Here is a 54,589-nt window from a genome sequence, read left to right as displayed (position 1 = left end):
TCGCTCGCCGGTGGGCAGTTGCAGAGCACCCGCCAGCAGCACACCGCCGGTGCGTTTGCCCGCATCGGCGAATTCCTGCCGCAGGCGTGCCACCGCCCACGGCAGCTGCGCGTCCTCGGGCCGCACGCTCTCCAGCGCGGCAACACGGCGTTCCAGTTCTTCGAGTCGGTCGACCAGATCCTCCACGTCGGTCAACCTACGCCACACCGAAGCTGTTGCGCTGCATCATCGAAACGACAACGCACCCCGGGACCGAGTGGGCCCCGGGGTGCGAGTGGATCAGAGTCAACGCGTGACAGCGCCGAACGAGGGCTGCTGGATCGTGCCGAGCTGGTAGGCGAACCCGTCCGGGTGCGCCTCGTCGACGGGCACCGGCCAGCGGTGCCACAGGTTGCCGTAGACCGCGGCCACGATGAGCCCGCCGCCGGTGTTCAGCGGTGCGGTGCGGATGGTGGTGTCGACCGGCACGTCCTGGTGTTCGGTCAGGACCGCGGTGCCGCTCTGCCCGTTGGACAGATTCAGCCACATGACCTCGAGCTTGGCGGCACCCTGATTGGGCGAGATGGCGCCCGGCCCGCCGAAGAAGCCGAAGCGGAAGCCGTCGATATCGAGGGCGATGCCCGAGCCGTACACCCCGGGTCCGCTGCCGTTCTGGCCGACATCGGAGGTCGCGGGGATCTGGAACGGCTGCGCGGGCAGTGCGACGTCGACCTTGCCCTTTGCGGTGAGCTGGTCGAGGGCGGCGAGTGCGCCCGGATTGTTCGCCACCGAGATGCGCAGCTGCGAGACGGCCGAGGCCACATCGACAGTCTGTGGCTTCGGTTCCGCGACCGCGGGGCCCGCGAAGACGATGGCGACGGCGGCCGACGTGACGGCTACCGCGGTGGTGAAGCGACGCATGAAACTCAGATGATGCATAACCAGCTCTCCTCGAGTGTTCCTGGTGCAGCTTTCCCTGGTAATTCGTCCGCTGTGCACCGTACCGACAGCGGGTGTGGGCTCCGTCACTACCCCGGAAAAGCCGAATTCAGGACCTCTGGAATGGGCTATGGCATGTTCGCGATCTCTACTTTGTAACCGCGATACAGCTCGGGTTTCGCGGTGAGGATCGGCATGTCCAGATTCTGCGCGGTGAACACCACGGGCGCGATCAGCGGCCAATCGAGGTGGTCGTCGACGATGGGCACCGTGGTGCCGATGCGGATGGCGGTGGGCGCGTCGAGTTCGGCCCAGCGCACGGCGACGCGATTGTCGAGCAGGCGGCCGAGTTCGTCGATGTTGTCGACGGCGCGCATCGCGGCCATCAGGCTCACGGTGGGCACCACCAGGATTCGGCGCTGCTGGGTGAACTGGCGCATGATCACCTGCCCGAACAGCGGCGACAAGGCCAGCGAGGTGAGCGCGGTGTGATCGGCGACGCTCACTGGTGACTGTCCAGCGCGCCCATCAGCTTGCTCAGTTTGGCTTGCGCCTCGGCGATGTCTTCCGCGGAATGCTGGGTGATCCTGGCGTCGAGCTTGCCCAGGATCTGTTCGCGGAGATCATCGTTGAAGTACGCGGGGGGCAACGCCCCGTGCCGCAACACCCCAGCAGGTACCACCGCGACCAATTCTTTCCCCTCCCGCGTCACGATCACCGGCCGTCCGCTCGCGGACACCCCGTCGAAAACACTGCCCAGCTGACCACGTAACTCGGTCAGGGGCACACTGTCGTAATCGGCCATAGTCAACTGTACATTGCGGTGTACAGCCGATCGATGATTTCGCTGCAAGGGACCGGAGTCGAAGAGAACGTCGACGGCCCGCCGGAACGGTAGTCCGGCGGGCCGTCGTACTCGCTCGATCACTCAGGCGACTTTGCGAGCCGGTTCGCTGCGGTAGCGGGTCACCGGGCCGTCGATGCCGAGCAGGCGCCAGGTGAGCTTGGCGACCGGGTTCATCAGGCCGCTGTTGGTGGCGAGGGCGCGCACGTCACCGAAGATATTGCGCATCGTGGTCTGCGATTCCTCGCTGCTCCAGTACGCCTCCCGCATGACCTCCGCCGGAATGTCGAACTTCTCGACGAATTCCTTCGGCGGCGTCATGATCATGTCGAGCATCACTCGCATGGCGATCGGGAAAGCCACGGAGAGAACCGATTTAGTGATCGGGTTCATGCCGGGCACGTTCCGGCGCAGGTATTCGTGGGCGAACGAGATATGCCGGGCTTCCTCGGCCACGTGGATCTGCATCACCCGCTGGACCATCGGATGCAGGTCGACGCCCGCGCGCAGCAGCGACTTCTGCAGGTGGTCGATCGGCTCCTCGCCGCCGAGGATCATCGTGAAGAACAGCTCGGGGAAGTACTTCACCGCGGGCCAGATGGCCATCGTCAGCTTGCGATCGATGGTGCCCATGCCGACCACGTCGCGATAGCCGATGCGGTTGATCATTTCCTGGAACATCATCGTGTGGTTGCACTCTTCGGCAGCCTCGTGCGTGATGTACCGGAATTCGGGGTCACCGTTGGGGACCGACACCAGGTACTGCATCAGCCCACGGATCAGCAGCTGCTCGAAATCCAGGCCGACCTTGGCGATACCGGCCTGGCGCCACATGCCGATGGCGATCTGCTTCTCGATCGGCTGGGCCTTGTACCAGGGGTGACGGCCGAGCGGGTCCTCGTCGGGCATGATCCAGCGCGGGTCGTCGCTGTGCACGGCGAACTCGGGCGATTCCCAGTCGATGTCGACGTAGGGGTCGAAGTGCCGGTTGACCGAACCTTCGGACAGGTTGCGCAGGATCTCGTGGTACTCGGGATCGGTAGCGGTGTTCTTGATTGTCGACAGCATCAGCGGTGTCTCCTTCGGTGTGGCGCACCCCTACGTTATATGAGACTCGGAGTCCCACACAACCCCGTCGGGGGTCGGGTTCGTCCTTGCGGCACGATCTACCTGCACCGACGTAGGATGAAACGTCGCAGGACACGGTTGACCGGTCAGCCAGCGCACCTGGCTGTGAACGGGCGCGACCCTTGTCGGTCGCGCACCGAGAGAGCGAGGAATCCGATGGCTCGTTCCACTCCCGCCGAGGCCGTCTGGCCGACTCTGCTCGTCGATTCCTGGTCCGATACCCGCGACACCCTGCACATGTGGTCGCAGATCATCGGCAAGCTGAAAATGGCGGGGACACCGCTGGTCAATCACTGGTGGAATGTCACGTTCGCGGTGAGCGCGCGCGGGCTGGCGACCGGTGCGATTCCCGTCGACGGCCGCCTGCTCGATATCGAATTCGACTTCGTCGACCACGAACTCGTGCTGCGCAGCAGCGACGGCCGCCGCGCCGCGATCGCCCTGCGCCCGCGCACGGTCGCCGACTTCTACGCCGAGCTCGGCCACGTGCTCGGTCGGCTCGACATCGTGGTCGACATCGAGGCGTCGCCGAACGAGGTGGATCCGGCCATTCCGTTCGCCGAGGACACCGAACACCAGTCCTACGACGCGGACGCCGTCCACCTGTTCTGGCAACAGCTCGTCCAGATCGAGCGGGTATTCCAGCTCTGGCGTGCCGGTTTCGCCGGGAAATCCAGTCCGGTGCAATTCTTCTGGGGTTCCTTCGACCTGGCCTGCACCCGCTTCTCCGGCCGTCTGGCGCCCACGCACCCCGGCGGCGCCCCGAACTGCGCCGACTGGGTGATGGAAGAGGCCTACTCCCGCGAATGCGCCAGCGCGGGCTTCTGGCCCGGCGGCACCGAAGGCACCTTCTACGCCTATTCCTACCCCGCTCCCGACGGCTACGCCGCCCGTCCCGCAGGTCCCGACGGCGCCAGCTGGGACACCACCCTCGGCGAATTCGTCCTCCCCTACGAATCGGTCCGAAACTCCGCCGACCCCGACGCCACCCTCTTGAACTTCCTCGACACCACCTACGCCTCCGCCGCCGATCTGGCCGAGTGGGACCGGCCCCACCTGGAAGTCGACCCGCACCGCCTCGACCGCCGACTCCACCTCGCCGACCCGACCGAGCTCTGAGCACAGGGTCGGCGCGAAATCAGAACTCCCGCAACAATTCGGTCAGCAGCGTGGGGTCCGCCCGATAGGGCGTGTTGAAGCCGAGCCGCCCGACGATTCCGTCGTAGCGCTCGTGCAGTTGCGCCGCCGCGCGGGCGGGGTCGGTGGCCGTGATCGCGACAGCGTCGAGGAAATCGTCGTCGATGAGCTCGGCCATCCGATCCCATTCCCCGCTCTTGGACATCTCTTTGAGCCGGGGTCCGAGTTCGGCCCGGTCGTGGAGCTCGAGAATCGGCCAGTAGGCCGGTGTCGACCCGTAGAAGGCGAGCTGCTTTCGGATGGCCTGCCTCGCCGCGGCGAGTTCGCTCGCGGATCTGCCCGTCGCGACCATCGCCGAATGGTGGATCACGATGTCGTCTACGGGTTTCCGCGCGCGCTCCGCTCCCCGCGCCAGGGCGGGCAGGGTCACCTCGCGCAGAAATCTCGGAGTGCAGAACGGGTGCGACATGAATCCGTCGGCGACCTCTCCCGCGACCGCGGTCATCCCCGGCCCCACCCCCGCGAGATAGATCGGCGGCGGGCCGAACCCGGCCACCTCGGCCGCCGCGGGGCGGAACAGCGGCGGCATCAGGGTGTGCTGATAGAACTCACCCTGGTAATCGAGCCGCCCGCCCTGCTCCCAGCTCGCCCAGATCGCGCGCACGGCCATCACCATGTCGCGCATCCGGTCGGCCGGTCGGCTCCACGGCATCGAGTAGCGCCGGGTGATGTGCGCGCGGATCTGGCTACCGAGGCCGAGAACGAACCGTCCGCGGGAGTACGCCTGCAGATCCCAGGCGATGGTGGCCAGCGACAGTGGATTTCGGGCGAACGCCACCGCGATCGAGGTACCCAGCTCGACGCGCTCCGTGTGCTCGGCGGCGAGCAGCAGCGGTAGGAACGGGTCGTGGGCACCTTCGAACGTCCAGATGCCCGCGTAGCCCGCGGCCTCCGCGGCGGCGGCGTCCTTGCCCATCGTGGCGAGCCCGCCGGTCAGCGTTGTGTCGATCTTCAAAACGCACGAATCCCATCACCGTCGTCTGCCGTTCGTCGCGCGGAGTCGGTGACAGCGCGCGACGATTCGACCATCACCGTATCGCTGCACAGAGCCGATCCGGGCTGATCCGGCAAACGCCGAGGATGGGATTCGAGCGGGTCCGCGGGTCAGACCGGGACGCCGCCGTAGGTCCTGCGGTGCTTGGCCTCGAGGAAGGACAGCCCGCCGAAGGCGATGAGGCCGACCGCGATCAGCATGAGCAGCCAAGGGCCGAAAGGATTTCCGGCGAAATCATGCAGGACCGCGTCGATACCCTTGGCGGCCGCGGCGTCGTAGTTGACCGCTGCGACCATGGCGGCGAAACCGATGCTGATCACGATCGCGCCCCGAGCGAGATAGCCGATCCGGCCCAGCCAGATCGCGGCCTCCCGCATACCGTGCGTCATCCAGCCCATCCGAAGGTCCTCGGCGAAGTCGAGGCGCAGACCGCGCACCGTCTGCCAGATACCGAAGGCCAGGATGGCGATACCGATCAGCAGCACAACCACCTGGCCGCCGTCCCAGCTCAGGATGCGGCCGGTCAGATCGCGGGCGACCGCGTCGCTCGGCGTCGGCGTGCGCCCGTGCATCACGAACCGCAGGGTGCCCCAGAAGGCCAGGGCATAGACGATCCCGGAGATCACGGCATAGGCGCGGTGTCCGCCCGAATAGGTCCGCCCCGCACCGGCCACCTGCACCGCGCGCCACACAGCCAGCGCGGCGAAGCCGAACACGAGAATCCACAGCAGCAGATAACCCAGCGGCTTCGCGGCGATCGCGGCCAGCGCCCCGCCGGCATCCGGCTCGTGCTCGGCCGTTCCGATCGCCAGCATGAAAGCGAGAATGCCGATCACGACGTAGGCGACGCCACGCGCTACGAAACCGAAACGGGCGACTGCTTCCACTCCGCCGGAACTGGCGGACCTGCGCGGCGCCCGGTCATAGGACCGGCGGCCCCAGCTCCGGTTTCGGACCGACCGCCACCCGCGCCGGTCGGTTCGGACCCGATCACGTCGCCGATATCTGTTCGCACTGCGAAATACGCTCATGATGTTCCCTATCTCTTCCTCTGCGGTAATGCCCGCACCGTGAGGTTCAAACACCGTGAAGAGAATTTGCATGCGGCGAGATCTGCTGCCGGGCAAGCGAATGCGTCGAAAACAGAAAATCCGGTGCGAGTCAGCAGTCGACTCGCACCGGATTTGTTGTTGTCTACCAGGTCACTTCAGCCCGGAGCTGGTCTTCCCGAGCACGCGGCGAGCCACGATCAGCTGCTGGTCTGCTGGGTGCCTTCGAAGATGTCGAGGATCTTCCGGCCATGATCTTGCCTCCCGGTGAAACACCTCGAAAAGTGGCTCTGAGCTGCGCTTCTGGATCTTGTCGGTTCTCGTCAGTTCTGGGCCATTTCCGACCTCCTACGGCCTGTAGACGGCCTGGGGCTCTGGTGTCGACCACTTCATTACGAGTCGAAATCGTCGTGTCTGACGGCGGTCTGCTGACGTCCGTATCCCTGCGTGAAGTGGCGAAATACTTCCGTGGGGGTCTTGCCGTGTCCGAGGTCGTTTGCGGGACATGTGGCAACGTCGTGACAACCGCGGGCGCGCCCTTTGCTCGCTGCGGGAGCGGTGAATGCCATGCTCGACACAGCCGCCAAAACTCTCGAATCCCTAATAGGCGGAGGCTATCGTTGCAGGGTCACGGCAGGTCCCTCATTTGTTGGCGTGACCGACCAGAAGAACCCTTGAGGGCCTGTTCGACTGCACGCACGGCAGGTCAAATCGAGATTGTTCGTTGATGGCCTTCGCGACAGAGAGGGAAGTGAGTCATGAGCGTAGACAGAGACCCTTCACAGTTCATCGAGCGTCTGCGTCTGGGCACGCTCGCAGCTCCAGTGCAGGTTGTGGGCATGGTGCGAGCAGCTGATGAGGACAGTGACTCCATTCAGCTGACCAGGGACTGCTCCATGTGGGTTTCCATTCCTGCAAGCATGATCGAGGAGATCAGTTTGCTGGGGACTCGGAAGTGTAAAGACCACATGCACCACGTAGCAGGTATTCAGTTCAAAGAGCCTCAGACCGAGGAAGGTGTGGTGTTTGCGCGGCTGATCACCGAGCAGTTGGCGAACCCTCCGATCGCCAGGGGGATTGGAGGCGGTCCAGATGAAACGCCACCTGGCGTCGGAAGCTGCTACGGCTGTGTCCATGGGTGCTATGTGGCATGCGGCGGATATGATTACTCGTGCTACAGCAACTGCATCAGAACTTGGTGCCCCGAATGCAACTGATCAGCCCCTCATCCCCTTCGAGTGTTCTTGATTTAATTTACGCGTCGGCGCATCGAAGTCGACTTCACCTTCCCCTGCTTCCTCGTCCTGGCCATCCCTGAGCTGAGGGAGGTCGTGTCAAGGGCGCTCTCTCCCTTGACACGACCGAGTGAGGTCAGACAATCGGGCCATGAGGAGGCAGGGGTTTCGCAACCACATGATCCCCAGTCGACAAGGTGCCACGCATGGCTGTCGCTCGACCGATTTTTGTTCAGCAATTCATCCGTGCAGGTCAGTCCGGTTTCGAAGTTCCTGCGACTGGACCACAGCCAGGCCCCACGTGCGAGTGCAGCGGATTCGGTGGACGAGTTGCGGGAGAGAAAGTCGGGGACGGCTCACGGAGTGCCCAGCACTGCTCGGTGAACGAAAAAGCGGCCAGCTCTGTAGAGTCCGCGTGCTGCCACGTCGCCGAAGCGGATGCCAGAACACGCGAAGAGAACCAACTGCGCACCGGCGGCCATCGCGCCGCCGACGCGCTCGACGCGCCGCGGCGACCGCTGTTCAGGGAGCCGCGCTGCGCGTCGTAGCGCGGCGGCGGCGCGTAGCGCCGTCGGTGCGCTCTTGACTCTATATAGCCAAATTCAGCAACAACTTCGTTCAAAGTGACGGGCGGTGCACACTCGGGATGTTGTGAACCCGGCCGTTGAGCCCAGCTAGATCGGTTGCTGTTCTTGGCAATCCACGTCGGCCCGCTCGAGTCGGGTGGATGCTCCAGCGTCAGGTGGATGCTTGAGCGTTGCGTAGTCGCACGGCGGCCTCGATGTAACTCGCGGCCTCGTCTGGTTCGATCCGGGCCGTGTCGAGTGTTGCTGTGGCGGTAATGCGGGGGGTTTCCACGCTGGCTGCGAGGCGTTCGGCAGTGTCGCCAGTGTTTCGAGCCACGATTCGCGCTCTGGCTGTCGCGAGGTCGGTTACCAGTTGCACGACGGTCCAAAGAACCTCGGGCATAGCGGTCTTCACAGCGTCGACGACTTCGGGCTGACCAGCGTGGACAACCGGAGTAAAGCCGTCGTCCAGCAGTTGGGACAGGCCAGGTCTATCGATCACATAGCGTGCGCCATACCGCTCGTTACTCCAGATAACTTGGTCTGCTTCAGCGAGACGGGCGATCTCCACCTCGTCGGTCATTCGGTACCCCGTTGTGCGACCCGGCCCGCACTTGATTCGTTCGAACAGCCGATATCGCGGGTTGCGCTGCGTCAGGGCGGCCGTGATTGTGTCTTTTCCGGTAGCCGGTGCGCCATAGATGATGATCCCCGTCTTCACTGGCCTGAGTCCCGCCGAAACGACTCGATGAGCTGCTGCGCCTGCGTGCGAAGCGGGGGGCTATCGGGGTCGTTGTCGATTACGACATGCGCGACCTCGGGCCGGAAGTTCAGATCCAGACCGGCGCTGTAGGTGTCCCAATCGGCAAGTTTGCCGCTGTCGCGTCCGGCGCCACGCCTCTTGAGGTACATCAGCATCGTGTCGAGAGAACAGCGGACCCAGACGAAAGTGCAGTCCGCTTCGAGGGTCTCACCGCGGGCCGTAACGCGGTCCAACCACGCGCGGTTGTCGAATTCCCGGATATAAGGGGCGGTGGCGATCACCGATGTCCCCACGGAGATGTTGTCGTTGATCACGCCTTCGAGCGCCTCGTACTCGCGTGGGCGAAGACGTTCGAAGTAGGTCGTGGATTCACGGTCGTTGACGCTGCGCCCGAGGTCTTCGAGCGCAGGTTCGATCAGCGGACGCGCAATCGTGTCTTTGTCGAGGAACGCCCAGTTTGTAGCCCGAGCCAGCGTTCGAGCGAACTCGCTTTTGCCTGAGCCGGGAAAGCCGCCGACATAGACGATCCGTGGGCGAATCGGGCGAAGCGGGGACGACAGCGCAAGCGTGACCGATGTCGGTGTCGTGACGATGCGACCGGACCGGTTCTGCGTCGCGACATAACCCTCCTTGACCAGGAGGTCCATCGCATCGCTGATCGTGCGCTGACTTGCCTGCCATTCCTTCGCGAGCTCCCGCGTTGATGGGAGTCGCTGACCGTCTCGCAGTCGCCCCGCCTCGATGTCGTTACGGATGGCCTGCGCGATCCGAGCAGGGGCGGTGGGTTTGGCGTCGCTCGCGGGCACGGCACTCCTTCGGTAGCAGTTGCTAACGCGAGGGTATCAGTTGCCACTGACGTTCTGACCTGGGGAAAGTGTCGAATCCAAGGTTGCCGTGAATTGCCTCACGAAAGTAGTTGCTTTCCATGGGTAGCAGTTGCTACCGTTAGTGACGCGGGGCACAGATACCAACCGAAATCGACATCCACCGAAGCCCCCAGCACACAAGGAGACAGACCATGGCACTTCAGCGCGGTTACCGCTTCCCCGTCTCGCAGGCCGAGGCGTTCCCGATGGGTTTGCTGCTCAACGGTCAGATCGAGGCTGCGATCAAGTACAACCCGGACCGCAACGCGATGCCTGAGCAGTTGCGCGACTACAACCCGAAGACCAACGAGGGCACGGGCCTGCTGATGTGGAAGGCCAACGTCACCGATCCGCACGAGCCCAAGGCCAAGCGCAAGAGCTTCGAGCTGATCTTCCTGGCCGAGAACGTTCCGGCGGTCACGGGTGAGGAGCTGGCTCCCGGCACGGGTCTGCGCATGCTCCAGGTGGAAGGCTTGATGGCTGAGCCGAAGGTGATGGGGCAGGGCGAGTTCAAGTACCTGGGCTACCAGTACTTCGCGGGTGCGATCAAGGGCGATAACTCCGGTGCCCGCAACCGCCCCGTCGCTGACAAGGCCGCGTGATCGTCATGTCCTTCATCACGATTCACACTTCGTCGCCCGGCATCCTCGTCAGCTACTCCGCACCGCGTCCGGCCGCCTATGACGAGAGCAGCACCATCCCTGCCTACTTCAATGTCGAACTGGACAAGAAGTACGGCGGTGCACGTTTGGCCCTGACGGTCGAGGATGCCCGGGTTCTGCTCGAACGGCTTCCGCGTCTGGTGATGGAACACGATGCCGCCGAGCATGTCCGGGCCGAGCAGGTGGCCGCTGAGAAGTCCGCGACTGAGTTCAAGGCGGCGTGACCGTGAGTACGGCGGATCAGCAGCCCAAGAGTGTTCGGTGGGCTCGCTGGTCCGCCGTTCTCATCGTTCTTGTTATCGGTGGGGCCGCGTTCGTTCTCTCGTTCGCGGCTCTGCGTGACCTCGCGGTCCGGGCTCACACACCGACTCATCTGGCGTGGCTGTTCCCGGTGATCGTGGACGGCACCATCATTCAAGCCACGATCGCGGTCCTGGCCCTGGCCGACAGCCCCGAACGGACCTTCTTCACCCGAGTCCTGATCGCCGGGGCCACGGTCTCGATCGGCGGGAATATCGCTCACGCGCTGGTCTCGGGTCACGGCGCTTTGGCTGCCATCCTCGCGGTGATCGCCCCCGCTGCCCTGTTGCTCGACACTCACGGCCTGGCGGTGCTGTTGCGCACTCGCAACACCTCGTCAACCGAACCCGCTGCCCCTGACGTCGCGGTCGAACCTTCTGTCCCCGAACCTGTTCCGGCTCCGATGCCGACGAGTTCACCGATTCTCCCGGCACCTGTCCGGCCGACCACACCGCCGCCTGTGCGGGTGGTTCAACCTTTCCAACCTCCGCGTCCTGTTCCGGTCGCGGTTCCTTCAGGAGGTAATTGACATGGAACGTTCAGCACTGATCTCCGTGGGCAGCTTTCACGTTGGCGACGCCGAAATCTCGCAGGTCTTAGTGATTCAAGCCGAATACCGCAGCAGCACCGACGTGGTGTGTGTGGATTTTGGCTCGACGTTGCTGCTTGCCACCGTCGCCGACGCTGCCACGTTGATCGACCAGCTCACCGCTGCCTTGGATGCACGGACCTCGACATTGCGCGCGGTGGCGTGATGGGTACGACCATTGTTTCGCTGTCGACGGTCATCGCGGCCGGTCTGATGCTGTGGTGGCGTCACCTCGACAACCCAGCCCGGACCCGCGCCGTTGCTGTTGACCCGTTCGCCTCAGTGCCGGCGGATTTGCGCCCCGCGGCCGTGATCCTGACCGAGGGCAAGCACCTCGAGATGATGTGGGCCGCGCTGGGTTTGGGTTCGGCGGGCAACTGGCCCACCATCATCGGCGGTGTCGACCTGACCCCTACAGGTGCGGTGCTCGATGTGCAGATCGTCGGCGGGCAGAAACTGACCGACTGGACCAACGAAGACACCGCCGACGCGCTCGCCCAATACCTCGCGGTCCCGAAAGTCCTCGTCTCCCAAGCCGGACCGGGATTCGTCCGCCTCGAACTGTGGTGCTTCGACACCCTGGCCGAACCGGTTGCCTCGGTGCAGGAAGCGACCGGGGTGGACCTGGAAGCGGTCCCGGTCGGCAGGCATGAGGACGGCCGGTTGTGGCTGCTGCGCATCCTCGGCGCTCATATCCTGCTCGCCGGTGCCACCGGGTCGGGCAAGGGCTCGGTGCTGTGGTCGATCATCGCCGGACTCGGGCGCGCGATCAAAGCCGGATACGTCGATGTGTGGGTCGCGGACCCCAAGGGGGGCATGGAGTTTTCCCGCGGTGAGGACCTGTTCACCCGGTTCGAGTGGGAGTCGTCGGGCATCTTGGCGATGCTCTCGGACGCGGTGGCGCAGATGCGGGAACGAACCGCCAAGCTCAAGGCCGCGAGGGTCCGCGTGTTCGAGCCGTCTCCGGCTGATCCGCTGGTGTTGATCATCATCGATGAGGCTGCGGCGTTGTCGTCGTATGCGTCCCGTGAGGAGCAGGAGAAGTTCCGGCAGCTGTCGGGCCTGTTGCAAACCCAGGGTCGTGCGGTCGGCTACTCGGTGGTCTCGGCGGTGCAGGACCCGTCCAAGGACACCATGCCGAACCGGCAGCTGTTCACCGTCCGGATCGGGCTGCGTCTGGATGAGCCGACTCAGATCGCCATGGTGCACGGCGAATCGGCCAAGGACCGTGGTGCGCGGTGCACCGAAATCCCCGCGGACACACCCGGTGTCGGCTACGTCGCTGAAGACGGTCGGGCGGGATTCTCGCGGGTGCGGGCGTTCTGGGTGGCCAACGACGACATCGACGCCATGGTGGCCGCGTACGCCCCCGAAAAGCCCGATTACACACCTCAAGCCGACTACACCGACTTCGACCCGGACTACATCCCCGGTGAAGACGACGAGCAGGGGCGGGCGGCAACCGAATCCCACGTCGTCACCTACTGCGACACCTGCGGCGACATCCTCACCGACGCTGACGGGGAATCGATCTGCTTCGACTCCACCAACCAAGCCGTCTCGTTCCTCAGCGCCGATCGCGTATCCGGCTGGGTCTACGACGGCGACACCGTCCGCTGCGACATCTGCCTAGCGACTCAGCAGTGCCAGCGCGACGGCCACCAGTTCACCGAACTCGAATGCACCGTCTGCGGAATCTTCCCCGCCGATCACAAGGAGTACTGACATGGCACGCAAGAACACCACCCGCACCGACAACGGTCTCGCCGACGTCATCGACTTCCAGACCCGCAGCCGCTGCCGCTCCGAAGCCCGCGGCTTGGACCCCCTCGCCGTGGCGGTGACGATGCTCGCCGAGACCGGCCACGCCCCTGCCTGGAACGACTACGGCACGGATGGATGGGACGACGCGGCATGACGAAAGGACCGGCCTACGCCCCGTACTGGGGCCTGCTCGTCGGCGAGACAGTCCACCCGCTTCCCAAAGCTCGCGGGGCGGGAGATGCCTTCGTAGCCGCTGGCAAGGACCCTCGAGGCCCCGAAGTGGTCTACCGACACAACACAGCTGACCCGTGGCTCACCTTCTCCAGTGACGAAGAAGCTCCCACACAGCTCGAATTCGATTGGACCCCAGCATGACTCGCACAACCACCACGACCACGAACGACACAGACCTCGGCGACGTGGTCATGGAAATGCTCGGCAAGCTGCTGGTCGCCATCGTCACCGCGGCGTTCCACCTGGTCTGGTTGGCGGTCCTGTTCCCGATGCTCTCGGTTCCGGGGTCGGGGTGGCTGGTGTGGCTGTCGCGGGGATGGTGCTGTGGCGAGTGTTGAGCCCGCAGACCTTCGAGCGCTGGCTCACCGGTCGCATCCGGTCCCGTTGGCTGACCTGGTTCCGCTACCGCCGCCGCTGGTCCGCCGTCATGGATGCCTGCCTGCTGACCAAGAAGGACGGCGACCGGGTAAGTGTCCCGCGGCTGATGGGGGTGCGGATCGGGGAATCGTTGGACACGGTCCGGGTGAAGATGCTGCCAGGACATGCCCCCAGCGACTGGGAGAACCGCGCCGAGCACCTGGCCCACGCCTTCGGTACCCGCCACGCCCAAGTCGCGATCGTCGGCGCCAGCCTCCTCGAGGTCACCTTCCGTCGCTCCGATTCGCTCGCCGAACCGATCGTCGTCGACTTCGAATCGATGGCCGGATTCAAGACCCTGCCATCGCGCAAGGCCGCATGACCACCACCAATCACCTAGCTGAGGGAGGCCACACCATGGACACCACCACGAACACCGCCGAACCCGCCCCCGTGGTCTCCCTCGGCCGTACAACAGCCGCCCAGCGCCGGGCAATGCCCTCTCTGAAGGACATCGCCGAATCGGCAGCCGAGAAAGAAGGCGTGTGCGCTCGGGTCATACCGATGCGCGCCGTCGACGATTCCACCGGCAAGATCTCCTACATCGGTGCCCCGTGCAAATGCCGCTTCGAAGCGATCTGCCCGGCGTGCGCCAAGGCTTACCGCACCCTGCGGATGAACCAGCTCCGTGAGGGTTGGTGCCTGAGTAAGGAACCGGTCGATGAGACCGTCGAGCCGACTCAGGAACAAACCGACTTGCTCACTGCCCGCGCGAAGCTGTTCGACCAGTTCCGTCAGGCCCGCGAAGACGAAGACACCGACCTGGCCGACTCGATCCGCGCCCTGGTCACCGAGATCGATTCCGAACTGCGTGACCTCGGCGTCAAAGGCCGGTTCCCGTCGCTGGAGGACAAACCACGCCGCAAGGCCAAGTCCACCCGCCGCCGCCAGGACGTGCCGAACCTGCCCCGCCGCAAGGTCGAAAAGCGCACCCTGGGCCAGGTCTACAACGGCTACCAGCCCTCCACCTTCCTGACCGTCACCCTCGACAGCTACGGCGAGATCAACCAGGTCTGGGACCCCAAGGCAGGCAAAGACGGCAAGGGCGCGATGGTCTCGGATGGCTCGCCGGTCGACCCAGACACCTACGACTACTCCCGCGCTGCCCGTGACGCGATCCATTTCGCCGCGCTGTTCGATAGGTGGGTGCAGAACCTGCGTCGGGCGGTCGGCTGGGATGTGCAGTACTTCGCCAGCGTCGAACCTCAGAAACGTGGTGCTCCGCACGCCCACATCGCTATCCGTGGGTCGGTATCGAACAAGATGCTGAAAGCGGTCACCGCGGCGACCTACCGCCAGATCTGGTGGCCCCACTTCGACAAGCCGGTCTACCACGACGGGCAGATGCCCGAATGGGACTACGACGCCGGCACTTTCGTCGACCCGCAAACCGGCGACCCGCTGACCTCCTGGGCTGACGCCCGGGCGGTGATGGACGAGGTAGACGACCTCGAACCGGCCCACGTGATCCGGTTCGGGGTGCAGGCCAAGCCGATTCAGATCCTCGGCGGCACCGACAAGATGGAACGACGGGTCCGCTACCTGACCAAGTACCTCACCAAAAGCGTCGCTGACCTGCTCGAACCGGGTTCCCGTCGTGTCGCCGAGCACTACGACCGCCTCCACGCGGAGATGTGCGTAACGCCCTGCTCGCCGAAATGCGGGGTGTGGTTGCGCTACGGCATCGTTCCCAAGGGTGCCACCGAGAAGACCCAGCCCGGCTACTGCAAGACCAATGCCCACCGGCGCGACACTTTCGTGGTTCCCGGTCGGCGGGTCCTGAACTCGAAGAAGTGGACCGGCAAGACCTTGCCCGATCACAAGGCCGAACGCGCGGAATTTGTTCGGTCACACGTGCGCGTGTACCCGGTCCCGCCGGGCGATCCGGACGCACCACCGCGCGAACACCTCGTGATGGCGCTGGTGAATGCCCGCTCGATATGGCGAGTCGAGTACACCAACGCCCGCATGGCCTTGGGCGACAACCCGCCAGACACACCGACTTCTATTCAGCAATCCGAAGCAGCATAGGGAGGGATCAACGATGGAACTGCCCGATGACCGCATGTGGACAGTAGACGAAGCGGCCTACTACCTCGGCATACCCGTGAAGACTCTCTACCAGTGGAAATGGCACGGTGACGGTCCTCCGGTACGCAAGATCGGCCGACACCTGCGCTACAACCCTGTTCGCCTGCGTGCCTGGGCTGACATGGACGAGGCCGCCTGATGGGCCACATCGACGACCGCTGGTGGCGTCCCAAGAAGGACGAGAACGGCATCGTCATCGTCAACGGCCGCGGTAAGCCGGTTATGGAAAAGACCGAGCTGTACGGGCACGGGATGCGTTATCGGGCCCGCTATAAGGACCCGGACGGTGCAGAGCGTGGAAAGTCGTTTCCGGACAAGCAGAAGGGGCGCGCTGAGGACTTCCTGATCGAGGTCGAATCGGACAAGCGCGAGGGCAAGTACATCGACCCGAAGGCAACCCGAAAGACCTTTCGGCAGCAGGGCGAGAGCTGGTTCCGCGCGCAGTCAGCCGACCCAGCGAGCCGTGAAACCTTGCGGAGTCGGCTCGATTCGCGCGTCTACCCCGAGTTCGGGGACCTCCCGTTGGGAAAGGTGTTGCCGTCGACCGTTCGCGACTGGGTGAGCAAGCTCGACGAGAAGAAGTACTCGGAAAACTATAAGGCTGTCCTGTTCGACATCGTCGTCGGCGTTCTGGACACGGCGGTCGACGATCGGCTGATCCGGACCAACCCATGCCATGCGAAGACGATCCGGCGACCCGTGCGGAGAAGTCCAAAAGTTATTGTCTGGCAAGACAATCGAGTTTCACTCGTCCGTTCCGGGCTGGCGAAGATCGACAAACGCTATTCCATCGTGATCCCGATCGGCGTCGGCTTGGGTCTTCGGCAAGGCGAGCTACTCGGACTTTCGCCGGCCGATATCGACCGGGACGCGATGACTGTGCACGTCCAGCGCCAGGTGAAATACGTCAAGGGTGCGCTGATGTTCGCGCTTCCGAAGCGGGAGAAAACCCGCTACGTACCACTGTCCACGGCTCTGCTCGACGCGATCGACGACCACCTGAAGACCTTTCCCGCCCAGCTGGTCACGTTGCCATGGGGTACTGCCGATGCTGAAATGGTGACGGTGCCACTGCTGACCACCAACAGCAAGGGCGAGGCGATGAGCGGCGACCTGTTCAGCAAGATCGTGTGGAAGCCTGCGTTCGGCAAAGCTGACCTCGAGTACGTGAACCGTGCGGACGGGATGCACTCGGGCTTGCGTCACCTCTACGCCTCGAAACTGCTCTCGCGCGGTGTCTCGGTCAAGGAACTCGCCGACTACCTCGGCCACGAAGACCCCGGCTTCACCCTTCGGGTCTATACGCACCTGCTCGCATCCAGCCACGACCGCGCCCGCCAGGCCGTCGACGAGTCGGCCCACATCTGGGAGCTTCCCCCCGAGAACGGCCTGGAAGCGGCCTGAGAGACCATGAGCCAAAATCGGAAGGCTTCCGGAAACAAAAAATCCGGTGCGAGTCAGCAAATCGACTCGCACCGGATTTCGTTGTCTACCAGGTCACTTCAGCTCGGAGCTGGTCTTTCCGAGGACGCGGCGAGCCACGATCAGCTGCTGGATCTGCTGGGTGCCTTCGAAGATGTCGAGGATCTTCGAGTCGCGGGCCCACTTCTCGAGCAGGGTGCGCTGGGAGTAGCCGATGGAGCCGGCCAGTTCCACTGCCTTGAGGGTGACGTCGGTGCCGGTGCGCCCCGCCTTTGCCTTGGACATCGAGGCCTCGAGCGAGTTCGGCTTCTTGTTGTCGGCCATCCAGGCGGCGCGCAGGGAGAGCAGGTAGGCCGATTCGTAGTCGGCTTCCATGCGCAGGAATTCGGCGGCCGCGGCGGACTGGTTCATCGCGGGGGTGTCGTAGGAGATCTCGACACCCGCTTCGGTGAGGACGCTACGCAGTTCCTCGAGCGCGGCGCGGGTGACGCCGACGGCCATCGCCGCCACGAGGGGACGGGTGTTGTCGAAGGTCTGCATGACCCCGGCGAAACCCTTCTCCACGTTGACTTCCGGCGAGCCGAGGATGTTGTCGGCGGGGATGCGGCAGTCCTGCAGCAGCAGCACCGCGGTGTCGGAGGCCTTGATGCCGAGCTTGTGCTCGAGCCGCGCCACCGACAGACCCGGAGCGTCACGCGGGACGACGAAGGACTTGATCGCGGCGCGACCGAGGCTCTTGTCGACCGAGGCCCACACCACGATGTGGGTGGCGCGCTGACCGCAGGTCACGAAGATCTTCTCGCCGTTGAGCACCCACTCGTCGCCGTCGAGAACAGCGGTGGTGGTCACCGCGGCGGAGTCGGAACCGAAGGACGGCTCGGTGATCGCCATCGCGGCCCACACCTTGCCGAAACGCGAGAGCTGCTCGTCGGTCGCCACCGCGGCGATCGCGGCATTGCCCAGTCCCTGGTAGGGGATGGTGAGCATCAGGCCGACATCGCCCCACGAGGTCTCAAGGGAGTTGAGCAGCGCGGACATGTTGCCGCCGTTGGCATTCGCGGTCAGATCCGCGTCGGCCTCGTCGTTACGGCCGCCCGCGGCGCCACCGATCTTCTGGGTGCCGGAGTCGGCGAGCCCTTCGATCATGGCGGCCATCGTGTCGAGCTCGACCGGGTACTCGTGCTCGGCGAGGTCGTACTTGCGGGAAATGGGACGGAAGATCTGCGAGGCGACCTGGTGGGCCTGGTTGGCGCTCGCCTTCAGCTTCTTGGGGAGTTCGAGATTGATCATTGGGGGGCTCCTACGAAGGTGAGAAACGGGCCTAGACCAGCACGATGCCTTCGGCGACACCGACGGAACGAAGGTCGCGGTACCACCGCTCGACCGGGTGTTCCTTGGTGAAGCCGTGACCGCCGAGCAGCTGCACGCCGTCCAGGCCGATCTGCATGCCCTTGTCGGTGGCCAGCTTGCGCGCCAGCGCCGCCTCCCGGGCGAACGACAGGCCCTGTTCCGCGCGCGAGGCGCCACGCAGGGTCACCAGACGCAGTCCGTCGAGCTCGATCGCCATGTTGGCGACCATGAAGGCCACCGCCTGGCGGTGCGAGATCGGCTCGCCGAACGCTTCGCGCTCGTTCACATACGGGATCACGTAGTCGAGCACGGCCTGGCCGGTGCCGATGGCCAGCGAGGCCCAACCCAGCCGGGCGAGCTGCACCGCGTCGCCGTATTCGGCGGCACGGGTCTTGGCGTCACTGTCGCCGAGAACGGCATCGGCGCCGACGGCTACGTTGTCCAGGATCAGTCGACCCAGGCCCGCGGCGCGCAGGCCCATGCTCGGATCGGCTTCCACGGACAGCCCGGCGGTGTCGGACTCGACGATGAACAGCGCGGGGCGCCCGTCGAGTTCGGCCGCCACGATGAACAGCTCGGCATCGGCGGCGGCCGGGACCAGGCTCTTCACACCGGTGAGCTTGTAGCCGCTGGGGGAGCGAACGGCCTTGGTCTGCAGGGCGAAGGGGTCGAACAGCGCGCGCGGCTCGTTGATCACCACGGACGCCTGCGGCACCGCGTCGCCGGTGAAGGCGGGTAGGTAGGTCTGCTGCTGCGCGTCGGTGCCCCACTGCGAGAGCGCGACGGTGACGCCGCTGGGCGCCAGAATCGGCAGCGCCAGGCCCATGTCACCGTGCGCGAGCGCCTCGGCCACCAGGGAGTTGGTGACGGCGCCGCGCTCGGAAGCCGCGCCTTCCAGCTCCTCGGGGACGTTGATCAGGGTGATGCCGAGTTCGGCGGCGCGCTCGAGCAGGTCGCGCGGGGCCTTGGCGGCATTGTCGGCGTCGTAGGCCGCGGGGCGCAGGATCTCGCCCGCGAAGTCACGCACCGTCTCGACGATCATCTGCTGCTCGTCGGTCGGGGTGAGATCGAAGTAGCCCTTGGTCTTGGCCTCGTTGTCGACCAGACGCTTGGGCTCACCGCTGCCCGCCACCTTCGCGAAGGTACGAGTGGCCGCGCCCAGGGTGCGGAACCCGGTCTTGGTGCCCTCGTAGGTGACTCGCTCGATCGGCTTGCGCAGGTTGTACTTGCCCGCGAGCTCCGACCCAGTAATGGTCGTCAAAGCGCGCATCGCGGCGCCCATCCAGTCCCGTTTGGGCTGGCTGAGGCCGACCGCGGACGTGTCGTTCGGACGTCGCTTCGTCGCGCTGTCTCGAGTGCTCATCATCACCTGATTTCCTCGGCTGTCGGGGTGCCTTCGACCCCACCATCTTACTCTTCGGTAAGACTATCTTACTCCGGAGTAAGAAGTGTGCCGACCCGTGGTGGAAATGCCGGTTTCTGTCACCCTGGTCCAGTGCCCGTCATCGCGTCGGTATTCGCGCTCGTTCTGTTGGTCACTTCGGGGCGCTACGGCTACCACCGCGACGAGCTGTATTTCCTGGCAGCGGGTCGGCGTCTGGACTGGTCTTACCCTGATCAGCCGCCGTTGTCGCCGTTTCTGGCCAGACTCATGGCCGCGGTCGATCCCGATTCGTTATGTGTCATGAGATTGCCTGCCGTCGCCGCGGCCACCGTCGTCGTGGTGTGTGCGGGGTTGCTGGCGGGAGAGTTGGGCGGTGGGCGGCGGTCACTTCGGTGTTCGTGGTGAACGCGGTGCTGTCGGCGCTGGTGTTCCTGCCGGTGTGGCCGATCGCGTGGTTGCGGGATTCGCCCGTCCTCGCCATCAACTACGACGCGGGCGAAACCATCGCCTGGCCCCGCTACGTCGAGCAGATCGCCGCCGCACGACCACCGTGGTCGCAACTCTGGCCGCAGCTGCGCACGCTCGGCTGAGGTCCTGGTCGTCGCGGAGATCTAGAGACCGTGACGGTCGAGGAAACCGGTCAGGAGTTTCTCCCATTCGTCGGGGCGCTCGACCATGACGACATGGCCGGCGTCGATCTCCGCGTATTCGGCGCCGGGGATCGCGGCGGCCAGCGTCCGCGAGTTCGCCGGATCGACCAGCAGGTCGGCGGTGGTGGCCACGACAAGGGTGGGCACCGCGATGGCGGCGAGGTCGGCGGTGGTGTCGACCGACTCGACCAGCGCTGCCTGCTGGCGGGTGCCGCCGGGAATCGAGGCGGCGGTCTGACGAACGATGTCGTCGACGGTGGCCGCGGGCAGATTGTTGACAAAGCCGGTGGAGAAGCCGGTGAGCACGGTGAGCCGGGCGAAGGATTCGTGGTCGCCGCGCTCGAGCAGGTCCTGCCAGGCACGCACGGCCAGCCGGGCGCGATTGTCGGGAGCGGCCAGGCCCGCGGTGAGCAGCAGGCCGGTGACACGGTCGGGGTGGCGCGCGGCGGCGCGCACGGCCACCGCGGTGCCGAGCGAGAAACCGACGATGGCGAAGGTCTCGAGACCCGCGTCGACGGCTGCCGCCACCAGGGCATCGGCGAGGCCGTCGAGATCCAACGGGGTCTCGTCGCCGGGGTAGTCCGACGCGACCACGGTGTGCGCCGCGGCGAGCGTGGGAATCACGGTGCCGAAATTGCTCTCGATTCCGCCGCCCGCGCCGTGCGCGAGGACGATGCCGGGACCGGAGCCGTGGACGGTGGTGTGCAGGGGAATCGTGTTCATGGCAGCGACGTTAGGGATTGACATGGGTGTGAAGGTCAAGCCGAAGATGCCGGTGATCACATGCTGATCGGTGAATTGGCGCAACGCACCGGGGTCGCCACCCGGCTGCTGCGCTACTACGAGGAGCAGGGTCTGCTGCATCCGCACCGCGACGGCAACGGGTACCGCAGCTACCCCGCGTCGGCGGTGGCCACGGTCGCCCGAATCAGGGAACTGCTGGCCGCGGGACTGAACACCGATGACATCGCCCTGCTGATGCCGTGCGCTGAGGAGGCGGGGCCGGTGCAAGCCTGCGAGATGTCGGTGCGAGTCATGGCCGAGCGAACCGCCGACCTGGAACGTCGCATCGCCGACCTGGACCGTCAGAGATCCGAACTCGCCGCTCAACTCGGCGCGAGCCTCGCCCATGCGGGGGGACAGCCGGTGCCGGACCTGAAGTAGCACCCGCGCATCGGCCGTCCCGCGCACAGGCTCTATTCGCGCACGTAGTAGCGCAGAGTGAGGTAGGCGGTGACGGCGGCGAAGACGATGCCGACGGGGGCAATCGTCAGGGCCACCACCGCGATGTCGTCGCCGGTGATGCGCGGGAAGACATTGCTGTCGAACAGCGGGCCCAGCGCCCGGTCGATCACCAGCGGCCGGGCGATGACCAGGCCGAGAACCGCGAGTACCGAACCGACGAAGGCGGCCGCGACCGCTTCGAGGAGGAACGGTAGCTGGGTATACCAGCGGGTCGCGCCGACCAGCCGCATGATGCCGACTTCCGTGCGCCGCGTGAACGCGGCGATCTGCACCATGTTCAACACCAGCAGCATCGCGGCCAGCGCCATCACCAGCGCCAAACCGAACGCGGCGTTGCGCAACCCGTCGAACAGGCTGGTGAGCCGGTCGACGAACTCCTTGTCATTGGCCACGATCCGCACACCCGGTCGGGTCGCGAAGCTGTCGTAGATGTGCTGGTACTGATCGGCGTCGGTCATCTTCACCCGCAACGAGGCAGGCAGCGGTGAATCCGAGATGTACTGCACCATCTCCGGCTGATCCGCGAACAGCTTCTTCGCCTCTTCCAAGGCATCGGCGCGGTTGAGGAACTGCACGCTCTCCACGCCCGAGGTCTGCTTGAGGTCGGCGAGCAGCGACTTGCACGGGTCGGCGGCGCAGTCGGGATCGGTGTCGGAGACCGCGTCGTCGAGGTAGAAGCGCACCTCGAGGCGGCCGATGAAGAAGTTCTCGGTCTTGTCGGCCATCCGCACCGACAGCATGCCGCCGCCGAGCATCATCAGCGACACCGCCGTGGTCAGGATCATCGCGATGGTCATCGTGAGATTGCGGCGCAGACCGTCGACGATTTCGGTGAACAGGAAACTCAGTCGCATTATCGACCCACCCCGTAGACGCCGGTCGCTTCGTCGCGCACGAGTCTGCCGTGGTCCAGTTCGACCACCCGCCTTCGCATGGCGTCGACGATGTGGTTGTCGTGGGTGGCCATCAGCACCGTGGTGCCGACGCGATTGATCCGTTCCAGCAGGGCCATGATGTCGGCGCTGGTATCGGGGTCGAGGTTGCCGGTCGGCTCGTCGGCGAGCAGGACCAGCGGCCGGTTGACGAACGCGCGCGCGATCGCGACCCGCTGCTGCTCACCACCGGACAACTCCGAGGGCAAGCGCTGCCCCTTACCGCCGAGCCCGACCATGTCGAGCACCTCGGGCACCGTCCGTTCGATGAACTGACGTCGCTTGCCGATCACCTCCAGCGCGAACGCGACGTTCTGTTCCACGGTCTTCTGCTGCAACAGCCGGAAATCCTGGAACACGCAGCCGATCCGCTGCCGCAACTTGGGCACCTTGCGCCCCGGCAACTTGTCGACCCGGAAGTCGGCGACCCGGATCTCGCCCGATGTCGGCGCCTCTTCCTTGAGCAGCAGTCGCATGAAAGTCGACTTGCCCGAACCGGACGGGCCGATGAGGAAGACGAACTCGCCTTTTTCCACATCGACGGAAACATTGTCCAGCGCCGGTCGCGTCGAGGTCGGGTACGACTTGCTGACGTTGCGCATGGTGATCACGGGGAGCCAGTGTAACCAGCGATGGGGGCGTCCCGGCCGGACGCGACGCGCCGATCAGCGCTCGGGTTCGGAATTCACCCAGGTCGGGACGGCATTGAGGAACGTCGTCGGGCCCTCGGCCGTGGTATCGGTGGGCTTGACGAACAGATACACGACGAACGTCGACAGCCACGCCGCCATCAGGATCGCTGTGGACTTACGTGGTTTCACTGATTCCCTCCTTACGCAGGGCCGCGGCGACGCGTACGCGCAGTTCGCGACCCACTTCGAATTGTTTGCCTGGCAATGTGCGGGCAACCATCCGGATGTTCATCACCTCGAGCGAGAGATCCTCGACACCCATCACCGACGGCTCGTCGAGCAGAAGCGGTTTGAGGCGGCGATCCTCGTAGGCCTTGGTGCAGACCGCGTGCAGGATCTCGTTGATCTTGGTGATGTCGGCCTGCGCGGATACCGGGACGTCGATCGCGGCGCGCGCCCAGTCCTTGGACAGATTGGTGACTTTCACGATCTGCCCGTTGGGGACGATGATCACCTCGCCGTCGGAATTGCGCAGCGTGGTGATGCGCAGCGTGACGTCCTCGACGGTGCCCTCGGCCACCTCGGCGGAGCCGGTGACCGAGATCTGCACCACGTCACCGAAGCCGTACTGGCGCTCGGTGATCAGGAAGAACCCGGCCAGGATGTCCTGGACGATGCGCTGCGCGCCGAAACCGAGCGCGGCGCCGAGCACCGCCGCGGGCGCGACCAGTCCGGTCACCGCGAAGCCCAGTCTGCGGAGCACCTCCATGCCGACCAGCACGTACACGATGGTCAGCACCACCCACGTGACCACCTGGGCCAGCGCGTGGCGATGCTTGGCCGCTTCGGTGCGCACCAGGGCATCGCTGGTCTGGAAACCCGAGTCGATCTTGGTGGTCACCCGGTCGCGTAGGAACGCCGCGAATCGGCCGAACAGCATCGCGCCGACGATCAGCAGAACGATTTCGAGGCCGCTGGAACGCATCCAGTCGCTGATCTCGGGTCCGCTGCTGGCCGCGAGGACGTCGGTCATCGCGTCTCCTTCATGGACCTGCACAGGCACAGTTTCGGTTCGGTCGAACGCACACCAGAAAGGTTACAGGTCGGTCACGGCGTGCGGTCAAACGTGCTGAAGCGCACGGTTTGTGAGCGAATCGCTGGCTACGCGTCGTCCTGATCGCGCATCCGCCAACGGATTCCGGATTCGATGAACCCGTCGATGTCACCGTCGAGCACCGCGGTGGGGTTGTTGACTTCGTGATTGGTGCGCAGGTCCTTGACCATCTGGTACGGGTGCAGCACGTACGAGCGCATCTGGTTGCCCCACGAGGCGCCCTCGTTGGTCTTGAGCGCGTCCATCGTGGCGCGCTCCTCCTGGCGCTTGCGCTCGAGCAGCTTGGCCTGCAGCACGCGCATGGCCGAGATCTTGTTCTGCAGCTGCGACTTCTCGTTCTGGCAGGTGACGACGATGCCGGTGGGGATGTGGGTCAGGCGCACCGCGGAGTCGGTGGTGTTGACCGACTGGCCGCCGGGGCCCGACGAGCGGTACACGTCGACCCGGATCTCGCCCTCGGGGATCTCGATGTGGTCGGTCGTCTCCACGACGGGCAGGACCTCGACCTCGGCGAAGGAGGTCTGGCGGCGACCCTGGTTGTCGAACGGGCTGATCCGGACCAGGCGGTGCGTGCCCATCTCCACCGACAGGGTGCCGTAGGCGTAGGGCGCCTTCACCGCGAAGGTGGCGCTCTTGAGGCCCGCCTCTTCGGCGTAGGAGGTGTCGTAGACCTCGACGGGGAACTTGTGCCGCTCGGCCCAGCGGATGTACATGCGCATCAGCATCATCGCCCAGTCGGCGGCGTCGACGCCGCCGGCGCCGGAACGGATGTTGACCAGCGCGTCACGCTTGTCGTACTCGCCTGAGAGCAGGGTGCGCACCTCCATCGCCTCGACGTCGACGCGCAGTGCGGCGCGCTCGGCATCGGCGTCGGCGGTGGCTTCGGCGGCGGCCGCGTCTTCTTCGGCCTCGGCCAGTTCGTAGAGCACCGGCAGATCCTCCAAGCGCTGGCGGAGGTCCTCCACGCGGCGCAGTTCGCTCTGCGCGTGTGACAGCTCACTGGTCACCTGCTGGGCGTGTTCCTGGTTGTTCCACAGCTCGGGATCGGCGGCCTGGTGCTCGAGTTCGTCGATGCGGCGGCGTAGCTCCTCGACATCGAGGACCGACTCGACCGTCTTGAGCGTGGTGTCGAGTTCTGCGAGGTCGGCGATAACGTCAGGATGCACGATTTCCTAGGCTACCGGTCGCCTCCGACACCGCGCCCAATCGGCTCAGCTTGCGATGGACCGTAAGCTGCCGGGGCGGCGTCCGACCAGCTGGTCGAGGGCGGTCGCGCTGGCCTCGTCGGCGGGGAGCAGGACGTAGAGCGACTGGTCGTCGTCGATGGACAGATCCAGCGATTCGTAGGCCAGCCGCAGCGTGCCCGCCTCGGGATGGCTGAGCCGGTTGATCCCACCCGAAGGCGGGAGGCCGGGCAGGGTCGCGAGGCGATCGGTGAAGGCGCTGCCAGCGGTAACGGTGAGTTCGTCGACCAGGGCGGCGACCATCGGGTCGGCGCGGAACGGGCCCTGCTTGAGCGAGGCGACCAGCTTGTCGGCGGCGGCGTCCCATTCCGGGTACAGCTCGCGGGCGCCCGGATGGGTGAACACGAATCGAGCGACATTGGCGGGTTCGCCCTGCTCGAACAGCCCACTGGGCGCCATCAGCTTCCGATAGCCCTCGGTACAGGCCAGGATCTCGGTGAAGCGGTTGGTGATCGCGGCGGGCGCCGGTTCGAGCTGGGCGAGGACGGCCAGAATCGTGGGGCGCACCGTGCGGTTCGGCCCCTGCTCGGCGGCGCCGCAACTGAATCCGGACGCGCCCTTGGAGAGTTGGTGCAGGTGGACGCGTTCGCGAGGACTCAGGCGCAGCGCCTCGGCGAGCGCGGACAGCACCTGGGCGGAGGGATGACTGTCGCGGCCCTGTTCGAGCCGGATCAGGTATTCGACACTGACGCCAGCGAGCAGCGCGACCTCCGCGCGTCGCAGACCCGGCGTGCGCCTGCGCTGACCGGCCGGCAGCCCGACCTCGGCGGGGGAGACCGCCTCGCGTCGGGTCCGCAGGAACAGCCCGAGTTCGTTGTCGCTCACCTCATCGACGGTACCCAGCTCGGCGCACCGGAGAGTGGCCGTGCCACTACCACTCTCAGCGTGGTCTCCCTGCGACGCTCGCGATCCGCGAGATTTGGTCGCACCGGCCGATCGGGCCGGTGCGACGACGAGGAGAACATCGTGTCCACACTGAAGCTCGCAATCATCATCGGCAGTGTCCGCGAAGGCCGATTCGGCCCCGTGGTCGCGAACTGGTTCGCCGAGCAGGTCGACGACCGCTTCGAGGTCGACATCATCGACCTCGCCGACACCGCGCTGCCCGCCTTGCCCGCCGTGCCGCCCGCGCTGGACCCCGACCCGGTGCGCCCGGCCGACATGCGCGACCTCACCGACCGACTGGCCGCCGCCGACGCCTACGTGATCGTCACTCCCGACTACAACCGCAGCTACCCGGCAGCCCTCAAAGCGGCCATCGACTGGCACTTCACCCAGTGGGACGCCAAGGCGATCGGCTTCGTCGGTTACAGCGGCGGCTCCGGTGGACTCCTGGCGATCGAGCACCTGCGCCAGGTCTTCAACGAACTCAACGCCCACACCGTGCGCAACTACGTCTCGTTCCCGCGCTACTACATGCTCTTCGACGAGAACGGCAGGCTCCGGGACCCGCAGGAGCCCGAAGGCGCCGCCGCGGCGCTGCTGGATCAGTTGCACTGGTGGACAAGCGCCCTGGTCGCAGCGAAAACAGCCGAGGTCGTGGCCTGACCACCGTTCTCGCACAGCTCGGCGAATACACTCTCCGCGTGGCTGCCTACTCCGCTGACCTGGACCTTGCCCTGCGACTGGCCGACCAGGCCGACGCCATCTCACAGGAGCGCTTCGGCGCCGTCGACCTGAAAGTCGACTCCAAGCCCGACCTCACCCCGGTCTCCGATGCCGATCTCGCGGTAGAACAGCTGATCCGCCGCGTACTCGCCGACGAGCGCCCCGGCGACGCCGTCCTCGGCGAGGAATTCGGTGGTGACGCCGAGTTCAGCGGCAGGCAGTGGGTGGTCGACCCGATCGACGGCACCAAGAACTTCGTCCGCGGCGTGCCGGTGTGGGCCAGCCTGATCTCCCTGCTCGAAGACGGCGTTCCGGTGGTCGGAGTGGTGAGTGCGCCCGCACTGGGTCGGCGATGGTGGGCCGCCGCCGGTTCGGGCGCGTGGGTGCAGGTCCACCCGGGGGCGCCCAAGCCGATCTCGGTGTCCGCGGTCGCCGACCTCGACGCCGCGAGCCTGGCCATCTCGAGTCTGTCCGGCTGGCACGAGCGCGGCCTGCGCGAGAAGCTCATCGACCTCACCGACGAGGTCTGGCGGGTTCGCGGATACGGCGATTTCTTCAACTATTGCCTGGTCGCGGAGGGTGCGGTGGACATCGCCGCCGAGCCCGAGGTCTCCCTGTGGGATCTGGCCGCCCTCGACATCCTGGTCCGTGAGGCGGGCGGCACGTTCACCTCCCTGGACGGGCGCTCCGGTCCGCACGGCGGCGACGCCGTGGCGACGAACGGGCTGCTCCACGACGAGATCCTGCCCCGTTTGCGTGGATGAATCGAGTTATCCACAGGTGAGCAACTTCGGCATCCGCCGCCGTCGGCTCCGGTCGCCGGGCTGCGCGACCGGCGCTCGCTCGTAGGATGGCCCGGTGAGCAATTCCGGCGCCACAGCCCCCGATGTCGACGACTTCCCGCCCGAAGACTTCCCGCCCGACGACGCGTATCCGTCCGACGGCGGTTACGTCTCCGAGCACGACTTCGCCGATACCGGCGGCTTCCACTTCGACGATCTCGCCCCGGCTACCCCCGGACGGGTCGCGGCTCCCGACCGCGGCGAGACCGCCGACGAAGTACTACGCCGCGTCTTCGGCTACGACAGCTTCCGTGGCGACCAGGCGGCCATCGTCGAGCAGGTCGTCGGCGGTGGCGACGCGCTGGTGCTGATGCCGACCGGCGGTGGCAAATCCCTCTGCTACCAGGTCCCTTCGCTGGTGCGCGATGGCGTCGGCGTCGTCGTCTCACCGCTGATCGCGCTCATGCAGGACCAGGTCGACGCGCTGAGCGCTCTCGGCGTGCGGGCCGGGTTCCTCAACTCCACCCAGTCGCCGGATCAGCGGCGGACCGTGGAGGCGCAGTTCGTGTCGGGCGATCTGGACCTGCTGTATCTGGCGCCGGAACGCCTACGACTGGAAGCCACGCTGCGGCTACTCGACCGAGGCAAGATCGCGCTGTTCGCGATCGACGAGGCGCACTGTGTGTCGCAGTGGGGCCACGACTTCCGGCCCGACTACCTCGCCCTGTCGCTGGTGCACGAGCGCTGGCCCGATGTCCCGCGCATCGCGCTCACCGCGACCGCCACCGAGAAGACCGCCGCCGAGATCGTCGAACGGCTCGATCTGGGCGCCGCGAAGCAGTTCATCTCCAGCTTCGACCGACCCAACATCCAATACCGGATCGAATCGAAGAACCGCGCCGACCGTCAGCTGCTCGACTTCATCCGCGCCGAGCACCCCGGCGACGCGGGCATCGTCTACTGCCTCTCGCGCAATTCGGTCGAGAAGACCGCGGCCATGCTCAACGAGAACGGCATCCGCGCGGTGCCCTATCACGCGGGCCTGGACTTTCGGACCCGTGCCGACAACCAGTCCAGATTCCTGCGCGAAGACGGCCTGATCGTGGTGGCCACCATCGCCTTCGGCATGGGTATCGACAAGCCCGACGTGCGTTTCGTCGCCCACCTCGACCTGCCCAAATCGGTCGAGGGCTACTACCAGGAGACCGGCCGCGCGGGCCGCGACGGTCTGCCGTCGACGGCCTGGATGGTCTACGGCCTCAATGATGTTGTGCAGCAACGCAAGATGATCGATTCCAGCGAGGGCGACGCCGCCCATCGCAGGCAGCTGCAACTCCACCTCGACGCCATGCTCGCCCTGTGCGAGACGGTCGGTTGCCGTCGCGCGCGCCTGCTCAACTATTTCGGCCAGACCGGTGGCACCTGCGGCAATTGCGACGTGTGCCTGAACCCACCCGAAACCTGGGACGGCACGGTGCCCGCCCAGAAGCTGCTGTCCACGGTGCTGCGGCTCAAACGCGAACGCGGACAATCCTTCGGCGCGGGCCACCTCGTCGACATCCTGCTCGGCAAGACCAACCAGAAGATCACCCAGCATCGCCACAACGAGCTCTCGGTGTTCGGCATCGGCACCGATCTGCGCGATACCGAATGGCGCGGTGTGGTCCGGCAGCTGCTCGCGGGCGGCCTGCTCGCGGTACAGGGCGAATACGGCGTCCTCGCACTCACCGACGAGAGCAACGAGGTGCTGTTCGAGGGCAGGAAGGTGCCGATGCGGCGCGAGCCCGAACGCGCCGCCCGTCCCGCGCGCAGCTCGAGATCGGCCAAGGCGACCGTCAACTTGCCCGCCGCGGACGTCGGACTGTTCGAGCGGCTGCGGGCCTGGCGTGCCGCCACCGCCAAGGAACAGGGCGTGCCCGCCTACGTGGTCTTCCACGACGCCACCCTGCGCGAGATCGCCGCGCGCAAGCCCGCCGACCTCGCCGCACTCGGCACCGTCGCCGGCGTCGGCGAGAACAAATTGGCCCGCTACGGGGAGGGGGTGCTGACAACGTTGGGCGAGGAGTAGGGCGCACCTCCGCTGTCGCCCCGCGCCGCCCATAAGGGTGTACACGCGCGGCGGAAAGGAACCCGCACCGAATCCGACGACCCCGAGTTACTGTCGAGTCATGGCGAATGGCGAAGGCTCGGACGACGATACGTCGGGCAGCAGCCCAACCGCGGGCGCCGACGCCCCGACACCTCCCATGCCGCACCGCCACATCGACCCGGTCGTCGCGCCCACCCTGCTCGGCGCCCACCACGGCGTGATCCACCGCGGCAGGCCACGCTGGTCGACCATCGCGCTGATCGCGATCTTCACCACCGCCTTGGTCCTCTACCTCGTGCTGAGCCCGGGCTGACGTCCGCGGCCCACCGACCGATCGCCCGCGTTTCGACGATTTCCCATGCGCCGCTGTCGGATTCAGTGCTGCCTCACTGATGGTCGTACTCCGTGCATCGCTGCGGTGCCTGCCGTTCGATCGTGCGCTACCTCGACCCGGCATCCGATTCCGGAAATTTTGCGATGCCCTGCACCAGATCGGCCGACATGCGGATGTGAGTTGTCGTAGCCGCAGGTCAAAGGGATACCTGCTGATGCCTCCCCGGTGCACCGTTGCCGAGCGGGACCGATCACTGTAGATCGGCCCGAGCTCGAGGAGGCGACGGCAATGGTGCGGTGGACTTGGAGTAAGCGTGTGGTGTGCGCCGCGATAGCGGTCACCGGACTGGCCTTCGTGCCGGTCCCCGCCGGTGCCGACCTACCGGCCCCACCCGGCCTCGACTTGGCGCGGGTTTTGGGCACGCCCGTCCTGCCCGGCATCTACGGCCCCGATACCGCGGTGGTGGTGCTCGGCTACGGCCTGACACCGGAGGGCACGATGCGCGAAGAGCTGGTCCGACGACTGCGCGCCGGCTTGGCCCAGGCCGTCTTCGCACCCTGGTCGCCGATCATCGTCACCGGCGGTAATCCACAAGCTGGTCTGTCCGAAGCTGACGCCATGGCCGACTGGCTGGTGGCCGCAGGCATCGACCAGAGCCGGATCCTGCGCGAATCCGAGGCCGAGTCGACGGTGGCCAATGCCCGCAACACGGCATCGATGCTGGCCGAAAGGGGTTTGCGCTCGGTCGTCCTGGTCACCTCGGAGGACCACATCGCCCGAGCCAGAGGCGCCTTCTTCGACGCGGGCGTGCTCGTCGTCGGCGACCTCACCCCCGACCGCGCCCAGTGGGAATCGGTGCCGCTGCACGTCGGTGGCTTCGGCCCCCATCAGGGGAGCCTGTGACCGATCATCGCCGCGGTGTCGACCGCATGATGAGTAGTCGCGGAAATCTCGGCAATCACGCCGAGAACCGACCTCCGGCCTCGTAACGTCGACCCATGACGCTCCACCTGTCCGACAGCGACATCCTCGCCGAGCTCGAGCCGACGGCCGAAGCCAACCTCAACGACCACCTGTCCAAGGCCAAGATGTGGCACCCCCACGACTACGTGCCGTGGGACGAGGGTCGCAACTTCGCGGCCATGGGCGGCGACGACTGGGACCCCGAGCAGTCGCGACTGAGCGAGGTCGCCAAGGCGGCGATGATCACCAACCTGCTCACCGAGGACAACCTGCCCTCCTACCACCGCGAACTCGCCGACACCTTCGGCTTCGACAACGCCTGGGGCACCTGGGTCGGCCGGTGGACCGCCGAGGAGAACCGTCACGGCATCGTCTTGCGTGACTACCTCGTGGTGACGCGCGCCGTCGACCCGGTCGCGCTCGAAGAGGCCAGGATGGCACACATGACCGCGGGCATCGCCAAGCCCGAGAAGGGCTCGCAATTCCTCAAAGGCGTCGCCTACGTCACCTTGCAGGAACTCGCGACCAGAATCAGCCACCGCAACACCGGCGCGCTGTGCAACGACGCGGTCGCCGACCGCATGCTGGCCCGCATCGCCGCCGACGAGAACCTGCACATGGTCTTCTACCGCAAGCTCTGTGCCGCGGCCCTCGACCTCACCCCCGACGCGGCCATGCAGGCGATCACCGACGTGATCCTGCGTTTCCAGATGCCCGGTCTCAACCAGCCCAACTTCCGCCGCAACGCGGTCATGCTGGCCAAACACGGCGTCTACGACCTGCGCCAGCACCTCGACGTCGTCCTGCGTCCGACCCTGCGCACCTGGCGAGTCTTCGAGCGCACCGATTTCGGCCCTGAAGGCGAGATCGCGCGCGAAGAGCTGCACACCTACCTGCTCGACCTCGAGGTCAAGGCGGCCCGTTTCGAAGAGCAGCGCGACCGCGCCATGGCCAGGGCAGCCGCGCGGGTCTGAGTCAGCCATGGAATAAAGCGCTGGCGCCGTCACTTACAGTTGACCGTTATGAGGGAAAAGGGGCGCAAGGTCATCGCGACCAACCGCCGGGCGCGGCACAACTACACGATCCTCGACGTCTACGAGGCGGGGATCGCGCTGGTCGGCACCGAGGTGAAGAGCCTGCGCGAAGGCAAGGCCTCCCTGGTCGATGCCTTCGCGACCGTCGACCACGGTGAGGTCTGGCTGCGCGGGCTGCACATCCCGGAGTTCAGCCACGGCACCTGGACCAACCATTCGCCGCGCCGCACCCGCAAGCTGCTGCTGCACAAGCGGGAGATCGAGCACCTGGTCGGCAAGTCCCGTGAGGGCAACCAGACGCTGGTGCCGCTGTCGATGTACTTCTCCGACGGCAAGGTGAAGGTGGAGCTCGCGCTCGCCAAGGGCAAGCAGGACTACGACAAGCGTCAGGATCTGGCTCGCAAGCAGGCCGAGCGCGAGGTCACCCGCGAAGTAGGTCGGCGGGTCAAGGGCATGCGTTAGTGCTGTCGGTCGTGCTCGCCCTCGTCGCGGCGGCGGGTTACGGAGTCAGCGATTTCTTCGGCGGGATCGCGGCGCGCAGGGTCACCGCATTGCGGGTGGTCGTGGTGTCGTACCCGTTCTCGGTGCTGTTGGTGTTGTTGATCGCGCCGCTGGTCGGCGGGCACGCCGATACCGCGTCGATGATGTGGGGCCTGGCCGCGGGCGTGGCCAGCGGCTTGGCGGTGTGGTGGTTCTACGCCGCGCTCGCCGACGGACCCATGTCGGTGGTGTCGCCGCTCACCGCGGTGCTGGTCGCGGGCATCCCGGTCGTCGCCGGATTCTTTCTCGGTGAGCGGCCCGGGTCGGTAGCGATCGCGGGCATCGCCGTCGCTCTGGTCGCGGTGGTGCTCGTCAGCCGGGAGGCACCCGACGAAACCACCGAGGAGATCACCGGCGGCAGGCCACTGCGTTTCACCCGCCGAGTCGCGCTTCTCACCGTCGGTTCGGGCGCTGCCTTCGGATTCGCGTTCTACTTCCTGCATGAAACCGAGGCGAGTGCGGGCCTGTGGCCTCTGCTCGCCCAGCGTGTCGCGGCGACAGCGGTCGTGTGGACCTCGGCGCTGGCAGCAGGTGAATTCCGTGGCCTGCACGGCGAACCGCTGCGCCTGGCCCTGGCAGTCGGCGTGCTCGATGTGATCGCCAACGCCGCACTGCTCTACGCCTTCCACGGTGCGATGCTCTCGGTGGTCAGTGTGATCGGCTCGCTGTATCCGGCGGCGACCGTGCTGCTGGCGATGGTCCTGCTCGGCGAACGCATCAGCGCCACCCAGAAGGTCGGCATGGTGCTCGCTCTCGCGGCGGTCGCCATGATCGCCGTGAACTGACTCCCTACAGCCGGGTGCAGGGCTCGTGCAGGCCAAGTCGGGCCAGTGTCTTGCCCTGATAGCCGACGCTCACTGCCCTGGCTCCCATCGGTTCTGTCTTGTCCGGTTCGAACACCGCCGACCATTCCGTTTCCAGATCGGGTTCGGCCGCACCGGCCGGATGGATCACGACCATGCCCTCACCGTCGGGTTTCATCGATCCCACGCTGCGCCGTAGGCCGGCCCGGGTGAGTTCGCCGTTGGCCGCCGCGGTCGTGAGCAGGGCTTTGAGCGGATAGGTGATCGCCCAGCCCAGCGAGTAACCGAAGTTGGCGGGTTCACCGGTGATCGCGTCGCGGGCGTGCTTGGCGCCCACGCTGTTGCCGGACCAGCTGTCGACCGGGGTCGTGTAGTTGTAGAGCGCGGTCAGCGCGGGCGCGGCCGCCGATTGCAGCAGAGCCGCGTTCCAGGTGGGCAGCGAGCCGAGGAACCGGCCGGTGAAACCCGACTTCACGAGCTTGCCCACGATCTCCGCGGTCTCGGCGGGACCGGTCGCCAGCATCACCAGATCCGGTGCCGCCTCGAGAATCTCCGCCACGGGCCCGTCCTGATTGCCGACCTCGGCATTGGGCCCGGTGTCGATGCGATCGGCGATCGTCGCGTCGTTGGCCAGCGCCCACTTCAGCGCACCACTGGCGTAGTCGCCGCCGTAGTTGCCGCGATAGGCGACGACGGCGATATTGCGTGGCGCGTAATGGGTCTCGGCGAACCAGTCGAGCCCGATCACCGCTTCGGTGCAGTAGGAGTAGCCACCGCTGAGCACCAGATTGCGGTCGGCACTGCGGTAGTTCCAGCCCGACCACAGGGTGGCCGCCGTGCTCATCATGTCGTCGGCGTCCATCTGATTCAGCATCGCGACGGTCTGCGCGGTCCCGAAACTCATCGACAACGCGAGCACGTTCGGCTCGATCTCCTCGTACGCGCTGCGATGGGTGCGCGGATCGTAGGAGGTGTTGCGGGTATAGGTGCTGATGTCGATGTCGTAGCCGCCGATGCCGCCCGCCGCGTTCACCTGCTTCCAGAACGCCACCTGACCGTCGTTCATCGAGGCACCGAGTGGGGTGAACGGCCCGTTCTCGAGATCCGAGAGCACCCCGAGGTAGATGCAGCCGCGTTCGGTGTTCGCCGACCCGGGGCAGGGGGTGCTGGTGACGCCCGGCGCGGCGACGGATTCGCTCGACGAGCAGGCCGCGGCCAGCACGAGACTCGCAACAGCCGGGATCGCCGCGAATCGGCGCAGTCCACGCTGACTGGTGAATGCCATGAGATAACTCCTTGCTGCAGTCACCCAGTACATTTCACAGTCCCGGGGCGGCCGAACGAGAACAGTACCCGCCTCTACCGGCGGTCCCACCCGGATTCGCGGAGGCGATCTGGCAGGGTTCGCTACAAGATCACTCAGGCGACACCGCGAGCTGGCAGAAATAATGGGAAGAACCGACGCCGCGCCGGTGTTAATATGACTAGCCCGCACGGTGCGGGCACGTACGGGGCTGAACGGTTTCGACTGCGTACGTTGATTCAGGGGAAGCGTGTCGGTGCAGGCAAGAGACCACCGTAAGCGTCGCTGCAACCAATTAAGCGCCGATTCCAATCAGCGCGAGTACGCCCTCGCTGCCTAAGTAGCCAGGTCGTCTCTGTCAGTCCGGGTTCGTCCCTCGACCCGGGTACTGGCATCAGCTAGAGGGAATTACCGTTCGGCTCGGTCGCGGAGTCGAAGGGGACATCAAACAGCGACTGGGATCGTCATCCAGGCTTGTTCGCGAGACTTGGAGATCCAAGCAGAGACATAGCGAACTGCACACGGAGAAGCCCTGAAGACGCGGCGGAGGACCCGGGTTCGATTCCCGGCAGCTCCACTGAAGCCCCTCACCTGACACGCAGGTGAGGGGCTTTTTCGTGTTCGCTCAGAGACGCAATTAATACATCATATTCTGAATACAGATTCAGATGTACTATCAGACGATGGAATCCACGGTGCAGACCGACGCGCTCTCCCGGTTCGGGTACGCCCTCTCGGACTCGACCAGAACCAAGATCCTGCTCAGTCTGCGCAAGAAACCGGGCTATCCGTCGGCGCTTGCCGAGGCGATCGGTGTCTCGCGTCAGATTCTGTCCAATCATCTGGCCTGCCTGCGTGGATGTGGCCTGGTCGTCGCGGTTCCCGAGGGACGGCGTAGTCGTTATGAGCTGGCCGATCCGCGGATCGGGCGGGCGTTGGACGATCTGGTCGGACTGGTGCTTGCTGTCGATCCGGCCTGCTGCCCGGCGGCGGAATCGGATGGCTGCTGCTGATGAATGCGATCGGGATGCCGGTGGCGCCGAGTTCGGTGCGCAAGGCGGTCTTGGCGAGCCGGATTCGGTGGTTGGTAGCGGCGACGATCAGCTACAACGTGGTCGAGGCGATCGTCGCGCTGACCGAAGGCGCGCGGGTGTCCTCGTCGGCGTTGATCGGGTTCGGGCTGGACTCGGTGATCGAGGTGTCCTCGGCGGCCGCGGTGGCGTGGCAGTTCGCCGGGCGCGATCCGGCGGCGCGGGAGAAGGTGGCGCTGCGGGTGATCGCGTTCTCGTTCTTCGCGCTGGCCGCCTATGTCGCTGTGGATGCCGTCCGTTCGTTGTTGGGGGTCGGTGAGGCGCGGCATTCGATGGTCGGGATCGGGCTGGCGGCCGCGAGTCTGGTGATCATGCCGGTGTTGTCCGCCGCGCAACGCAGGGCCGGGCGCGAACTCGGGTCCGCCTCCGTCGTGGCCGATTCCAAGCAAACCCTGTTGTGCACCTATCTCTCGGCCGTGCTGCTGGTCGGCCTGCTGCTCAACAGCCTGTTCGGTTGGTCGTGGGCCGATCCGCTCGCGGCGCTGGTGATCGCGGTGATCGCGGTCAAAGAAGGAATCAACGCCTGGCAGGGCGAAATCTGTTGTGCGACAACATCTACCGATGTAGCCCCTCGCGGCTGCTGTGACAACGACGATCGAGGAAACACATGATGGCGATCTGCGCGCTCGTTCTGTATCTGGTGTTCGGCCTGCTGGGCTTCGGCTGGCGCAGTTGGCGCCAGCATCAGGCGACGGGGTCGACCGGTTTCCACGGCATCAGCGGGCGACCCGGCTCGCTGGAATGGCTCGCCGGCGTCGGTTTCGTCGCCGCGATCGTGGTCGGAACGGCGTCATCGTTGCTTCAGCTGGCCGGTGTCGTAGCCCCGATCGGGGCTCTGTCCGCGATACCGATTCAGACGGCCGGATTCGTTCTCGCCGTCGCGGGTATCGCGGCCACGCTGTACGCGCAGATCGAGATGGGCGAATCGTGGCGTATCGGGGTAGATCCCAGTGAGACGACGGCTTTGGTCGATACCGGTGTGTTCGGTCTGGTTCGCAACCCGATCTTCACCGCGATGCTCGTCTTCGCGGGCGGTGTCACGCTGATCATTCCGAACGCTGTCGCGATCATCGCGTTCGTACTGTTGCTGGTGACCGTCGAGCTCCAGGTGCGGGCCGTCGAAGAGCCCTATCTGACACGGGTTCACGGCGCGCACTACCGCGCCTACCTCGCGACGACGGGACGGTTCGTCCCCGGCCTCGGACGGGCGCCGCTCTGATCCGGTAGACCCTGGTGGAGGGCGGTGCGGGTGGGCCACGTAGAACTGAGCGAATGACGCGGTATGCATACGACTCGGGGGCGGGAACGCTGGTCGCTACCTGGGGGACCGGTCGGGGTGATCTCGCCGAGACGATCGCCGAGGTGCCGGGGACGGAGCACGGGGTGGAGCTGGCGGCGGCGCTGGCGAGTCTGGCGCGGTTCCAGTGGCGGACCTACACCCATCCGGCGACCGCTGCCGGGGATCCCGATATCGAGAACGGGGAAGCGTGGCGGCGGGCGGAGGAACGCAATCGCTTCGAGAAGGTCGAAGCCGCGCTGCGCACCCCCAATCTGCCCGACGAGGACGGGTGCATGCTGGTTTTCTACAGCCCTATCGAGGAATCCGCGCACCACGTGGGTCGCGTGCTCCACGCGATCGGTGACGCGAGCCTGGTGGACCGTGTGGTGAACGAGGTGCTCACCGAGCAGGCGGCGATCATCGCCGCGGAACTGGGCGATCTGGCAGGCCGGGCCAGGCAGGCCGTCGAACTCACCCGCCCGGAGATCTCCCCGGTGCAGGTGCACGCTGCGGACAGCCTGCTGCGGGCCAACCCGCTGGGCACGATCGACCTGTTCACCGAATTGGACCCCGCCGCCGCATCGGTCGCCGCCGCACACTGGCTGCGGGCCGCGGCGACGGTGGCCGGGGAGGTCACGGGCCTCGAGCCGGTGGACGTGGTCGCCGAGGCGGACGACATCGAAGCACTCCAGGTGGAAACGCCGACCGTGGTCTTGGAACGGCTCGGCGCGGGGGAGACGCCGACCCAGGTGGTGGTCGACCTGATCGCCGATGCCATCGCCGTTTCCGAAGGCAAGGTTCGCGACCTGGACGGCATCATCGAGGCTGCGCAGGAAATCGAGGAACGCGACGACGACGACGATCCCGACGACTGGACCGACGGCTACCGTATCTGCCGCCTCGACCCCACCCGTCCCGCGATCGATCTACTCGAAGACCTGCTCGGCGCCATCCGGGGATGTTGGCTGGTCTTCAGCGAAGCGGACAGCGGCACCACCTTCGAGAACGCCGTTCGAACCGAAGCGGACGCCGATACCTCCCGCTTGCAGTAGCTCCCGATTCACCGAAAAGCCCTGCGCCGCAAGGTGAGTACCGACGGCGCAGGGCTGCTCACAGAAGAGAGAAGCCGCCCGGCGCGGAACTATCCGCCTGCGCGACGGCGGAAGGTGCGCTTCCCACCCGCCTGCGCATGCGTCCCACGCACTTTGGCGGAATTCTGGGCGGCCCCACCCGCGGAGGAGTGGCCGTTCTTCCGCTCGAGCGCCTCGCGGAACCTCCGCTTCGTCGCCTCCTCCGGAGTTTCGATCGCGTCCGCGGACTGTTCGGCGGAGACTTCCTGTTCATCGGGCATCCCTACAGCCTGCCACCTCAGCGCACGTTCGCACACCATCGGCAGGACCATCGACCTGCCCGCGACGGCCTCTCGGTAGGATCCACCGATGCGGGGCAGGCCAGGAGGGACGTGGCTTTGATCGAAGTATGGGGTGCGCGAGTCGCAGTCCGGTATGCGGACGGGCGACTGGTGACGACGCCGCTGCGCGCCGACAACGAGATCGCGCTCGACGTCGGTGTGGCCGAACTGGCCAGGATCGCGCTCGCGAACACCGAGGACGGGCAGATGGCGTTGCTGCTGTTCTTCCGGTCGGCGCAGTTCGTGGTCAACGGTGCGCCGACGGATCGGCACCCGGTGCCGGTGTTCCTCGAAACCGACCTACGTGCGCAGGCGCAGGCCCTGATCAGAGCCGTCGAACGCGACTTGGTCAGCCTACGCAGGGTGTTTCCGCCCCGACCCAATCTCGTTCCACCGCAATCCGTTCAGGGTTCGAACGGTCGAAGACGTCCCGATGTCACCGCGGCAGCACACCGAATGCGCCACGCGGGCAACTCCTTACGCGAGATAGACATCCTGCACAGCTGCGCCCGCACCGACGAGTTCGTCCTCGAACTGGCCCAAGCCGGGCACGAAGGTGCGCCGGGTCTGGTCGCGATCACAACCCTGCGCCTGCTCTTCGTCTCCGCGTGGGCGGTCTACGAATTCCCGGTCTCGGTCCTCACCGATGCCGAAGTGCGCACGACCCCCGGACAGGTTGCCACCCTGCGGATTTCGGGCGCGGGCACCGAGCTGGACTTCGTCGACTGGGAACCCGCCGACTTCACCCGCATCACCGAGGCCGTTCGCCTGGCCTGCGAAATCGAGCATGTCGACGGATCCATCACCCAGTCCATGCCCTGCTCGGCCGACCTCTTCGGCGAATGGCAACTGCTGGTGGAACGCCGCAAACTGGGGATGGTCGACGACGACCCGTTCCGCCGTCAAGCCGTGGGCATCATGCTGACGATGCCGGGCTGAACACCGGCGCACCCGGATGCAGGGCCACCCGCCGCCACGGACTCGACGGCCGCAGGTGCAGCCCCGCGATCATCCGCCTACGTTCGGCCACTTGGCTTTTCGCGGCCGACAGGTCCTGCGTGGCCGCCCAGAAGATCGCTCCCGTGAGGAACCCGTCGCCGAACTGTCGCCAGTTGCGATAGTGCTGACGCGCTCGATCCAGCCCGGTCAGCATGTGCTCCCATGCCTCGTCCTCGGTCAGATACCCCGCCGTGCAGGCGGCGCGGGCGATGAACACCAGCCGTGCCAGATCCCATGCGGTGGCGTCGATCTGCAGCGGCGTCGGCAGGCTGTCGGTGATGCCGAGCTTGATGGCTTGCAGCCATGCGTCGTAGTCGCGATCGATGCCGGCAGGCCCGCGATAGCCGCGGAAACTCGACAGCGTGTGCAGGAATTCGCGGTGTTCGTCGGCCAACCCGGACCGGTCCACCCGGCCGGTATCGCTCGCGGCCATGACGGCGAGCGGATGGACGAGTTCGAACAGCGGCGCGTGCATCCCGGCCAGCAACCGCCGCACGGTGTCGTGCGCGTCCTCGGCGTTGTCGACACCCCACGACTCGTGCAGTCCCTCGATGGCGGTCTCCCGACGCGTCGAGGTGCTGTCGGGCTCCTCCGGCAGGAACGCGACGCCGTCGCACTGCGCGCCCCAACTGCGCCCGTAATACGCACCGACGGCCAAAGCCCTGATCCGGTCGTCGTCGATCCTCGCCCCGGACCACACGTCCGGCTCGATATCTATATCCGCTCCGGGAAACCCCGCCACCCGTGGCCGTCCACCCTGCACTGATGCTGTCGGTTGCATTGGCACCCCTCTGCCGAGCCGAACGTTGTGGCGTCGAATCTTACGTACCTGGTGAATGCGGTGCGGCAACTGCCTGTCGGTGGGGAGGGCTACCGTCGGAAGTGTGGCGGAATACCGGGAACGCGCATCGAGACTGGACCGGGCGGTGGTCTGGTCGCGAACCATGCCCGCCCACACCGGTCCCGTCACGGTGTTCCCCGACGGCTGCATGGATCTGATCTGGACCGAGGGCACGCTGATGGTGGCGGGCCCGGACAGTCGCGCGTTCCTCACGCCGAGCGCGCGGGCGAGCGAGTTCGTCGGCATCAGGTTCGCGCCGGGCACCGCGCCCACGTTGCTCGGGATTCCCGCGGTGGAACTGCTGAATCAGCGGGTCGACCTGGCCGAGATAGCACCCTCGCGCACCACCAGGGAACTCGTCGACCTCATCGACAACGCGCCCGACCGCGTTGCTGCCTTGGAGGCGGTCGCATTACGATTCGCCGCCGATAACGGTGCGGCCGATCCGGCGCTCACCGCCGTCGTCGATTCCCTGTCGATCGGCGCGACAGTCGCCGAAACCGCCGCTCAGACGGGGATGTCGGCCCGGATGTTGCACCGGCGTTCCCTGTTCGCCTTCGGCTACGGACCCAAGATGTTGGCCCGTATTCTGCGTTTTCAACGTGCGTTGGCGGGGCTTCGCACCGGAACTTCCGCCGCGCAAATCGCCGCGGTGACCGGCTTCGCCGACCAGGCACACCTGTCTCGGGAGGTCCGTGACCTGGCGGGATGCTCGGTGCGCACCTTGCAAACCCGCTGATCGGGCGTCCAGCCGCCCGGAAAGTCTCATTCGGCACAGCGTGACGGAAGGTTTAGGCTCGATAGTGCACGCCCCGTCGCAAGTGCTCAGTCCGAACACCGACGAGAGGATGTGACCTGATGATCGATGAATCCGTGTACTCCACGCTCCGTATCGAGGCAGAACGAGACGAAATCCGTCGGCTTGTCGTCGGCGCGGTCGTCGACCGCCATCATCGAGTGCTCATCCTGCGCCGTCGACGATCGGATTTCCTCGGTGGACGGTGGGAGTTGCCCAGCGGCGTCGTCGAGCCGGGTGAGGCACTCGACGAAGCGCTGGCCCGCGAAGTCGCGGAGGGAACCGGGCTGCAGGTCACCGGCGTCAGCGACTATCTCGGCGAGTTCGACTACCTGACCGGCGAAGGCGCCCGCACCAGGCAGTTCACCTTCGTCGTCGACGTGGCCGCGTCGGGACCGGTGACGCTTACCGACCACGACGCGCACCTGTGGACGAGGCTCACCGGAGAACCCCCGGTGAGCGATGAGGTCCGCGAGATGCTCGGCCGCTACCAGCGGCGTCAGCGCGACCCCCACGACTGGTCGGCCTATTCGGCGGGCAACGGCGCGTAGAGGTCGATTCCGTGCCCGTCGGGGTCGGCGAGCGAGGCGTAACGCTGGCCCCAGAAGGCATCCCACGGTGCGAGTTCGCCGTGATGGCCGGCGTCGACGAGTTCGGCGTAGAGCTTGTCGACCTCGGCCGGATCGGCGCATCGGAACGCCAGACTGCTGCGGCCGGGACCGGTCGGCGGCTGCCAGTCGGGCGTGAAGGAGGCGATCGTCGCCTCGGTGTCCAGCGCCAGCCGCAGACCACCGCCGATCACGGCCTCGGCATGGCCCTCGGATTCGGCGCCGTCCGGGAAAACCAGGCCCAGCCTGCGGTAGAAGGCCACCGAAGCGGCCATATCGGAAACAACAACGGACACGACATCGAGCTGTGGAGTCATATTCGCAGCTTAGGCACCCGAGTGGGGTGCGGTCTTGAACGAATCGGACGTCAGCGCGCGGGTACCGGCACCAGTTCGCCGAGCAGATTCCCGATCAGGATCTGCAGGTGGTCGCGGATGCCGCGCACCACCTCGATGGGCTGCCCGGCCGGATCCGGCAGCACCCAGTCGCGGTAGCTGATTCCGGGAAAGTACGGACACACCTCGCCGCCTCCCACCGTGACCACTACATCCGAGATCCCGACGACATCATCGGTGAGCGGTGTCGGCCGTTCGCCGGAGATGTCGATCCCGATCTCGGCCATGACCGCCACCGCGACGGGGTCGAGCACTGCCGCCGGTTCGCTGCCTGCGGTGCGCACCTCGATCCGGTCACCGGCCTTGGCGCGCAGCAGACCCGCCGCCATCTGTGATCGGCCCGCATTGTGCACACAGACGAACAACACGCTGGGAGTGTGGGCCATGGTCGCCCTTTCGGCGCAGGGGCGAAGTGCTTGTGGCGCTTCGGGTATCACCGTCATCATTCCACCAGGGCGCGGCGACGGGGCAGGGTGCGGGCTATCCGGCGATACTGTTGTCCGAGCAGTGTCCGCGCCGTGACGCTCAGTCCAGTGAGCCGAGCACCCGGTGCACGTAATCGTTGGCGAACACCCCGGTGGGGTCGAAACGCCGTCGAACCGCGGTGAAGCGGTCCCATTCGGGGTAGCGCGGGCGCAGTGTCTCGGCGGTCTGGAAGTGGCGTTTGCCCCAGTGCGGCCTGCCGTCGTAGGCGTCGAACACCGCCTCGCACGCGCGGAAGTACGGTTCCCACACCATGCCCTGATACTGGTGCACCGCGATGTAGCAGGTCTCGCGTCCGCCTGCGGGGGACAGGAAGGCGTCGTCGGGCGCGACCCAGCGCACCTCGATCGGCATCGGTGTGCCGAATCGCCTTCCCAGTGCCAGGATTTCGCGAATCGCCTCGGCGGCGTGCGCGCGCGGGATCGCGTATTCCATCTCGTTGAACTTCACCAGCCGCGGCGTGGAGAACACCCGGTAGGAGCGGTCGACCTGCCGGTTGTTGCTGCCTGCCAGGGTGGCCGCGCGGTGAATCATGGGGATGGCGGCCGGAATTCGCCGACCCAGCCTGCACAGGCCGTCGTAGACATGATTGGCGATCAGGATGTCGTTGAGCCACTCGCTCACGGTGCCGCGCGGTTGTTCCGGCGCTTCGGTTCGGTCGATGGCCTTGGTCATCGCCGTGTCGCTGTGCGGGAAGGCGAAGAACTCGAAATGATCACTGCCGTCGGCGAATTCGTCGATGTCGGCGAGCACCTCGTTCAGTGGCACCGGCCGCTCGACGCACTCCAGCACGAACGACGGTTCGAGCTGCAAAGTGGCCGCGGTGACGACGCCGAGCGCGCCGACACTGACCCGCGCCGCCTTCCAACCGTCGGGATCGGTCTGCTCGTTGAGCTCCACCCGGGTGCCGTCGGCCCGCAGCACCTCCACCGAATGCAGGGCCGCGGAGATATTGCGCAGCCGGGCACCGGTGCCGTGGGTGGCGGTGGCGGTCGCGCCCGCGAGGCTCTGGGTATCGATGTCGCCGAGATTGGGAAACGCCAGTCCGTGCGCGTGCAGCAGTGGGCTCGCCGCGTGCAGCGAGATCCCGGCCTCCACGCGCACCTGGCCGGCGTCGACGTCGACATCGAGGACCTTGTTCAGACCACTGAGATCGACCAGCGTGCCGTCGGTGAGTACGGCGTCGGTGAACGAGTGCCCCGACCCGGCCACGCGCACGGTCCGGCCCGCAGCGGCCGCATCGGTCACTGTCGCGGCCAGTTCCTCGACGTCACGCGGCGCGGCGACGACGGCGGGTGTGCAGCGTTGCTGGCCTGCCCAGTTCACCCAGGTGTTCTTGGTCATGTGTCCAACAGTAGAGGATGCGCTGTGACGCGCGCTACTGGTCGGCCAGGTTTCGATTCAGCGGCGACGGCCGAGGCAGCTGGCGGCCTTGGCTCGCTCGACTTCCTCGTCGGTCATCGGCGAGACCAGCAGGGGCCTGCGCGGCACCGCGTCGGTGCGGACGCCGTTGAGCGCGATGGCCATATACCGTTGCCACACTTCGGAATTCACCGGCCCGGCGAACTCGGCGAGTGCGTTGACCATATGGATCAGCGCGAAGAAGTCCGAGGTGGCGACATCGGGGTCGATCGTCCCGGCGTTGCGCGCGCGATCGATGATCGCCGTGACCGAGGGATGGATCCGGTCGCGCAGGTCGGCGAAACGGGCCGGATCTTCCTCGAGTTCGAGCATCACCTCGCTGAAACCGCGGTTGGTCGCCAGGTGTTTGCACGCGCTCTCGAAGAATTCGACGAGCCCGAGCCAGGCGTCCGTGTTGCCGAGGGCCGCCTCGGCCGCGTCGGCGAAGTCTTTGACGTGCTGGTCGAAGACCTCGGCGATGAGTTCCTTCTTGTTGGCGAAGCGCCGGTACACGGTGCCGACACCGACGCCCGCGCGCTCGGCGACGTCGTCGAGGGTGATCTCGAGGCCGTGATCGGCGAATAGCTCACGGGCGGCCGCGACGATGCGTTGCTGGTTGCGCGCGGCATCGGCGCGCAATCTGCGGGGTGGTGTGGCAGTCGTCGTGGCGTGATTCACAAGTACATCCTATCAATCCAGGGATTAAGTGGAGGTCGTTTCTCCGTTACTCTGGTAGCTTCGAATGAAGCGGAGGCGGTATCTCCGATTATGCCACCAGAAACCATCCGCAGACCTACTAGGGGAGTTATGACCACCACACTCGACACCGGGCCCAAGAGCCCCGCGGATACCGGTCGCCGCGGCTCGCACGCCCTGCGCTGGTGGGTGCTTGCCGTACTCGGCATCGCCCAGCTGATGGTCGTGCTCGATGCGACGATCGTCAATATCGCTCTGCCCGCGGCCCAGGCCGACCTCGGTTTCGGCGACGGTGACCGCCAGTGGGTCATCACCGGTTACGCCCTCGCATTCGGCAGCCTGTTGCTGCTCGGCGGCAGGCTCAGCGACCTCTTCGGTCGTCGCAACACCTTCATCATCGGCTTGGTCGGGTTCGCGGTGACCTCGGCCATCGGCGGCGCGGCCACCACCTTCGAGATGCTGGTTGCGGCCCGTGTCGGCCAGGGTGTGTTCGGCGCGCTGCTCGCGCCCGCCGCGCTCTCGCTGCTCACGGTCACCTTCACCGAACCCAAGGAACGGGCCAAGGCATTCGGCATCTTCGGCGCCGTGGCCGGTACCGGTGGCGCGATCGGCCTGCTGCTCGGTGGCGTGCTCACCGAATGGGCGTCGTGGCGCTGGGCGATGTATGTGAACCTGATCTTCGCCGCCGTCGCGCTCGTCGGCGCCGTGCTGCTGCTCGCCAAGCACGTCGCGACCTCGCGGCCCAAGCTCGATTGGACCGGCACCGTCGCCGTCACCGTCGCGCTGTTCAGCATCGTCTACGGCTTCTCCCACGCCGAGTCCAACGGCTGGAGCGACCCGACCACGCTGGCCTTCCTGCTCGGTGGCGCCGTGTTGCTCGCGGCCTTCGTGTGGATCGAGACCAAGGTCGCCCACCCCTTGCTGCCGTTGCGCATCGTCGCCGACCGCACCCGTGGCGCGTCGTACCTGACCGTGTTCGTCATGGGCATCGGCATGTTCGCGATCTTCTTGTTCCTCACCTACTACATGCAGCTGACCCTGGCGTACACGCCGATCGTGACCGGTCTGGCGTTCCTGCCGATGGTGGCGGGCATGGTGGCCTCCTCGACCACCGCGCCGTCGCTGTTGCTGCCGAAGGTCGGACCCAAGGTCGTCATCAGTGGCGGATTCCTGATCGCCGCGGCGGGCATGCTGTGGCTCACCCAGATCGGTCTGGATTCGAGCTACGTCACCCATATCCTGCCCGCGCTGGTATTGCTGGGCCTCGGCCTCGGTGGTGCGATGTCGGTCGCGTTCCAGGGTTCGACGGCGGGTGTGCAGCACGAGGACGCGGGCGTCGCCTCGGCGATGGTCAACACCAGCCAGCAGGTCGGTGGTTCCATCGGTACCGCGCTGCTCAGCACCATCGCGGCCTCGGCGATGACCGACTACGTGTCGACGCATCAGCCGGGCCCGCTCACCGCGGCGCAGGGTGCGATCGAGAGTTACACCACCAGCTTCTGGTGGGCGACGGCCACTTTCGTGCTCGGCGCGATCGTGATCGCGGTGCTCATGCCGAACACCGTGCCCGCCCCGGCCGAAGGCGAGCCGGTGCTGGCGCACTGATCGAGAACAATCGCCCGACGATGGCCCGAACCGACAATCGGTTCGGGCCATCGTCGTTCGTCCGTGGCGGCTGCTGAAAGTTTGCCACGGTGCGCACCGCTCGCCCGAGTGTCGGTGGGTCTCGATACCATGGGCAACGACCACCACACGGATCGGCCAACGGGAGGCGAACGCATGACATCGCGGCCTCCGGCGCTCGATCCGGCCGTCCTCGCGGCGATCTCGGTGGGCGGCGGGCTCGGCGCTACCGCCCGTTTCGGCGTCGGACACTGGTGGCCGGTGCTCCCCGGCCGATTCCCGTGGTCGACGTTCACGGTGAATGTGCTCGGGTGCTTCGCGATCGGGGTGCTGATGGTCGTGGTCACCGAACTGTGGGATGCACCGAAACTCGTGCGACCGTTCCTGGGAATCGGTGTGCTGGGGGGCTTCACGACTTTCTCCACCTATAGCCTCGAGATTCGTAGACTCATCGGCATCGGTGAGACGGGTACGGCGGTCGCCTATCTCGGCCTGTCGGTGCTCGCGGCACTCGGTGCCGTGGCAGTTGCCATGATCGCGACCCGGTGGGTCGCGCGGCGGGGGTTCACATGAATTCGACAACGGAAGGGGGCCATCCGATGGTCGAGATGTGGGCTCCCACAGCGGGAGGCACGGCATGACGGTGGCGCTGGTGCTGGCCGGTGGCATGCTCGGCGCGCCCGCCCGGTACCTGATCGACCGGCGGATGTCGGCGCGGTTTCCGACTGGGCTGCCGTGGGGGACGCTAACCGTTAACATTGTCGGTTCGGCGTTGCTCGGGGGTTTGATCGGCGCGAGTGCGGGCAGTGCGCTGCTGGCATTCGCGGCAACCGGCTTCTGTGGTGCGCTGACCACGTTCAGCACGTTCGGGTACGAGACGATCCGTCTGGTAACCGAGGGCGCCTACGTGTATGCCGTGGGCAACGTCGTGATCAGCGTCGCGGCGAGCCTGGCCGCGGTATACGCCGCTGCGTCCCTGACCCAGTGGTTGTGCGCATGATTCTCATGACCAGCCGCGCGCAGCCGACACGGAAGGGAACACCCACCATGGCCCACGATCGCGCCGGACGGCCTGCCCGCCCGACCGACCTGGTGGACATCGCTCACCTGGTCACCGCGTACTACAGCCTCGTCCCCGATCCGGAGGAGCCGAGCCAGCAGGTGGTGTTCGGCACCTCGGGCCACCGCGGGTCCAGCGAGGACGGCGCGTTCAACGAGGCCCACATCATGGCGATCACGCAGGCGATCGTCGAATACCGCGCCACCCGTGACATCACCGGCCCGGTCTACCTCGCGCGCGACACCCATGCCCTGTCCGAACCCGCGTGGACCACCGCGCTCGAGGTCCTGGCCGGCAACGACGTCACGGCCGTGATCGACGCGCGTGGCCGCTACACCCCCACGCCCGCGCTGAGTCATGCCGTGCTGAACCACAATCGCGGCGGCACCAAGCACCAGGCCGACGGCATCGTGGTCACCCCCTCGCACAATCCACCGCGCGACGGCGGCTTCAAATACAACCCACCGCACGGCGGCCCCGCCGACACGAAGGCCACCGACGCCATCGCCGCCCGCGCCAACGAACTGCTGCGCGGCGGACTGGCCGAGGTCAAACGGGTCTCGCTCGATCAGGCGATGAGCACCCACGTGCAGCGCTACGACTACCTCGACCAGTACGTCTCCGACCTGCCGAACGCGTTGAACCTGGACGCGATTCGCGGCGCGGGCATCCGGATGGGCGCCGACCCGATGGGTGGCGCGAGCGTGGACTACTGGGAGGAGATCGGGCAGCGCTTCGATCTCGAGCTCGAGGTGGTCAACCCGTTCGTCGACCCCACCTGGCGTTTCATGACCCTCGACAGCGACGGCCAGATCCGGATGGATCCGTCCTCGCGCCACGCCATGGCGGCCCTGGTCGGCATCAAGGACGACTACGACATCTCCACCGGCAACGACGCCGACGCCGACCGGCACGGCATCGTCACTCCCGACGGTGGCCTGATGAACCCCAATCACTTCCTGGCTGTCGCGATCGAATACCTCGTCGCGAACCGGATGTGGTGGGACGCGCTCACCAAGATCGGCAAGACCGTTGTCACCTCGTCGATGGTCGACCGTGTGGTCGGCGTGCTCGGGCGCGACGTGTACGAGGTGCCGGTCGGGTTCAAGTGGTTCGTGCCCGGATTGTTCAGTGGCAGTTTGGCTTTCGGCGGTGAGGAGAGCGCGGGCGCGTCGTTCCTGCGGATGGACGGCACCGTGTGGACCACCGACAAGGACGGCATCCTGCTCGCCCTGCTCGCCGCCGAGATCGCCGCCGTCACCGGCCAGACCCCCTCGGCCAGGTACGGCGAACTGGAACGCCAGTACGGTAGCCCCGCCTACGCGCGGATCGATGCCGCCGCCACCAGCGAACAGAAGGCCAAGCTCGCGCGCCTGACCCCAGAGGCCGTCACCGGTACCGAGATCGCGGGCGAGGAGATCACCGGCATCCTCACCACCGCGCGCGGCAACGGAGCGCCGCTGGGCGGGTTGAAGGTGACCACGGAGAACGCCTGGTTCGCCGCACGTCCCTCGGGCACCGAGGACAAATACAAGATCTACGCCGAGTCGTTCCTCGGCCCTGAACATCTCACCCAGGTGCAGGCTGCGGCCGAGGAGATGGTCAACCAGGCGCTGGGCGAGTGAGCGCTCCGGCCAAAGTCCGGCTACCCGCCGAGATCTGGGTACTGATCGCGGCCGCTTTCGTGATCGCTCTCGGGTTCGGCCTCGTCGCACCCGTTCTTCCGCAGTACGCGCGCGAATTCGGGGTCGGCATCGCCGCCGCGTCGGCGATCGTGAGCGCGTTCGCGTTGATGCGGTTGTTGTTCGCGCCCGCCAGTGGGCGGCTCGTGCAGAAGCTGGGCGAGCGGCGGGTGTATCTGGCCGGCATCGTGATCGTGGCGGTGTCGACCGGGGCGTGCGCGCTGGCGCAGACGTATTGGCAACTGCTGGTGCTGCGTTCGCTGGGCGGCATCGGGTCCACGATGTTCACGGTGTCGTCGATGGCGCTGATCATCCGGGTGTCACCGCCCGCCGCGCGCGGCCGGGTTTCGGGGGTCTACTCGACCAGTTTCCTGATCGGGTCGTTGTTCGGGCCGTTGGTCGGCAGCAGTCTGGCCGGTTTCGGGCTGCGTGCGCCGTTCGTGATCTACATGGCCGCGCTGCTCGCGGTGTGTGTGATCGTGTTCGCCGGGCTGCGCGAATCGCCGGTGCTCGCGCCCGAAAACGGCGCGAAGCCTGTCGAATTCACCTTCCGGCAAGGGTGGGCCGAGCCCGCCTATCGGGCGGTGCTGCTGTCGAGTTTCGCCGGTGGCATCGCGGTGTTCGGTGTGCGGATGGCGTTCGTTCCGCTGCTCGTCGTGGAGACGCTGCATCAGGAAGTCGGCATGGCGGGTGTCGCGCTGACGGTGTTCGCCGCGGGCAACGCGGCCGTGTTGTTCGCGTCGGGCAGGCTCTCCGACCGGCTCGGCCGGAAACCGTTCCTGATCGCCGGGTCCGTCATCTGCGCGCTCGGTACCGGTGCGCTCGGTTTCGCGCCGACCCTGCCGTGGTTCTTCGCCGCGTCGTTCATCGCGGGCCTGGGGTCGGGGATGTTCAGTCCGGTGCAGCAAGCGGCGCTGGCCGATGTGATCGGGTCGCGGGCCCGCGGCGGTCCGGTGCTGGCCGCGTTCCAGATGTCGGCCGATCTGGGCACCGTGCTCGGCCCGATCGTCATCGGGTGGTTGGCCGAGCGCACGTCGTTCGGGGTGGGCATGGCCGTGACCGGCGCGGTGCTGGCGGTGTCGGCCGCAGTGTGGGTGTTCACTCCCGAGCCCTCGCAGATCGAGCACCCCGAAGACCCGGAGCACCCCGATCACGCGGGCGACGGCATCGACCCGCAATGCGCCTGCGACGGCAGCCCCGACGGTAAGCCGGTGGTGCGTGACGGCATGGTTCCCGCCGGTCGACCCAGCGATTACCACAAGCCGCAATAGCAGGTCAGCGCCATTTCGACGTGCCCGCGCGGCGCGCCGCCGTCGACTCGAGGCAGAGTGGACGGGTGAGCACAGCCGGTTCTTCGCACAATCCGCGTCCCGTTTCCAGCAACACCACCTACGCGCTGGCCGCGGTGGCGGTCGTCCTCATCGGGTTGATCGTGTTCGCTGCCTACAAGTGGAGCGCGGAACCGCCGCCCGCCGTACGCAACGAGGGCTACGGTCCCGTCCGCGAGGCCGCCGTGCAGGTCACCACCACCACCCCCGACGGCGTCATCCGCCTCGGCCGCCCCGACGCCGCCAAGACCGTCGACATCTTCGAAGACCCCATCTGCCCCGCCTGTGGCGCGATGGAAACCGCCTACGGCCAGGAACTGGCCCAGAAGATCGACGAAGGCAAGCTCGCGGTGAACTACCACCTCGTCACCTTCCTCGACCCCCAGTCCAGGAGCAAGGACTACTCCACCCGCGCGACAGCCGCGAATCTCTGTGTCGCCCAAGGAGGTTCGGGCCCCACCTACAGCAAATTCCACGAGACCCTGTTCACGAAGAAACAGCCCGACGAAGGCGGCTCCGACCTGAGCAACCCGGCCCTGGCCACCATCGCCACAGAATCCGGCGCCCCCGAATCCGTGGCCGCCTGCATCAACAACGGCACCCAGTCCGAAGCCGCCAAGTCCGCCGCCGCGAAGAACCTCGCCGATCTCGACGCCCGCACCGACAACAAGGCCGCCACCCCCGCGATCTACGACGGCACCACCAAGATCGACTGGCAAGACGAGAACTGGGTAGTGAACCTGGCCCCATGAGCCCCCGCGTGAGGTTCGGCACATTCTACCCCTGACCAGCCGATCCTTCCCGCCCCACGGGCCACTGCACCCCCGCCCGTAACCCCACATTTTCGCCGTCTACCAGCCGATTTGTTCTCTCTCAGACGCATGGTGTAACTTCATTCAGGCAGCAGCGAGAGCCGCTGAAACAACTGAACACGGGGCTATGGCGCAGCTGGTAGCGCACCACACTGGCAGTGTGGGGGTCAGGGGTTCGAGTCCCCTTAGCTCCACAGGAAAATAGGTCAGGCCCGGTCTCAGACCGGGCCTGACCTATTTTATTGTGTCTAGCCCCCGTTTACCCCCCGTTTTGGTCTTAGATCCTGTTTTGGCGGTGCTGTCTACGCGGTCGGGTTGTCTCCTATGTCCACCGCGATTGGGCTGTCACGTTCGGTAGCAAATTGCTTTGACCAACCGCCATGGATGCCGCGCGGCCGCGACGGAATAGTCGATGAGCGCTGCGTGTGCTTTGTTCGGTGTGCCCACGGCGGGGCGCACCGAACATGGGAACACAGGTGACCTGGGGATTCGCACTGTTCGGCTGGTGGTCGAAGTTGAATGACACCAGGCGTCAGTGGGTGCGGGGTTGCACGGTCGGAGGGGCGGGTGTTTACTGCTTGACGCAAGGTGCCGTCGTTCGCTGAGGCTCCTTCACGGATACAGGCCAGCGACCCCGAACGTCGAGAGACGCCCCGGGTCAGGACAGGCTTCCCCGGCTTAAGGGGTGGCCCCGATTGGCTCCCGCCACAGTGGGTGGACGGGTTCACGCCGTGGAGTGCCAAAGGTCTAACGAGGAGTGGTACCGGATCGGCGCGTTCCGTGCTGAATCCACTCCCTCGGCATGTTCGATGAAGGGAGGTGGTCGTTGTGCCCGACGACAGTCATAGACGTTGTTTTGTTGATTGTTCACTCGGTGACCGCTGCCGCGTCGACTCGATCGGTCGGCGCGACCCGTAGTTTCTTGCTGCGCGCCAGTGGTACCACGTCATTCAAAGGGTGTGTTCCACCATGTCGACTTGGGAAATGTTGCTGCGTCTGGGTGCCGGTGTCGGCCTCGGTGCGCTGATCGGAATCGAGCGGCAGTACCGGGCGCGGATGGCCGGTTTGCGGACCAACGCGCTCGTCGCCGCCGGATCGGCACTGTTCGTCTTGTTGTCCGCCAACGGTTTTCACGGCGAGGCCGCCGACCCGACCCGGGTAGCCGCGCAGATCGTGTCCGGCATCGGCTTCCTCGGTGCCGGTGTGATCATCCGCGATGGTGTCAACGTTCGTGGCTTGAACACCGCCGCCACCCTGTGGTGCGCCGCCGCGGTCGGCGCACTGGCGGGCGCGGGCATGTACACCACCGCAGCGGCTGGCACCGTGGCAGTGGTGGTGGTGAACATCGCCCTGCGTGCGGCAGGCCGTGCGGTGGACCGTCAACCGGACGCGGGCACCGAGCAGGCGACGCGCTATGTGTTCGTGGCCCTCACCAACGATGACAACGAAGCACACGTGCGGGCGTTGCTGGTGCAATCGCTGACCCGCACCGACTTTCGGCTGGTGTCGATCGCGAGTGAGAACGTCGGCACACCTGGTCGGGTGGAGGTGCGGGCCGAGCTGACTGCCGATGAGCGTGATGACCGGCAGATGGAATCGGCGGTGAGCCGGTTGAGTCTGGAACCGTCGGTGACCAGTGTCGGTTGGCATACCGTCGACCTTCAGGGTCTGGGCTGATGTGTTCGCCGGGCACGGCAGGTCGCCAGCGCTCGCGCGGCTGTCGAACGGCTGCGAGCCAGCGGTGTCGCAGTCATCGTCATCACCGGTGACGCCCCCGAAGTCGCGCGGTACGTGTGCGCGCAGGTCGGGCTCGACGCAGGTGTCGTGGTGCTGGGCAGCGAGGTCGACCACCTCACCGATCGAGACCTCGCCGAGCTGGCCCGCCGTACCACCGTGTTCGCCGGAGCGGATCCCTATCAGAAGTCACGGATCGTCGCGGCGCTGCAGGCGGCCGGGCGCACTGTCGGTTTCGTGGGCGACGGCGTCAACGACACCGCGGCCCTTCGGGTCGCCGACGTCGGGATCGGCGTGAACACCGCCACCGCGACCGCACGCAGAGCCGCCGATCTGATCCTGCCCTGCGATGCCGCCGAACGATGTGGAGAACGACGTGACCCCCGCCGTGAGCCCGCGGACACAGCCCCCTTTCCGTCCAGTAGCTCCACGACCTCGCTGCCACTTTCGGCATGCTCGCCGCCACTTCCCGGTTGCAGATCGTGTGGCTGCTCACCCACGGTGAACGCGACGTCGGCACCCTGGCCACCGAGCTCGGGCAGACGGTGGCTGCGGTCAGCCCCGCACCTCGCCTAGCGTTCAGAAAGGGAGTGCCGGGAAGTCTGGTCGGCGAGTAATCGGTCGATCCGTCACCGCAGCAGGAGACTTGCCATGAGCACCCACATCGTGCGGGTCACCGGGCTCGTGCGTGGCATCACTGCGAAAGCCATGATCTGCGTGGCGCTGCATCACACCGAGAGCAAGGCGCTCGCACGGTTTCTCGGCGCCGACCTGCTATTCGGTCATTTCGTCGAGGAGGTCTGCTGCGTCGGTATTGCCGTTCGCGGCCAGCCGCCGCAGCTCGTCGACGTCATCGCGTTCCGAGGCGAGCTGGACGAGTTCATCTGTCGCGTCCTGGTTCCCAGCGTCTGAGAGCCTGCGTAGCTCGGTCATGTCGCCACGTTCGGCAACGAGTTGGACCAGTTCGTCGTTGGCGTCCTGGCTGCCCGCGACGGAGAGTCGCCGCAACTCGGCTATGTCACTGTGTTCGGTCGCCCACTCGACGAGTTCGCTGACGGCATCGGTGTCTCCACCCGCGGCACGCTGGCGGAGGTCGCTCAATTCGGCATCGGTCATGGTGAAACGATATTGCGTCCCGAGTAGGTCGGTTGGCACCGTCCTGAGCGAGTGTCGACCATCAGCTCGGTGTATTCGGCCGGCGTGGAACCCGTTCGCGACCAGACGCAAGGAAATCGTCAAACCGGAGGGCTGGGGCTTGATCGGCCCTGACCGGGTCGGTTGGATGGTTGCTATGACCTCGAAAC

Annotated in this window: 63 protein-coding genes, 1 tRNA gene, 1 other RNA gene, 1 pseudogene and 1 riboswitch (2 of these 67 running past the window's edge); of the genes and pseudogenes, 40 read left to right on the top strand and 26 right to left on the bottom strand. The window is 66.2% G+C overall.

Annotated elements, in window-relative coordinates:
* The 5 genes from ASD42_RS09105 to ASD42_RS09085 all read right to left on the bottom strand — a co-directional run.
* On the bottom strand, positions 1 to 186 hold the start of the coding sequence (locus tag ASD42_RS09105) for an ArsR/SmtB family transcription factor (RefSeq protein WP_056815846.1). Its footprint begins 309 nt before the window's first position; only the first 186 of its 495 coding nucleotides appear in the window; the start codon lies at positions 184 to 186; its stop codon lies beyond the left edge, outside the window.
* 99 nt (positions 187 to 285) lie between these two features.
* Positions 286 to 918 (bottom strand): hypothetical protein, encoded by a 633-nt coding sequence (locus tag ASD42_RS09100; protein WP_056812682.1) that lies wholly within the window; start codon positions 916 to 918, stop codon positions 286 to 288.
* Between the two features lie 128 nt (positions 919 to 1,046).
* On the bottom strand, positions 1,047 to 1,424 hold the full coding sequence (locus tag ASD42_RS09095; protein ID WP_056812679.1) for a hypothetical protein: 378 nt from the start codon (positions 1,422 to 1,424) through the stop codon (positions 1,047 to 1,049).
* Positions 1,421 to 1,723, bottom strand: a complete 303-nt coding sequence (locus ASD42_RS09090) for a type II toxin-antitoxin system Phd/YefM family antitoxin (protein WP_056812676.1) — start codon at positions 1,721 to 1,723, stop codon at positions 1,421 to 1,423. The genes ASD42_RS09095 and ASD42_RS09090 overlap by 4 nt, the downstream gene beginning before the upstream one ends.
* Positions 1,724 to 1,846: 123 nt before the next feature.
* Positions 1,847 to 2,830, bottom strand: a complete 984-nt coding sequence (locus tag ASD42_RS09085) for an AurF N-oxygenase family protein (RefSeq protein ID WP_082843896.1) — start codon at positions 2,828 to 2,830, stop codon at positions 1,847 to 1,849.
* A gap of 216 nt (positions 2,831 to 3,046) precedes the next feature.
* Here ASD42_RS09085 and ASD42_RS09080 point away from each other — a divergent pair, with 216 nt between their 5' ends.
* Entirely contained in the window at positions 3,047 to 4,009 is a 963-nt protein-coding gene (locus ASD42_RS09080) for a DUF5996 family protein (RefSeq protein ID WP_056812670.1), read from the top strand.
* A gap of 19 nt (positions 4,010 to 4,028) precedes the next feature.
* On the opposite strand, the gene ASD42_RS09075 is transcribed toward ASD42_RS09080, so the two are convergent.
* From ASD42_RS09075 to ASD42_RS09060, 4 genes are all read right to left on the bottom strand, one after another.
* Complete coding sequence (locus ASD42_RS09075; protein WP_056812667.1) at positions 4,029 to 5,042, bottom strand: TIGR03617 family F420-dependent LLM class oxidoreductase; 1,014 nt, start codon at positions 5,040 to 5,042, stop codon at positions 4,029 to 4,031.
* Between the two features lie 149 nt (positions 5,043 to 5,191).
* Positions 5,192 to 5,968 carry a DUF1206 domain-containing protein gene (locus ASD42_RS09070; protein WP_056812666.1) on the bottom strand — a complete coding sequence of 259 codons (777 nt, stop codon included), beginning with the start codon at positions 5,966 to 5,968 and terminating at the stop codon, positions 5,192 to 5,194.
* Positions 5,969 to 8,103: 2,135 nt separating this feature from the next.
* Entirely contained in the window at positions 8,104 to 8,514 is a 411-nt protein-coding gene (locus ASD42_RS09065) for a kinase (protein ID WP_235569350.1), read from the bottom strand.
* A 134-nt stretch (positions 8,515 to 8,648) separates the two neighbouring features.
* Positions 8,649 to 9,500, bottom strand: a complete 852-nt coding sequence (locus tag ASD42_RS09060) for an AAA family ATPase (protein ID WP_156677407.1) — start codon at positions 9,498 to 9,500, stop codon at positions 8,649 to 8,651.
* A gap of 212 nt (positions 9,501 to 9,712) precedes the next feature.
* Here ASD42_RS09060 and ASD42_RS09055 point away from each other — a divergent pair, with 212 nt between their 5' ends.
* The 11 genes from ASD42_RS09055 to ASD42_RS09005 all read left to right on the top strand — a co-directional run bounded on the left by ASD42_RS09055 (position 9,713) and on the right by ASD42_RS09005 (position 17,021).
* Positions 9,713 to 10,162, top strand: coding sequence for a hypothetical protein (locus ASD42_RS09055; RefSeq protein ID WP_056812659.1), 450 nt, complete (start codon positions 9,713 to 9,715; stop codon positions 10,160 to 10,162).
* Complete coding sequence (locus ASD42_RS09050) at positions 10,159 to 10,446, top strand: hypothetical protein (RefSeq protein WP_056812656.1); 288 nt, start codon at positions 10,159 to 10,161, stop codon at positions 10,444 to 10,446. The genes ASD42_RS09055 and ASD42_RS09050 overlap by 4 nt, the downstream gene beginning before the upstream one ends.
* A gap of 2 nt (positions 10,447 to 10,448) precedes the next feature.
* On the top strand, positions 10,449 to 11,051 hold the full coding sequence (locus tag ASD42_RS09045; RefSeq protein ID WP_084787121.1) for a DUF2637 domain-containing protein: 603 nt from the start codon (positions 10,449 to 10,451) through the stop codon (positions 11,049 to 11,051).
* Between the two features lies 1 nt (position 11,052).
* On the top strand, positions 11,053 to 11,277 hold the full coding sequence (locus ASD42_RS09040) for a hypothetical protein (RefSeq protein ID WP_056812650.1): 225 nt from the start codon (positions 11,053 to 11,055) through the stop codon (positions 11,275 to 11,277).
* Positions 11,277 to 12,836 (top strand): FtsK/SpoIIIE domain-containing protein, encoded by a 1,560-nt coding sequence (locus ASD42_RS09035; protein WP_056812647.1) that lies wholly within the window; start codon positions 11,277 to 11,279, stop codon positions 12,834 to 12,836. The genes ASD42_RS09040 and ASD42_RS09035 overlap by 1 nt, the downstream gene beginning before the upstream one ends.
* Before the next feature lies 1 nt (position 12,837).
* Complete coding sequence (locus tag ASD42_RS09030; protein ID WP_056812644.1) at positions 12,838 to 13,029, top strand: hypothetical protein; 192 nt, start codon at positions 12,838 to 12,840, stop codon at positions 13,027 to 13,029.
* A 217-nt stretch (positions 13,030 to 13,246) separates the two neighbouring features.
* Positions 13,247 to 13,447 carry a hypothetical protein gene (locus ASD42_RS09025; RefSeq protein WP_056812639.1) on the top strand — a complete coding sequence of 67 codons (201 nt, stop codon included), beginning with the start codon at positions 13,247 to 13,249 and terminating at the stop codon, positions 13,445 to 13,447.
* A complete protein-coding gene (locus ASD42_RS09020) occupies positions 13,411 to 13,848 on the top strand; it encodes a hypothetical protein (protein WP_156677406.1) in 438 nt (145 codons plus the stop codon). Before ASD42_RS09025 ends, ASD42_RS09020 begins: the two co-directional genes overlap by 37 nt.
* A 35-nt stretch (positions 13,849 to 13,883) precedes the next feature.
* On the top strand, positions 13,884 to 15,557 hold the full coding sequence (locus ASD42_RS09015; RefSeq protein WP_056815840.1) for a replication initiator: 1,674 nt from the start codon (positions 13,884 to 13,886) through the stop codon (positions 15,555 to 15,557).
* 13 nt (positions 15,558 to 15,570) lie between these two features.
* The gene (locus tag ASD42_RS09010) at positions 15,571 to 15,756 is read left to right on the top strand and encodes a helix-turn-helix transcriptional regulator (protein WP_056812634.1); all 186 of its coding nucleotides are present in this window, start codon (positions 15,571 to 15,573) and stop codon (positions 15,754 to 15,756) included.
* Positions 15,756 to 17,021, top strand: a complete 1,266-nt coding sequence (locus tag ASD42_RS09005) for a tyrosine-type recombinase/integrase (RefSeq protein ID WP_056812631.1) — start codon at positions 15,756 to 15,758, stop codon at positions 17,019 to 17,021. The genes ASD42_RS09010 and ASD42_RS09005 overlap by 1 nt, the downstream gene beginning before the upstream one ends.
* A gap of 93 nt (positions 17,022 to 17,114) precedes the next feature.
* Here ASD42_RS09005 and ASD42_RS09000 read toward each other — a convergent pair whose 3' ends face one another.
* Both ASD42_RS09000 and ASD42_RS08995 read right to left on the bottom strand, forming a co-directional pair.
* Entirely contained in the window at positions 17,115 to 18,329 is a 1,215-nt protein-coding gene (locus tag ASD42_RS09000) for an acyl-CoA dehydrogenase family protein (RefSeq protein WP_056812627.1), read from the bottom strand.
* 31 nt (positions 18,330 to 18,360) lie between these two features.
* On the bottom strand, positions 18,361 to 19,758 hold the full coding sequence (locus ASD42_RS08995; protein WP_371852071.1) for an acyl-CoA dehydrogenase family protein: 1,398 nt from the start codon (positions 19,756 to 19,758) through the stop codon (positions 18,361 to 18,363).
* 407 nt (positions 19,759 to 20,165) lie between these two features.
* On the opposite strand from ASD42_RS08995, the gene ASD42_RS35185 reads away from it, so the two are divergent.
* Positions 20,166 to 20,363 (top strand): hypothetical protein, encoded by a 198-nt coding sequence (locus ASD42_RS35185; RefSeq protein WP_131817110.1) that lies wholly within the window; start codon positions 20,166 to 20,168, stop codon positions 20,361 to 20,363.
* Positions 20,364 to 20,384: 21 nt separating this feature from the next.
* Here the strand turns inward: ASD42_RS35185 and ASD42_RS08980 are convergent, their stop codons facing one another.
* Positions 20,385 to 21,146 (bottom strand): alpha/beta fold hydrolase, encoded by a 762-nt coding sequence (locus ASD42_RS08980; protein ID WP_056815837.1) that lies wholly within the window; start codon positions 21,144 to 21,146, stop codon positions 20,385 to 20,387.
* 60 nt (positions 21,147 to 21,206) lie between these two features.
* Here ASD42_RS08980 and ASD42_RS08975 point away from each other — a divergent pair, with 60 nt between their 5' ends.
* Positions 21,207 to 21,587, top strand: coding sequence for a MerR family transcriptional regulator (locus tag ASD42_RS08975; RefSeq protein ID WP_056812616.1), 381 nt, complete (start codon positions 21,207 to 21,209; stop codon positions 21,585 to 21,587).
* A gap of 32 nt (positions 21,588 to 21,619) precedes the next feature.
* On the opposite strand, the gene ftsX is transcribed toward ASD42_RS08975, so the two are convergent.
* The 6 genes from ftsX to ASD42_RS08950 form a co-directional block, all read right to left on the bottom strand.
* Positions 21,620 to 22,522: a permease-like cell division protein FtsX gene (ftsX, locus tag ASD42_RS08970; RefSeq protein ID WP_056812613.1), complete on the bottom strand. Its 903-nt coding sequence runs from the start codon at positions 22,520 to 22,522 to the stop codon at positions 21,620 to 21,622.
* Positions 22,522 to 23,211, bottom strand: a complete 690-nt coding sequence (ftsE, locus tag ASD42_RS08965; RefSeq protein ID WP_056812609.1) for a cell division ATP-binding protein FtsE — start codon at positions 23,209 to 23,211, stop codon at positions 22,522 to 22,524. The genes ftsX and ftsE overlap by 1 nt, the downstream gene beginning before the upstream one ends.
* A 54-nt stretch (positions 23,212 to 23,265) precedes the next feature.
* On the bottom strand, positions 23,266 to 23,421 hold the full coding sequence (locus ASD42_RS34310; RefSeq protein ID WP_156677405.1) for a hypothetical protein: 156 nt from the start codon (positions 23,419 to 23,421) through the stop codon (positions 23,266 to 23,268).
* Positions 23,408 to 24,265, bottom strand: a complete 858-nt coding sequence (locus ASD42_RS08960; protein WP_056812606.1) for a mechanosensitive ion channel family protein — start codon at positions 24,263 to 24,265, stop codon at positions 23,408 to 23,410. Before ASD42_RS08960 ends, ASD42_RS34310 begins: the two co-directional genes overlap by 14 nt.
* Before the next feature lie 128 nt (positions 24,266 to 24,393).
* Positions 24,394 to 25,512 carry a peptide chain release factor 2 gene (prfB, locus tag ASD42_RS08955; protein WP_056812604.1) on the bottom strand — a complete coding sequence of 373 codons (1,119 nt, stop codon included), beginning with the start codon at positions 25,510 to 25,512 and terminating at the stop codon, positions 24,394 to 24,396.
* A 45-nt stretch (positions 25,513 to 25,557) separates the two neighbouring features.
* A complete protein-coding gene (locus ASD42_RS08950) occupies positions 25,558 to 26,415 on the bottom strand; it encodes a helix-turn-helix transcriptional regulator (protein WP_056812599.1) in 858 nt (285 codons plus the stop codon).
* 141 nt (positions 26,416 to 26,556) lie between these two features.
* On the opposite strand from ASD42_RS08950, the gene ASD42_RS08945 reads away from it, so the two are divergent.
* From ASD42_RS08945 to ASD42_RS08910, 8 genes are all read left to right on the top strand, one after another.
* Positions 26,557 to 27,138, top strand: coding sequence for an NADPH-dependent FMN reductase (locus tag ASD42_RS08945; protein ID WP_056815834.1), 582 nt, complete (start codon positions 26,557 to 26,559; stop codon positions 27,136 to 27,138).
* Positions 27,139 to 27,176: 38 nt separating this feature from the next.
* Positions 27,177 to 27,962, top strand: a complete 786-nt coding sequence (gene hisN / locus ASD42_RS08940; protein ID WP_056812596.1) for a histidinol-phosphatase — start codon at positions 27,177 to 27,179, stop codon at positions 27,960 to 27,962.
* A 94-nt stretch (positions 27,963 to 28,056) separates the two neighbouring features.
* Complete coding sequence (gene recQ / locus ASD42_RS08935) at positions 28,057 to 30,048, top strand: DNA helicase RecQ (protein WP_056812592.1); 1,992 nt, start codon at positions 28,057 to 28,059, stop codon at positions 30,046 to 30,048.
* Positions 30,049 to 30,148: 100 nt separating this feature from the next.
* On the top strand, positions 30,149 to 30,382 hold the full coding sequence (locus tag ASD42_RS08930) for a hypothetical protein (protein ID WP_056812589.1): 234 nt from the start codon (positions 30,149 to 30,151) through the stop codon (positions 30,380 to 30,382).
* A gap of 309 nt (positions 30,383 to 30,691) precedes the next feature.
* Positions 30,692 to 31,306: a YdcF family protein gene (locus ASD42_RS08925; protein ID WP_056812587.1), complete on the top strand. Its 615-nt coding sequence runs from the start codon at positions 30,692 to 30,694 to the stop codon at positions 31,304 to 31,306.
* Between the two features lie 95 nt (positions 31,307 to 31,401).
* Positions 31,402 to 32,340 carry an acyl-ACP desaturase gene (locus ASD42_RS08920; protein WP_056812585.1) on the top strand — a complete coding sequence of 313 codons (939 nt, stop codon included), beginning with the start codon at positions 31,402 to 31,404 and terminating at the stop codon, positions 32,338 to 32,340.
* Positions 32,341 to 32,388: 48 nt separating this feature from the next.
* Positions 32,389 to 32,862, top strand: coding sequence for an SsrA-binding protein SmpB (gene smpB, locus ASD42_RS08915; RefSeq protein WP_056812582.1), 474 nt, complete (start codon positions 32,389 to 32,391; stop codon positions 32,860 to 32,862).
* The gene (locus tag ASD42_RS08910; RefSeq protein WP_174555349.1) at positions 32,862 to 33,725 is read left to right on the top strand and encodes a DMT family transporter; all 864 of its coding nucleotides are present in this window, start codon (positions 32,862 to 32,864) and stop codon (positions 33,723 to 33,725) included. Before smpB ends, ASD42_RS08910 begins: the two co-directional genes overlap by 1 nt.
* A 4-nt stretch (positions 33,726 to 33,729) precedes the next feature.
* On the opposite strand, the gene ASD42_RS08905 is transcribed toward ASD42_RS08910, so the two are convergent.
* Complete coding sequence (locus ASD42_RS08905; protein WP_056812581.1) at positions 33,730 to 35,028, bottom strand: ABC transporter substrate-binding protein; 1,299 nt, start codon at positions 35,026 to 35,028, stop codon at positions 33,730 to 33,732.
* 225 nt (positions 35,029 to 35,253) lie between these two features.
* Between ASD42_RS08905 and ssrA the strand changes: the two genes are divergently transcribed.
* The 5 genes from ssrA to ASD42_RS08885 all read left to right on the top strand — a co-directional run bounded on the left by ssrA (position 35,254) and on the right by ASD42_RS08885 (position 38,468).
* Positions 35,254 to 35,626: a transfer-messenger RNA gene (ssrA, locus tag ASD42_RS33425) on the top strand.
* Positions 35,627 to 35,729: 103 nt separating this feature from the next.
* Positions 35,730 to 36,059 (top strand): ArsR/SmtB family transcription factor, encoded by a 330-nt coding sequence (locus ASD42_RS08900; protein ID WP_056815828.1) that lies wholly within the window; start codon positions 35,730 to 35,732, stop codon positions 36,057 to 36,059.
* The gene (locus ASD42_RS08895) at positions 36,059 to 36,748 is read left to right on the top strand and encodes a cation transporter (RefSeq protein ID WP_200950394.1); all 690 of its coding nucleotides are present in this window, start codon (positions 36,059 to 36,061) and stop codon (positions 36,746 to 36,748) included. The genes ASD42_RS08900 and ASD42_RS08895 overlap by 1 nt, the downstream gene beginning before the upstream one ends.
* Positions 36,748 to 37,356 carry a methyltransferase family protein gene (locus ASD42_RS08890; RefSeq protein WP_056812578.1) on the top strand — a complete coding sequence of 203 codons (609 nt, stop codon included), beginning with the start codon at positions 36,748 to 36,750 and terminating at the stop codon, positions 37,354 to 37,356. Before ASD42_RS08895 ends, ASD42_RS08890 begins: the two co-directional genes overlap by 1 nt.
* A gap of 53 nt (positions 37,357 to 37,409) precedes the next feature.
* Entirely contained in the window at positions 37,410 to 38,468 is a 1,059-nt protein-coding gene (locus tag ASD42_RS08885) for a hypothetical protein (RefSeq protein WP_056812575.1), read from the top strand.
* Positions 38,469 to 38,557: 89 nt separating this feature from the next.
* Here ASD42_RS08885 and ASD42_RS08880 read toward each other — a convergent pair whose 3' ends face one another.
* On the bottom strand, positions 38,558 to 38,767 hold the full coding sequence (locus ASD42_RS08880; RefSeq protein WP_063816119.1) for a DUF5302 domain-containing protein: 210 nt from the start codon (positions 38,765 to 38,767) through the stop codon (positions 38,558 to 38,560).
* A gap of 111 nt (positions 38,768 to 38,878) precedes the next feature.
* Here ASD42_RS08880 and ASD42_RS08875 point away from each other — a divergent pair, with 111 nt between their 5' ends.
* The gene (locus ASD42_RS08875) at positions 38,879 to 39,766 is read left to right on the top strand and encodes a hypothetical protein (protein WP_056812570.1); all 888 of its coding nucleotides are present in this window, start codon (positions 38,879 to 38,881) and stop codon (positions 39,764 to 39,766) included.
* Here ASD42_RS08875 and ASD42_RS08870 read toward each other — a convergent pair.
* Entirely contained in the window at positions 39,744 to 40,607 is an 864-nt protein-coding gene (locus tag ASD42_RS08870) for a DUF1266 domain-containing protein (protein WP_063816114.1), read from the bottom strand. The genes ASD42_RS08875 and ASD42_RS08870 overlap by 23 nt on opposite strands.
* Positions 40,608 to 40,710: 103 nt before the next feature.
* Between ASD42_RS08870 and ASD42_RS08865 the strand changes: the two genes are divergently transcribed.
* Complete coding sequence (locus tag ASD42_RS08865) at positions 40,711 to 41,406, top strand: helix-turn-helix domain-containing protein (RefSeq protein ID WP_084787049.1); 696 nt, start codon at positions 40,711 to 40,713, stop codon at positions 41,404 to 41,406.
* Positions 41,407 to 41,525: 119 nt separating this feature from the next.
* Positions 41,526 to 42,014, top strand: a complete 489-nt coding sequence (locus ASD42_RS08860; protein WP_056812562.1) for an NUDIX domain-containing protein — start codon at positions 41,526 to 41,528, stop codon at positions 42,012 to 42,014.
* Here the strand turns inward: ASD42_RS08860 and ASD42_RS08855 are convergent.
* The 4 genes from ASD42_RS08855 to ASD42_RS08840 all read right to left on the bottom strand — a co-directional run bounded on the left by ASD42_RS08855 (position 41,990) and on the right by ASD42_RS08840 (position 45,028).
* The gene (locus tag ASD42_RS08855; RefSeq protein ID WP_056812560.1) at positions 41,990 to 42,388 is read right to left on the bottom strand and encodes a VOC family protein; all 399 of its coding nucleotides are present in this window, start codon (positions 42,386 to 42,388) and stop codon (positions 41,990 to 41,992) included. The genes ASD42_RS08860 and ASD42_RS08855 overlap by 25 nt on opposite strands.
* A 50-nt stretch (positions 42,389 to 42,438) precedes the next feature.
* Positions 42,439 to 42,852 (bottom strand): arsenate reductase ArsC, encoded by a 414-nt coding sequence (locus ASD42_RS08850; RefSeq protein WP_056812558.1) that lies wholly within the window; start codon positions 42,850 to 42,852, stop codon positions 42,439 to 42,441.
* 139 nt (positions 42,853 to 42,991) lie between these two features.
* Entirely contained in the window at positions 42,992 to 44,293 is a 1,302-nt protein-coding gene (locus ASD42_RS08845) for a D-arabinono-1,4-lactone oxidase (RefSeq protein ID WP_056812555.1), read from the bottom strand.
* A 57-nt stretch (positions 44,294 to 44,350) separates the two neighbouring features.
* Entirely contained in the window at positions 44,351 to 45,028 is a 678-nt protein-coding gene (locus tag ASD42_RS08840) for a TetR/AcrR family transcriptional regulator (RefSeq protein WP_056812552.1), read from the bottom strand.
* A gap of 129 nt (positions 45,029 to 45,157) precedes the next feature.
* Here ASD42_RS08840 and ASD42_RS08835 point away from each other — a divergent pair, with 129 nt between their 5' ends.
* The 9 genes and pseudogenes from ASD42_RS08835 to ASD42_RS35180 all read left to right on the top strand — a co-directional run.
* On the top strand, positions 45,158 to 46,651 hold the full coding sequence (locus tag ASD42_RS08835; RefSeq protein ID WP_056812548.1) for an MFS transporter: 1,494 nt from the start codon (positions 45,158 to 45,160) through the stop codon (positions 46,649 to 46,651).
* Between the two features lie 174 nt (positions 46,652 to 46,825).
* Positions 46,826 to 47,242, top strand: coding sequence for a fluoride efflux transporter CrcB (gene crcB, locus ASD42_RS08830; RefSeq protein ID WP_056815822.1), 417 nt, complete (start codon positions 46,826 to 46,828; stop codon positions 47,240 to 47,242).
* Positions 47,243 to 47,306: 64 nt separating this feature from the next.
* Positions 47,307 to 47,669, top strand: coding sequence for a fluoride efflux transporter CrcB (gene crcB, locus ASD42_RS08825; RefSeq protein ID WP_056815820.1), 363 nt, complete (start codon positions 47,307 to 47,309; stop codon positions 47,667 to 47,669).
* Between the two features lie 47 nt (positions 47,670 to 47,716).
* On the top strand, positions 47,717 to 49,354 hold the full coding sequence (pgm, locus tag ASD42_RS08820) for a phosphoglucomutase (alpha-D-glucose-1,6-bisphosphate-dependent) (protein ID WP_056812546.1): 1,638 nt from the start codon (positions 47,717 to 47,719) through the stop codon (positions 49,352 to 49,354).
* On the top strand, positions 49,351 to 50,682 hold the full coding sequence (locus tag ASD42_RS08815) for an MFS transporter (protein WP_056812542.1): 1,332 nt from the start codon (positions 49,351 to 49,353) through the stop codon (positions 50,680 to 50,682). The genes pgm and ASD42_RS08815 overlap by 4 nt, the downstream gene beginning before the upstream one ends.
* Before the next feature lie 65 nt (positions 50,683 to 50,747).
* Entirely contained in the window at positions 50,748 to 51,491 is a 744-nt protein-coding gene (locus ASD42_RS08810; protein ID WP_056812539.1) for a DsbA family protein, read from the top strand.
* Positions 51,492 to 51,672: 181 nt separating this feature from the next.
* Positions 51,673 to 51,745: transfer RNA gene (locus ASD42_RS08805), tRNA-Ala, on the top strand.
* A 392-nt stretch (positions 51,746 to 52,137) separates the two neighbouring features.
* Positions 52,138 to 52,317, top strand: a riboswitch (M-box (ykoK) riboswitch).
* 203 nt (positions 52,318 to 52,520) lie between these two features.
* Positions 52,521 to 53,228 carry an MgtC/SapB family protein gene (locus tag ASD42_RS08800; RefSeq protein ID WP_056812536.1) on the top strand — a complete coding sequence of 236 codons (708 nt, stop codon included), beginning with the start codon at positions 52,521 to 52,523 and terminating at the stop codon, positions 53,226 to 53,228.
* A 39-nt stretch (positions 53,229 to 53,267) separates the two neighbouring features.
* A pseudogene (locus ASD42_RS35180) lies at positions 53,268 to 53,861 on the top strand (HAD family hydrolase); the annotation flags it as partial.
* A 198-nt stretch (positions 53,862 to 54,059) separates the two neighbouring features.
* Here ASD42_RS35180 and ASD42_RS33715 read toward each other — a convergent pair.
* Positions 54,060 to 54,401, bottom strand: coding sequence for a hypothetical protein (locus ASD42_RS33715; protein WP_084787048.1), 342 nt, complete (start codon positions 54,399 to 54,401; stop codon positions 54,060 to 54,062).
* A 175-nt stretch (positions 54,402 to 54,576) separates the two neighbouring features.
* On the opposite strand from ASD42_RS33715, the gene ASD42_RS35605 reads away from it, so the two are divergent.
* Positions 54,577 to 54,589, top strand: the start of a protein-coding gene (locus ASD42_RS35605; protein WP_268793512.1) for a hypothetical protein. 110 nt of this gene lie beyond the right edge of the window; 13 of the gene's 123 nt are visible here — the first part of the coding sequence; it begins with the start codon at positions 54,577 to 54,579; its stop codon lies off the right edge, out of view.

The sequence above is a fragment of the Nocardia sp. Root136 genome, from assembly GCF_001427185.1.
Taxonomy (GTDB): Bacteria; Actinomycetota; Actinomycetes; order Mycobacteriales; family Mycobacteriaceae; genus Nocardia; species Nocardia salmonicida.
This window is presented reverse-complemented; position numbering and strand designations above follow the sequence as displayed.

What these genes read in the sequence shown, in the direction of transcription:
- ASD42_RS08860 (WP_056812562.1), top strand. Translation starts at nt 41,526, where the DNA reads ATGATCGATGAATCCGTGTACTCCACGCTCCGTATCGAGGCAGAACGA.
- ASD42_RS08930 (WP_056812589.1), top strand. Translation starts at nt 30,149, where the DNA reads ATGGCGAATGGCGAAGGCTCGGACGACGATACGTCGGGCAGCAGCCCA.
- ASD42_RS08835 (WP_056812548.1), top strand. Translation starts at nt 45,158, where the DNA reads ATGACCACCACACTCGACACCGGGCCCAAGAGCCCCGCGGATACCGGT.
- ASD42_RS09035 (WP_056812647.1), top strand. Translation starts at nt 11,277, where the DNA reads ATGGGTACGACCATTGTTTCGCTGTCGACGGTCATCGCGGCCGGTCTG.
- ASD42_RS08975 (WP_056812616.1), top strand. Translation starts at nt 21,207, where the DNA reads ATGCTGATCGGTGAATTGGCGCAACGCACCGGGGTCGCCACCCGGCTG.
- ASD42_RS09065 (WP_235569350.1), bottom strand. Translation starts at nt 8,514, where the DNA reads ATGACCGACGAGGTGGAGATCGCCCGTCTCGCTGAAGCAGACCAAGTT.
- crcB (WP_056815820.1), top strand. Translation starts at nt 47,307, where the DNA reads ATGACGGTGGCGCTGGTGCTGGCCGGTGGCATGCTCGGCGCGCCCGCC.
- ASD42_RS08800 (WP_056812536.1), top strand. Translation starts at nt 52,521, where the DNA reads ATGTCGACTTGGGAAATGTTGCTGCGTCTGGGTGCCGGTGTCGGCCTC.
- ASD42_RS08890 (WP_056812578.1), top strand. Translation starts at nt 36,748, where the DNA reads ATGGCGATCTGCGCGCTCGTTCTGTATCTGGTGTTCGGCCTGCTGGGC.
- ASD42_RS08870 (WP_063816114.1), bottom strand. Translation starts at nt 40,607, where the DNA reads ATGCAACCGACAGCATCAGTGCAGGGTGGACGGCCACGGGTGGCGGGG.
- ASD42_RS08905 (WP_056812581.1), bottom strand. Translation starts at nt 35,028, where the DNA reads ATGGCATTCACCAGTCAGCGTGGACTGCGCCGATTCGCGGCGATCCCG.
- ASD42_RS33715 (WP_084787048.1), bottom strand. Translation starts at nt 54,401, where the DNA reads ATGACCGATGCCGAATTGAGCGACCTCCGCCAGCGTGCCGCGGGTGGA.
- ASD42_RS09025 (WP_056812639.1), top strand. Translation starts at nt 13,247, where the DNA reads ATGACTCGCACAACCACCACGACCACGAACGACACAGACCTCGGCGAC.
- ASD42_RS08925 (WP_056812587.1), top strand. Translation starts at nt 30,692, where the DNA reads ATGGTGCGGTGGACTTGGAGTAAGCGTGTGGTGTGCGCCGCGATAGCG.
- ASD42_RS09085 (WP_082843896.1), bottom strand. Translation starts at nt 2,830, where the DNA reads ATGCTGTCGACAATCAAGAACACCGCTACCGATCCCGAGTACCACGAG.
- ASD42_RS09000 (WP_056812627.1), bottom strand. Translation starts at nt 18,329, where the DNA reads ATGATCAATCTCGAACTCCCCAAGAAGCTGAAGGCGAGCGCCAACCAG.
- ASD42_RS09005 (WP_056812631.1), top strand. Translation starts at nt 15,756, where the DNA reads ATGGGCCACATCGACGACCGCTGGTGGCGTCCCAAGAAGGACGAGAAC.
- ASD42_RS08960 (WP_056812606.1), bottom strand. Translation starts at nt 24,265, where the DNA reads ATGACCGACGTCCTCGCGGCCAGCAGCGGACCCGAGATCAGCGACTGG.
- ASD42_RS08885 (WP_056812575.1), top strand. Translation starts at nt 37,410, where the DNA reads ATGACGCGGTATGCATACGACTCGGGGGCGGGAACGCTGGTCGCTACC.
- ASD42_RS09080 (WP_056812670.1), top strand. Translation starts at nt 3,047, where the DNA reads ATGGCTCGTTCCACTCCCGCCGAGGCCGTCTGGCCGACTCTGCTCGTC.
- ASD42_RS08920 (WP_056812585.1), top strand. Translation starts at nt 31,402, where the DNA reads ATGACGCTCCACCTGTCCGACAGCGACATCCTCGCCGAGCTCGAGCCG.
- ASD42_RS09010 (WP_056812634.1), top strand. Translation starts at nt 15,571, where the DNA reads ATGGAACTGCCCGATGACCGCATGTGGACAGTAGACGAAGCGGCCTAC.
- ASD42_RS08850 (WP_056812558.1), bottom strand. Translation starts at nt 42,852, where the DNA reads ATGGCCCACACTCCCAGCGTGTTGTTCGTCTGTGTGCACAATGCGGGC.
- ASD42_RS08980 (WP_056815837.1), bottom strand. Translation starts at nt 21,146, where the DNA reads ATGAACACGATTCCCCTGCACACCACCGTCCACGGCTCCGGTCCCGGC.
- smpB (WP_056812582.1), top strand. Translation starts at nt 32,389, where the DNA reads ATGAGGGAAAAGGGGCGCAAGGTCATCGCGACCAACCGCCGGGCGCGG.
- ftsX (WP_056812613.1), bottom strand. Translation starts at nt 22,522, where the DNA reads ATGCGACTGAGTTTCCTGTTCACCGAAATCGTCGACGGTCTGCGCCGC.
- ASD42_RS08900 (WP_056815828.1), top strand. Translation starts at nt 35,730, where the DNA reads ATGGAATCCACGGTGCAGACCGACGCGCTCTCCCGGTTCGGGTACGCC.
- ASD42_RS09100 (WP_056812682.1), bottom strand. Translation starts at nt 918, where the DNA reads ATGCATCATCTGAGTTTCATGCGTCGCTTCACCACCGCGGTAGCCGTC.
- pgm (WP_056812546.1), top strand. Translation starts at nt 47,717, where the DNA reads ATGGCCCACGATCGCGCCGGACGGCCTGCCCGCCCGACCGACCTGGTG.
- ASD42_RS09015 (WP_056815840.1), top strand. Translation starts at nt 13,884, where the DNA reads ATGGACACCACCACGAACACCGCCGAACCCGCCCCCGTGGTCTCCCTC.
- crcB (WP_056815822.1), top strand. Translation starts at nt 46,826, where the DNA reads ATGACATCGCGGCCTCCGGCGCTCGATCCGGCCGTCCTCGCGGCGATC.
- ASD42_RS09055 (WP_056812659.1), top strand. Translation starts at nt 9,713, where the DNA reads ATGGCACTTCAGCGCGGTTACCGCTTCCCCGTCTCGCAGGCCGAGGCG.
- ASD42_RS09030 (WP_056812644.1), top strand. Translation starts at nt 12,838, where the DNA reads ATGGCACGCAAGAACACCACCCGCACCGACAACGGTCTCGCCGACGTC.
- ASD42_RS08895 (WP_200950394.1), top strand. Translation starts at nt 36,059, where the DNA reads ATGAATGCGATCGGGATGCCGGTGGCGCCGAGTTCGGTGCGCAAGGCG.
- ASD42_RS08880 (WP_063816119.1), bottom strand. Translation starts at nt 38,767, where the DNA reads ATGCCCGATGAACAGGAAGTCTCCGCCGAACAGTCCGCGGACGCGATC.
- ASD42_RS08855 (WP_056812560.1), bottom strand. Translation starts at nt 42,388, where the DNA reads ATGACTCCACAGCTCGATGTCGTGTCCGTTGTTGTTTCCGATATGGCC.
- ASD42_RS08845 (WP_056812555.1), bottom strand. Translation starts at nt 44,293, where the DNA reads ATGACCAAGAACACCTGGGTGAACTGGGCAGGCCAGCAACGCTGCACA.
- ASD42_RS09040 (WP_056812650.1), top strand. Translation starts at nt 11,053, where the DNA reads ATGGAACGTTCAGCACTGATCTCCGTGGGCAGCTTTCACGTTGGCGAC.
- ASD42_RS09090 (WP_056812676.1), bottom strand. Translation starts at nt 1,723, where the DNA reads ATGGCCGATTACGACAGTGTGCCCCTGACCGAGTTACGTGGTCAGCTG.